This is a genomic window from Mangrovimonas yunxiaonensis (assembly GCF_000733475.1).
Lineage (GTDB): Bacteria > Bacteroidota > Bacteroidia > Flavobacteriales > Flavobacteriaceae > Mangrovimonas > Mangrovimonas yunxiaonensis.
In genome coordinates this window covers 115,343-173,013 of the sequence record NZ_JPFK01000009.1, presented here as the reverse complement: position 1 = coordinate 173,013, position 57,671 = coordinate 115,343, and the positions used below count along the sequence as shown (strand labels likewise).

50 protein-coding genes and 3 tRNA genes (2 of these 53 running past the window's edge) are annotated in these 57,671 nt (G+C 35.6%); 38 read left to right on the top strand and 15 right to left on the bottom strand.

Annotation, left to right across the window (positions count from 1 at the left end; all coding sequences use genetic code 11):
- On the top strand, positions 1-866 hold the 3' portion of the coding sequence (locus IA57_RS12045) for a T9SS type A sorting domain-containing protein (RefSeq protein ID WP_160171692.1). Its footprint begins 5,416 nt before the window's first position; the window shows 866 of its 6,282 coding nt (coding positions 5,417-6,282); the start codon falls outside the window, past its left edge; it ends in the stop codon at positions 864-866.
- A gap of 122 nt (positions 867-988) precedes the next feature.
- Here the strand turns inward: IA57_RS12045 and IA57_RS12040 are convergent, their stop codons facing one another.
- Positions 989-3,535: an ATP-dependent Clp protease ATP-binding subunit gene (locus IA57_RS12040; protein ID WP_036124060.1), complete on the bottom strand. Its 2,547-nt coding sequence runs from the start codon at positions 3,533-3,535 to the stop codon at positions 989-991.
- 261 nt (positions 3,536-3,796) lie between these two features.
- On the opposite strand from IA57_RS12040, the gene gyrA reads away from it, so the two are divergent.
- Together gyrA and IA57_RS12030 are read left to right on the top strand one after the other, a co-directional pair.
- Positions 3,797-6,358 carry a DNA gyrase subunit A gene (gyrA, locus tag IA57_RS12035; protein ID WP_036124058.1) on the top strand — a complete coding sequence of 854 codons (2,562 nt, stop codon included), beginning with the start codon at positions 3,797-3,799 and terminating at the stop codon, positions 6,356-6,358.
- Between the two features lie 10 nt (positions 6,359-6,368).
- Positions 6,369-7,616 (top strand): tetratricopeptide repeat protein, encoded by a 1,248-nt coding sequence (locus IA57_RS12030; RefSeq protein ID WP_036124054.1) that lies wholly within the window; start codon positions 6,369-6,371, stop codon positions 7,614-7,616.
- A 52-nt stretch (positions 7,617-7,668) separates the two neighbouring features.
- On the opposite strand, the gene IA57_RS12025 is transcribed toward IA57_RS12030, so the two are convergent.
- Both IA57_RS12025 and IA57_RS12020 read right to left on the bottom strand, forming a co-directional pair.
- Entirely contained in the window at positions 7,669-8,418 is a 750-nt protein-coding gene (locus IA57_RS12025; protein WP_036124053.1) for a C40 family peptidase, read from the bottom strand.
- A 29-nt stretch (positions 8,419-8,447) separates the two neighbouring features.
- Positions 8,448-9,626 (bottom strand): acetyl-CoA C-acyltransferase, encoded by a 1,179-nt coding sequence (locus IA57_RS12020; protein WP_036124196.1) that lies wholly within the window; start codon positions 9,624-9,626, stop codon positions 8,448-8,450.
- Between the two features lie 129 nt (positions 9,627-9,755).
- Between IA57_RS12020 and IA57_RS12015 the strand changes: the two genes are divergently transcribed.
- The 29 genes from IA57_RS12015 to IA57_RS11875 all read left to right on the top strand — a co-directional run bounded on the left by IA57_RS12015 (position 9,756) and on the right by IA57_RS11875 (position 37,842).
- Positions 9,756-11,804 carry an HD family phosphohydrolase gene (locus tag IA57_RS12015; RefSeq protein WP_036124049.1) on the top strand — a complete coding sequence of 683 codons (2,049 nt, stop codon included), beginning with the start codon at positions 9,756-9,758 and terminating at the stop codon, positions 11,802-11,804.
- Between the two features lie 95 nt (positions 11,805-11,899).
- A tRNA-Ser gene (locus tag IA57_RS12010) sits at positions 11,900-11,986 on the top strand.
- A gap of 63 nt (positions 11,987-12,049) precedes the next feature.
- Positions 12,050-12,124 (top strand) — tRNA-Pro (locus IA57_RS12005).
- 23 nt (positions 12,125-12,147) lie between these two features.
- Positions 12,148-12,221, top strand: a tRNA-Arg gene (locus IA57_RS12000).
- Between the two features lie 229 nt (positions 12,222-12,450).
- The gene (locus tag IA57_RS11995; protein WP_036124046.1) at positions 12,451-13,707 is read left to right on the top strand and encodes a site-specific integrase; all 1,257 of its coding nucleotides are present in this window, start codon (positions 12,451-12,453) and stop codon (positions 13,705-13,707) included.
- A 37-nt stretch (positions 13,708-13,744) separates the two neighbouring features.
- Positions 13,745-14,653 carry a helix-turn-helix domain-containing protein gene (locus tag IA57_RS11990; protein WP_036124042.1) on the top strand — a complete coding sequence of 303 codons (909 nt, stop codon included), beginning with the start codon at positions 13,745-13,747 and terminating at the stop codon, positions 14,651-14,653.
- A 155-nt stretch (positions 14,654-14,808) separates the two neighbouring features.
- The gene (locus IA57_RS11985; protein WP_051881065.1) at positions 14,809-15,822 is read left to right on the top strand and encodes an efflux RND transporter periplasmic adaptor subunit; all 1,014 of its coding nucleotides are present in this window, start codon (positions 14,809-14,811) and stop codon (positions 15,820-15,822) included.
- 14 nt (positions 15,823-15,836) lie between these two features.
- Entirely contained in the window at positions 15,837-19,037 is a 3,201-nt protein-coding gene (locus IA57_RS11980; RefSeq protein ID WP_229730286.1) for an efflux RND transporter permease subunit, read from the top strand.
- 107 nt (positions 19,038-19,144) lie between these two features.
- Positions 19,145-20,425: a TolC family protein gene (locus IA57_RS11975; RefSeq protein WP_051881064.1), complete on the top strand. Its 1,281-nt coding sequence runs from the start codon at positions 19,145-19,147 to the stop codon at positions 20,423-20,425.
- Positions 20,426-20,565: 140 nt separating this feature from the next.
- Complete coding sequence (locus tag IA57_RS11970) at positions 20,566-21,066, top strand: hypothetical protein (protein WP_036124038.1); 501 nt, start codon at positions 20,566-20,568, stop codon at positions 21,064-21,066.
- Between the two features lie 52 nt (positions 21,067-21,118).
- Positions 21,119-21,883 carry a patatin-like phospholipase family protein gene (locus IA57_RS11965; protein WP_036124035.1) on the top strand — a complete coding sequence of 255 codons (765 nt, stop codon included), beginning with the start codon at positions 21,119-21,121 and terminating at the stop codon, positions 21,881-21,883.
- 37 nt (positions 21,884-21,920) lie between these two features.
- Complete coding sequence (locus tag IA57_RS11960; protein WP_036124034.1) at positions 21,921-22,448, top strand: DUF4833 domain-containing protein; 528 nt, start codon at positions 21,921-21,923, stop codon at positions 22,446-22,448.
- Between the two features lie 45 nt (positions 22,449-22,493).
- A complete protein-coding gene (locus IA57_RS11955; protein ID WP_036124031.1) occupies positions 22,494-23,600 on the top strand; it encodes a mechanosensitive ion channel family protein in 1,107 nt (368 codons plus the stop codon).
- A 35-nt stretch (positions 23,601-23,635) separates the two neighbouring features.
- The gene (locus IA57_RS11950; RefSeq protein ID WP_036124029.1) at positions 23,636-25,294 is read left to right on the top strand and encodes an ABC1 kinase family protein; all 1,659 of its coding nucleotides are present in this window, start codon (positions 23,636-23,638) and stop codon (positions 25,292-25,294) included.
- 259 nt (positions 25,295-25,553) lie between these two features.
- Complete coding sequence (locus IA57_RS11945) at positions 25,554-26,435, top strand: lysophospholipid acyltransferase family protein (RefSeq protein ID WP_084176767.1); 882 nt, start codon at positions 25,554-25,556, stop codon at positions 26,433-26,435.
- Between the two features lie 14 nt (positions 26,436-26,449).
- A complete protein-coding gene (locus tag IA57_RS11940) occupies positions 26,450-27,064 on the top strand; it encodes a TetR/AcrR family transcriptional regulator (protein ID WP_036124025.1) in 615 nt (204 codons plus the stop codon).
- Positions 27,061-27,909 carry an RteC domain-containing protein gene (locus IA57_RS11935; RefSeq protein WP_036124023.1) on the top strand — a complete coding sequence of 283 codons (849 nt, stop codon included), beginning with the start codon at positions 27,061-27,063 and terminating at the stop codon, positions 27,907-27,909. The genes IA57_RS11940 and IA57_RS11935 overlap by 4 nt, the downstream gene beginning before the upstream one ends.
- A gap of 147 nt (positions 27,910-28,056) precedes the next feature.
- The gene (locus IA57_RS11930) at positions 28,057-28,335 is read left to right on the top strand and encodes a helix-turn-helix domain-containing protein (protein WP_036124021.1); all 279 of its coding nucleotides are present in this window, start codon (positions 28,057-28,059) and stop codon (positions 28,333-28,335) included.
- A gap of 147 nt (positions 28,336-28,482) precedes the next feature.
- Complete coding sequence (locus IA57_RS11925) at positions 28,483-29,019, top strand: hypothetical protein (RefSeq protein ID WP_036124019.1); 537 nt, start codon at positions 28,483-28,485, stop codon at positions 29,017-29,019.
- A 78-nt stretch (positions 29,020-29,097) separates the two neighbouring features.
- Entirely contained in the window at positions 29,098-29,781 is a 684-nt protein-coding gene (locus IA57_RS11920; protein ID WP_036124016.1) for an ATPase, read from the top strand.
- An 83-nt stretch (positions 29,782-29,864) separates the two neighbouring features.
- The gene (locus IA57_RS11915; RefSeq protein ID WP_036124013.1) at positions 29,865-30,770 is read left to right on the top strand and encodes a sce7726 family protein; all 906 of its coding nucleotides are present in this window, start codon (positions 29,865-29,867) and stop codon (positions 30,768-30,770) included.
- Complete coding sequence (locus IA57_RS11910) at positions 30,731-31,666, top strand: sce7725 family protein (protein WP_036124010.1); 936 nt, start codon at positions 30,731-30,733, stop codon at positions 31,664-31,666. The genes IA57_RS11915 and IA57_RS11910 overlap by 40 nt, the downstream gene beginning before the upstream one ends.
- A 2-nt stretch (positions 31,667-31,668) precedes the next feature.
- Positions 31,669-32,709 carry an RES domain-containing protein gene (locus tag IA57_RS11905; protein ID WP_051881063.1) on the top strand — a complete coding sequence of 347 codons (1,041 nt, stop codon included), beginning with the start codon at positions 31,669-31,671 and terminating at the stop codon, positions 32,707-32,709.
- Between the two features lie 31 nt (positions 32,710-32,740).
- Positions 32,741-33,775 carry a DUF4238 domain-containing protein gene (locus tag IA57_RS11900; RefSeq protein ID WP_036124007.1) on the top strand — a complete coding sequence of 345 codons (1,035 nt, stop codon included), beginning with the start codon at positions 32,741-32,743 and terminating at the stop codon, positions 33,773-33,775.
- Positions 33,776-34,556: 781 nt separating this feature from the next.
- Entirely contained in the window at positions 34,557-34,970 is a 414-nt protein-coding gene (locus tag IA57_RS11895) for an organic hydroperoxide resistance protein (RefSeq protein ID WP_036124004.1), read from the top strand.
- Positions 34,971-35,002: 32 nt separating this feature from the next.
- Complete coding sequence (locus IA57_RS11890; RefSeq protein ID WP_036124002.1) at positions 35,003-35,443, top strand: MarR family winged helix-turn-helix transcriptional regulator; 441 nt, start codon at positions 35,003-35,005, stop codon at positions 35,441-35,443.
- A 7-nt stretch (positions 35,444-35,450) separates the two neighbouring features.
- Complete coding sequence (locus IA57_RS11885; RefSeq protein ID WP_036123999.1) at positions 35,451-35,915, top strand: ferritin-like domain-containing protein; 465 nt, start codon at positions 35,451-35,453, stop codon at positions 35,913-35,915.
- Positions 35,916-35,938: 23 nt separating this feature from the next.
- Positions 35,939-36,376: a DoxX family protein gene (locus tag IA57_RS11880; RefSeq protein ID WP_084176770.1), complete on the top strand. Its 438-nt coding sequence runs from the start codon at positions 35,939-35,941 to the stop codon at positions 36,374-36,376.
- Between the two features lie 476 nt (positions 36,377-36,852).
- Positions 36,853-37,842 (top strand): hypothetical protein, encoded by a 990-nt coding sequence (locus tag IA57_RS11875; RefSeq protein ID WP_036123996.1) that lies wholly within the window; start codon positions 36,853-36,855, stop codon positions 37,840-37,842.
- A gap of 121 nt (positions 37,843-37,963) precedes the next feature.
- On the opposite strand, the gene IA57_RS11870 is transcribed toward IA57_RS11875, so the two are convergent.
- The 3 genes from IA57_RS11870 to IA57_RS11860 are packed head-to-tail and all read right to left on the bottom strand — an operon-like array spanning position 37,964 to position 39,364.
- Positions 37,964-38,206 (bottom strand): hypothetical protein, encoded by a 243-nt coding sequence (locus tag IA57_RS11870; RefSeq protein ID WP_036123994.1) that lies wholly within the window; start codon positions 38,204-38,206, stop codon positions 37,964-37,966.
- The gene (locus IA57_RS11865) at positions 38,184-38,606 is read right to left on the bottom strand and encodes a DUF5675 family protein (protein ID WP_036123991.1); all 423 of its coding nucleotides are present in this window, start codon (positions 38,604-38,606) and stop codon (positions 38,184-38,186) included. Before IA57_RS11865 ends, IA57_RS11870 begins: the two co-directional genes overlap by 23 nt.
- Before the next feature lie 2 nt (positions 38,607-38,608).
- A complete protein-coding gene (locus tag IA57_RS11860) occupies positions 38,609-39,364 on the bottom strand; it encodes a hypothetical protein (protein ID WP_036123988.1) in 756 nt (251 codons plus the stop codon).
- Between the two features lie 220 nt (positions 39,365-39,584).
- Between IA57_RS11860 and IA57_RS12575 the strand changes: the two genes are divergently transcribed.
- Positions 39,585-39,785 (top strand): hypothetical protein, encoded by a 201-nt coding sequence (locus IA57_RS12575; RefSeq protein WP_229730285.1) that lies wholly within the window; start codon positions 39,585-39,587, stop codon positions 39,783-39,785.
- Positions 39,786-40,998: 1,213 nt separating this feature from the next.
- Here IA57_RS12575 and IA57_RS12410 read toward each other — a convergent pair.
- A complete protein-coding gene (locus IA57_RS12410; RefSeq protein ID WP_051881061.1) occupies positions 40,999-42,168 on the bottom strand; it encodes a BspA family leucine-rich repeat surface protein in 1,170 nt (389 codons plus the stop codon).
- Between the two features lie 176 nt (positions 42,169-42,344).
- On the bottom strand, positions 42,345-43,196 hold the full coding sequence (locus tag IA57_RS11850; RefSeq protein WP_036123986.1) for a DUF4412 domain-containing protein: 852 nt from the start codon (positions 43,194-43,196) through the stop codon (positions 42,345-42,347).
- Positions 43,197-43,982: 786 nt separating this feature from the next.
- On the opposite strand from IA57_RS11850, the gene IA57_RS11845 reads away from it, so the two are divergent.
- The 4 genes from IA57_RS11845 to IA57_RS11830 all read left to right on the top strand — a co-directional run bounded on the left by IA57_RS11845 (position 43,983) and on the right by IA57_RS11830 (position 49,421).
- Positions 43,983-45,794, top strand: a complete 1,812-nt coding sequence (locus tag IA57_RS11845) for a helix-turn-helix domain-containing protein (protein WP_036123984.1) — start codon at positions 43,983-43,985, stop codon at positions 45,792-45,794.
- Positions 45,795-45,872: 78 nt separating this feature from the next.
- Complete coding sequence (locus tag IA57_RS11840) at positions 45,873-47,501, top strand: serine hydrolase (RefSeq protein ID WP_229730284.1); 1,629 nt, start codon at positions 45,873-45,875, stop codon at positions 47,499-47,501.
- A 73-nt stretch (positions 47,502-47,574) separates the two neighbouring features.
- Positions 47,575-48,537 (top strand): NAD(P)-dependent alcohol dehydrogenase, encoded by a 963-nt coding sequence (locus IA57_RS11835; protein ID WP_036123981.1) that lies wholly within the window; start codon positions 47,575-47,577, stop codon positions 48,535-48,537.
- A gap of 26 nt (positions 48,538-48,563) precedes the next feature.
- Positions 48,564-49,421, top strand: a complete 858-nt coding sequence (locus IA57_RS11830; RefSeq protein ID WP_036123978.1) for an alpha/beta fold hydrolase — start codon at positions 48,564-48,566, stop codon at positions 49,419-49,421.
- 372 nt (positions 49,422-49,793) lie between these two features.
- Here IA57_RS11830 and IA57_RS11825 read toward each other — a convergent pair whose 3' ends face one another.
- Genes IA57_RS11825 through tsaD form a run of 7 tightly spaced genes read right to left on the bottom strand, consistent with a single transcriptional unit; the run spans position 49,794 to position 55,722 of the window.
- Positions 49,794-50,462, bottom strand: coding sequence for an HAD family hydrolase (locus tag IA57_RS11825; protein ID WP_036123976.1), 669 nt, complete (start codon positions 50,460-50,462; stop codon positions 49,794-49,796).
- On the bottom strand, positions 50,456-51,682 hold the full coding sequence (locus IA57_RS11820; RefSeq protein WP_051881060.1) for a class I SAM-dependent methyltransferase: 1,227 nt from the start codon (positions 51,680-51,682) through the stop codon (positions 50,456-50,458). The genes IA57_RS11825 and IA57_RS11820 overlap by 7 nt, the downstream gene beginning before the upstream one ends.
- Before the next feature lie 6 nt (positions 51,683-51,688).
- Positions 51,689-52,777: an AI-2E family transporter gene (locus IA57_RS11815; protein ID WP_036123973.1), complete on the bottom strand. Its 1,089-nt coding sequence runs from the start codon at positions 52,775-52,777 to the stop codon at positions 51,689-51,691.
- Positions 52,778-52,799: 22 nt separating this feature from the next.
- The gene (locus IA57_RS11810) at positions 52,800-53,306 is read right to left on the bottom strand and encodes a TrmH family RNA methyltransferase (protein WP_036123971.1); all 507 of its coding nucleotides are present in this window, start codon (positions 53,304-53,306) and stop codon (positions 52,800-52,802) included.
- Positions 53,303-53,944 (bottom strand): DUF4159 domain-containing protein, encoded by a 642-nt coding sequence (locus IA57_RS11805; protein WP_036123968.1) that lies wholly within the window; start codon positions 53,942-53,944, stop codon positions 53,303-53,305. Before IA57_RS11805 ends, IA57_RS11810 begins: the two co-directional genes overlap by 4 nt.
- The gene (locus IA57_RS11800) at positions 53,941-54,651 is read right to left on the bottom strand and encodes a 16S rRNA (uracil(1498)-N(3))-methyltransferase (RefSeq protein WP_036123965.1); all 711 of its coding nucleotides are present in this window, start codon (positions 54,649-54,651) and stop codon (positions 53,941-53,943) included. The genes IA57_RS11805 and IA57_RS11800 overlap by 4 nt, the downstream gene beginning before the upstream one ends.
- 48 nt (positions 54,652-54,699) lie before the next feature.
- A complete protein-coding gene (tsaD, locus tag IA57_RS11795; protein ID WP_036123962.1) occupies positions 54,700-55,722 on the bottom strand; it encodes a tRNA (adenosine(37)-N6)-threonylcarbamoyltransferase complex transferase subunit TsaD in 1,023 nt (340 codons plus the stop codon).
- A 105-nt stretch (positions 55,723-55,827) separates the two neighbouring features.
- Here tsaD and IA57_RS11790 point away from each other — a divergent pair, with 105 nt between their 5' ends.
- On the top strand, positions 55,828-57,671 hold the 5' end (the start) of the coding sequence (locus tag IA57_RS11790) for a translocation/assembly module TamB domain-containing protein (RefSeq protein WP_229730283.1). 2,548 nt of this gene lie beyond the right edge of the window; only the first 1,844 of its 4,392 coding nucleotides appear in the window; its start codon is at positions 55,828-55,830; its stop codon lies off the right edge, out of view.

Below are 57,671 nucleotides of genomic sequence, written 5' to 3'. Positions count from 1 at the left end.
CCATAACCATTGAAAGATACTACGATGAGTATGACAATTGTGAAACCGCCTTTGGTATGGATCCTAATGGAAACAGCAATTGCTTTATTGAAGATGGTTTCTCTCGTTGGGGATGGTACAACCATTTTGAAACGGAAGGCATTTATACCATAGATTTATATGCTGGAGCGGCACATTGCGATGCCGATACGGGAACACATGTAGGTGTTGCTGAGATCGCATATTTGAATGGAGAGGTTACCGTAACCTACATGATGAACAGCTCTGGTGATAATTGGTACAATTATGTTATGAACGAAGCTCATGTGTACGTAGGCTGCGATCCGTATCCGGTATTGAGTAATGGTGCAGAAACTGTAGCACCTGGACAATATACTGTTGTTGCTGATGATTTAGACCATGTTACAACGTATACGGTTGGTCCTATTGCAGCTTCTGGTCCAATAAACGTTATTGTGCATGCAGTAACCTGCGAAGTAATGTGTCATTGTTCGCCATGGAATACAGGTGAGTTTATCCCTGATCCTAATAGCTACGATGCCATTGACTGTGCACCGGAAGCAGATGGAGGCGACGATTTACCTGCTGTTCGCAATACAACCTTTACAGCGTACCCTGTGCCATTTGAGCATGAGGTGAACATCGCTTATCAATTTGACTATGATACCAATGTTAGAATTGATGTATACGATGTGAAAGGAACTTTGGTTACAAGTCTTGATAACATCAAGTATGTGGCTAACAGCTTAGGAACTACTAAAATTGATCTGAGCAGAGCAAATGATCAAATGTATTTTGTAAGATTAACTACCGATAAGGGTGTTTTAACTAAGAAGATTGTTTCTTCTAGTTCAGAACAACGCTAGTTGGTAGCAGCAAATAGTTTAATTGTAAAAGGGCGGTATTAACCGCCCTTTTTTATGTTGTAAAACGCCATAAAAAAAGCCTGGATTATTCCAGGCTTTTTTGTTATCAGGGTTTTCTTATATTACGATTCTGCTTTTTCTTCGGGTTTTTCAATGGTTATAACCAGTTCTGAAGCGGCTTCATCTAAGTCCATAACAATCGTATCGCCATCTTTAATTTTAGCGTTTATAATTTCTTCGGCCAAGCGGTCTTCAATGTATTTCTGAATCGCTCTTTTAAGCGGTCTAGCACCATATTGCTTGTCAAAACCTTTGTCGGCAATATAATCTTTAGCCTTTTTGGTTAAGGTTAGGTGGTAGCCTAGGGCTTTAATTCTGATAAAGAGTTTTTCAAGCTCGATATCGATAATTTTGTGGATGTCTTCTTTTTCAAGGGCGTTAAACACCACAACATCGTCAATTCTATTTAAGAATTCGGGCGCAAAGGCCTTTTTAAGGGCGTTTTCTATCACGCTTCTAGCATTCGCATCGGCTTGTGCTTTTTGTGCTGATGTTCCAAAGCCAACGCCGGCTCCAAAATCCTTAAGTTTTCTGGCCCCAATGTTTGAGGTCATAATAATAATGGTGTTTCTAAAATCTATTTTTCTTCCTAAGCTGTCTGTTAAATACCCGTCGTCTAAAACTTGCAATAGCATGTTGAAAACATCTGGGTGGGCTTTTTCAATTTCATCTAAAAGAACAACAGCATAGGGTTTGCGTCTTACTTTTTCGGTAAGTTGTCCGCCTTCTTCATAGCCCACATAGCCTGGAGGTGCTCCAACCAATCTAGAGATTGCGAATTTTTCCATATACTCACTCATGTCTATTCTAATAAGCGAGTCTTCGCTGTCGAACAGTTGCTTAGAGAGCACTTTAGCTAATTGTGTTTTACCAACACCTGTCTGGCCTAGAAAGATAAACGATCCAATGGGTTTGTTGGGATCTTTAAGGCCGGCTCGGTTACGCTGAATGGCCTTAACAACTTTAGAGACAGCCTCGTCTTGCCCAATAACCTTGCCTTTAATTAATTCGGGTAGTTTGGCTAGTTTGTTGCTTTCTGTTTGTGCAATTCTGTTTACTGGAATTCCTGTCATCATCGACACCACATCGGCAACATTATCTTCACTTACAATCTCACGGTGCAATTTGGTCTCTGCTTCCCATTTTTCTTGAGCTACAGCCAATTCTTTTTCCAAACGCTTTTCGTCGTCGCGTAACTTGGCGGCTTCTTCATATTTTTGCTTTTTAACAACAGAGCTTTTGGTTTCCTTAACCTCTTCAAGCTGTTTTTCCAGATCGAGGATTTGCTTAGGGACATCAATGTTTTTTATGTGTACCCGCGAACCGGCTTCGTCTAGAGCATCAATAGCCTTGTCTGGTAAAAAGCGGTCTGTCATGTACCGGTTGGTTAACTTAACGCAAGCTTCGATTGCCTCTGGAGTGTAGTCTACATTGTGGTGTTCTTCATATTTTTCCTTAATGTTGTTTAGGATTTCTATGGTTTCTTCTACCGAGGTGGGCTCGACAATTACTTTTTGAAAACGGCGTTCTAAGGCGCCATCTTTTTCGATATACTGGCGGTATTCGTCTAAAGTTGTGGCACCAACACATTGTATTTCCCCTCTGGCCAATGCTGGTTTAAACATGTTGGAGGCGTCTAGACTTCCTGTAGCGCCACCGGCACCAACAATGGTATGGATTTCGTCTATAAATAGAATGATGTCGTCATTTTTTTCCAGTTCGTTCATTACGGCTTTCATGCGCTCCTCGAACTGGCCTCTGTACTTTGTGCCTGCCACCAAACTGGCTAGGTCTAGGGTTACCACGCGTTTGCCAAAAAGTATTCTAGAGACTTTTCGTTTAACAATGCGGTTGGCCAGCCCTTCGGCAATAGCACTTTTACCTACCCCGGGCTCACCAATTAATAGGGGGTTGTTCTTTTTACGTCTGCTTAAAACCTGTGAAACCCGTTCTATTTCCTTTTCGCGCCCCACAACAGGGTCGAGTTTGCCTTCTTCGGCTAAGGCCGTTAAATCCCTTCCAAAATTATCTAAAACAGGGGTTTTGGATTTTTTGGTGGACTTCGAAGACGGGGAGTTGAACAAGTTGTCTTTAGCGTCGTCCTCAGAAGTGGTATCGTCATCCCCAAAAGCTTCAGCTCTTGGTTCTATATAATCGTCATCGTTTGTTATCATAAACTTGAATTGTTCTTTAACGTTGTCGTAATCTACTTTTAATTTATTGAGCAACTTGGTAGTCGGGTCGTTTTCGTTTCTTAAAATACACAGCAGCAAATGCGCCGTATTTATGGCGTTACTCTGAAACAGTTTGGCTTCTAGGAACGTGGTTTTTAAGGCGCGTTCGGCCTGTCTTGTAAGGTGTAGGTTGCGCTTTTCGTTTGTTGCAACCGACACGTTGGGGTTGGCCGGACTTAAAATCTCGACCTTTCTTCTCAGGTGGTTTAAATCGACCTCTAGGGCGTTTAAAATATTGATGGCCTTACCGCTTCCGTCGCGTAAAAGGCCTAGCATAAGGTGTTCGGTGCCAATAAAGTCGTGGCCTAACCTTAGGGCTTCTTCTTTGCTAAAAGCAATAACATCTTTAACTCTTGGCGAAAAATTATCATCCATAAAAATCTCCTTTCAACATTAAAAAGTAATATAATTAAAGTAGCATAAACAAATATTGTACCTTAATTTAAATCAATATATGATAAAGGACAAAAAAAACCTTATGATTTCAAAATTTTTAACATCATACTTATTAAATAATAGTGGTGAATATTGTTAATAAAAAACCCTAAAAATTACTAGGGGATAACTTAGCTGTTACTACTGAAATGGTTATATTAGCACGATTTGAAAATTTGAAAAACTAATTGAAATTTATATATGGCAGAAGGAGAAAAACTGATTCCTATTAACATTGAAGATGAAATGAAGTCAGCCTACATTGATTATTCAATGTCGGTCATTGTGTCACGTGCCTTACCCGATGTGCGTGATGGTTTAAAACCCGTTCATAGGAGAGTGCTTTTTGGAATGCACGAATTAGGAGTAAGGTCTAACAGTTCTTATAAAAAGTCGGCAAGAATAGTGGGTGAGGTACTGGGTAAGTATCACCCTCATGGCGACACCTCTGTTTACGATACCATGGTGCGTATGGCCCAAGAGTGGAGCCTTAGGTACATGCTGGTTGACGGACAGGGAAACTTTGGTTCGATTGATGGCGATAGCCCCGCAGCAATGCGTTATACCGAGGCTAGAATGCGTAAAATATCGGAAGACATGCTTGCCGATATCGATAAAGAAACAGTTGACCACAGGTTAAATTTTGATGACACCCTAGAAGAGCCTACTGTTTTACCGACCCGTATTCCTGGGTTATTGGTTAACGGCGCTTCGGGTATTGCCGTAGGTATGGCTACCAACATGCCACCGCACAACATTAGCGAAGTGGTTGACGGTACCGTAGCGTATATTGAAAACCCAGACATCGAGATAGAAGCCCTTATGAGCCACGTAAAAGCGCCAGACTTTCCAACAGGTGGTACCATTTACGGGTACGATGGCGTAAAGGAAGCTTTTGAAACTGGTCGTGGTAGAATTGTTATGCGAGGCCGCGCCAATATAGAAGAAGTTAACGGAAGAGAGTGCATTATCGTTACCGAAATACCTTATCAGGTAAATAAGGCAGACATGATTAAGAAAACTGCCGATTTGGTTAACGATAAAAAGCTGGAAGGAATTTCTACCATCCGTGACGAATCTGACAGAAACGGGATGCGTATTGTTTACGTATTAAAGCGCGATGCCATACCAAACATCGTACTAAACAAACTGTTTAAGTATACTGCTTTGCAGTCTTCTTTTAGTGTTAACAACATTGCCTTGGTTAATGGAAGACCACAATTGCTTAACCTTAAAGATTTAATACACTATTTTGTAGAGCACAGGCACGAAGTTGTGGTGCGCCGTACACGATATGAATTGCGAAAAGCCGAAGAGCGCGCCCATATTTTAGAAGGATTAATTATTGCTTCGGATAATATAGATGAAGTTATAGCACTTATACGTGCCTCATCAAACGCCGAGGAAGCCCGCGAGAAGTTAATAGAACGCTTTAAGCTAACCGAAATCCAAGCCAGAGCCATTGTAGAAATGCGTTTACGCCAGTTAACAGGACTGGAGCAGGATAAGTTGCGTTCGGAATACGACGAGCTTTTAAAAACCATTGAAGACCTTAAAGACATCCTTGATAAAAAGGATAGACGAATGGAAATCATTAAAAATGAGCTTTTAGAAGTAAAAGAAAAGTATGGCGATGAGCGTCGCTCGACCATAGAATATGCCGGTGGCGATTTAAGTATAGAAGATATGATTCCAGACGAGAAAGTGGTTATTACCATTTCTCATGCCGGGTATATTAAAAGAACCCCGCTATCGGAATACAAAACCCAAAATAGAGGAGGTGTAGGCCAGAAAGCCTCTACAACCAGAAATGAGGATTTCCTTGAAGATCTTTTTGTGGGAACCAACCACCAATACATGATTTTCTTTACCCAAAAAGGAAAATGCTTCTGGATGCGTGTGTACGAAATTCCAGAAGGCACAAAAACTTCTAAAGGTCGCGCGGTTCAAAACCTAATTAATATTGAACAAGACGATAAGGTAAAAGCCTTTATTTGTACACAAGACCTTAAGGACGAGGATTACATTAATAGCCATTATGTTATTATGGCCACCAAAAAGGGGCAAGTTAAAAAAACATCTTTAGAGCAGTATTCTCGCCCAAGAACCAATGGTATTAATGCCATTACCATAAAAGACGGCGACGAGCTATTAGAAGCCAAACTAACAACAGGCGACAGCCAAGTTATGTTGGCGGTTAAGTCTGGTAAAGCCATTCGTTTTGAAGAAAGTAAAACACGACCTATGGGCAGGAGTGCCTCTGGGGTACGCGGTATTACCTTGGCCAGCGATAAAGATGAAGTTGTAGGCATGATTACCATTAACGACCCACAAGAAGAGACCGTTTTAGTGGTTTCTGAAAATGGCTATGGGAAGCGTACCTTTATTGACGATCCAGAAACAGGTGAAGAAATTTACCGCATTACCAACCGTGGCGGAAAAGGTGTAAAAACCATTTCGGTAACAGAAAAAACAGGTAATTTGGTAGCTATTAAGAGTGTGTCTGATAAAGACGGTCTAATGATTATTAATAAATCGGGCATTGCTATAAGAATGGATGTTGCAGATTTACGTACTATGGGGCGTGCCACTCAAGGGGTTAGACTTATTAACCTAAAGAACAGCGACTCTATTGCTGCGGTGGCCAAAGTAGTTTACGATGAAGACTCTATAGAGCATGACGATTTAAACGAAAATGGCGTGAATTTAGAAGATGGCACAGCTATTGATAATAACCACGAAGAAAACAATAACGATAACTAAAATTTAAAAAATGAAAAAACAAGTTGTAGTTGCTTTAGCACTTGCAATAACAAGTTTTTCTTTTTCTCAGAAAAAAGAATTAAAAACAGCTGAGAAGGCTATAAAGAATAACAATTATGCAGAAGCAAAAGCATTATTAGGTCAAGTAAGCGGCATGTTGCCTAGCATGGACCAAGATCTTAAGGCAAAGTACCATTACTTAATGGCCGCAGCTTTATATGCCAATGGCGCTGCAAAAGATGCCGATATTAAATCAGCTTTCGAAAGCTTAACAAAAGTAGAAGGCGATTACCAATCGGAGTCTGCCGAGTTAAAGAACACCATGCTACAAACGTTTTTAACAAAAGGAAACGATGCCTATGAGAGCAAGGATTTCTCTGCCGCGTCTAAACTTTTTGAAAATGCTTACCGTGTTTCTCCCAGCGATACCCTTTACCTATACAACTCAGCAATTATGGCTGTTTCGGTAAAAGAGTACGATCGCGCTTTGGATATTTACAACGAGCTAAAGGACTTAGGATATACCGGAGAGCAAATGCAATATTTTGCCACAAATAAAGAAACCGGAGAAGAGGAGGCTTTTGGAGACAAAAGCATGAGAGATGTATCGGTTAAGAGCGGGCAATACATTAAGCCTATCGACAAAAAATCAGAATCGAATTATGCCGAGATCGTTAAGAACATTGCTTTAATCTACATTCAAAAAGGCGATAAAGAGCAAGCTTTAGTATCAATGGCCGAAGCCAGAGCCTCTAATCCAGACGATTTAAATTTATTAATTTCCGAAGCAAACCTACACCTGCAGTTAGGAAATAAGGAAGAATTTAAAACGCTACTGCAAGAAGCGACACAAAGAGATCCTAAAAATGCCGAGTTACAATTCAATTTAGGGGTTATTTCGCAAGAGTCTGGCGATGTAGAGTCTGCAAAAAAGTACTATAACAAAGCCATAGAGTTAGATCCAAACTTTAACAATGCGTATATTAATATGGCTGTTTTACTTTTAGAAAGAGAACAGAGCATTATTGAGGAAATGAATAGCCTAGGAAGCTCGGCTGCAGATAACAGACGTTATGATGCATTAAAAGATGAGCGTACCGCTTTATTTAATAGTGCCATACCTTACTTAGAAAGAGCGTTAAAAAATGATCCAGATAACTTTGATGCTGCTAAAACACTAATGAACATTTACAGTGCTATTGGCGAAACTGCTAAGTACAAAGAAATGAAAGCTAAAGTAGAAGCTATGGGCAACTAAGCCTTTAAAGCTTAAACTAATAAATAAAAAAGCCGCTTAAAAGCGGCTTTTTTTATACGATCTTTTTTATAACACGCAGTTTATGGGTGTGCCTACGTTGCTCATGATTGTAAATGCCAGAATGGTCCAAGCGGTCTATTCTTACTTTGCCATGGGCATGAATAATGTAGTTGTCTTCCATAATAATTCCTACATGAACAATATGGCCTTCACTATTGTCGAAAAAAGCCAAATCACCGGCTTCACTTTCCTCAATAAAACTTAAAGACTCTCCTTGTGTAGCTTGTTGCGAGGCGTCCCTTAACAGCTTGTGGCCATTAAGTTTGTAAACCATTTGGGTAAAGCCAGAACAATCTATTCCAAAAGGGGTTTTCCCACCCCAAAGGTAGGGGGCGTTTAAGTAAAGAAAAGCGGTTTTAATTAAATTGCTTTTTACAAACGTTTCGCTATGCGTATTGCCATCATGTTTATGGTTAAGTAAATGTAAGCCGTTAACACAAGCCCCTATTGGAATGGGGAAAAGCTGCTTGTGCTCGTCTTCAATAAACTCGACCAAATCGGTAGCAACAATGGGTTGCTCTTTATGTAGGGCTTCGTATTGTTCTTTAGATATTTCTACAAGTTGCTTGTTGTCTATCCAGCCTTCGTAATTGTCGAAACCAAGCCTTATTTTGCTCCAGGCTTTTCTTTTTTCAATTATTTTAAAATAATCGCCATATAAGACCTGTGAAACCAGTTCGCTTTTATCTGATGGTTCAAGCCTTAGGGGAACAATACTTAAATGGCAAATTCCGTATAGCATTAAAAAGGGATCAAGTAGGTTATTAAGCGTTATGTTCTTTCAATAACCATAGCAGAGGCACCGCCGCCGCCGTTGCAAATTGCTGCAGCTCCTATTTTTGCATTGTTTTGCTCCAGTACATTTAGTAGTGTAATAAGAATTCTAACACCAGAACACCCTAGTGGATGGCCTAAAGATACGGCGCCACCATTTACATTAACGTTATTAGCGCTTAAGCCCAAAATTTTCATGTTAGCCAAGCCAACCACGGAGAAGGCTTCGTTAAACTCGAAATAATCAACCGCGTCAATGCCAATACCAGCTTTGTCTAAGGCTTTAGGTAAGGCTTTGGCAGGAGCGGTAGTAAACCATTTTGGATCTTGGGCAGCATCGGCATAGCTTTTAATTGTAGCTAAAGGTTTAAGGCCCAATTCATCGGCTTTTTCCTTGCTCATTAATACCATGGCTCCAGCGCCGTCGTTTATGGTTGAGGCGTTGGCTGCAGTAACGGTTCCTTCTTTTGTGAAAGCAGGGCGTAATGCAGGGATTTTTTCAAGTTTTACATTGGTGAATTCTTCGTCTTTTGAAACAACTATAGGTTCGCCACGACGCTGAGGCACTTCAACAGGCACTACTTCGTTGTTAAACTTTCCAGCTTCCCAAGCAGCGGCACTACGCTCGTACGATTGGATGGCAAAGGCATCTTGGTCTTCTCTAGAAAAGTTGTATTCTACGGCACAGGCATCGGCGCAAACGCCCATGGCATTGTTATCGTAGGCATCGACAAGGCCATCTTTTTGCATGCCGTCTTCCATAGTCGCTGGGCCAAATTTCTTGCCATTTCTAGCGTGGAAGTAATGTGGAATTAAACTCATGTTTTCCATACCGCCAGCAACAACAATATCGGCATCGCCTAAAGCAATGGTTTGTGCCGCTTGCATCACGCTTTTCATACCAGAAGAGCACACTTTGTTAATGGTTGTGCAAGGTACCGTGTCTGGAATTCCAGCATAAATAGCCGCTTGTCTTGCCGGAGCTTGACCAGCACCTGCCTGTACCACCTGGCCCATAAGGACTTCTTGAACGTGTTTGGGGTCTAGGTTAATTTTGTTTAAAGCGCCTTTTATGGCTATGGCCCCTAATTTTGGCGCAGGTATTGTAGATAATGACCCTAAAAAACTTCCTATGGGAGTTCTTGCAGCAGATACTATAACGACTTCTTTATTCATAAATTCTAAGGTTTTTTTAATGTTGCCCAAAATTAATCATTTTTTAGTAAAATTGATAATGTATGCGGTATTAAACGGTTTATATTTTCGTTGATATTTTTACTACATTTGGAGTATTGAACCGTTTAGATGAAAGATTTTATTAACGCCCTTTACAGGAACCATTCGCTTATATACAAGATATTACTTTTTATAAGCACAACGTTTTTAATTGTTTATTTGTTTCCTAAGAGTGGCAAGTTTAAATATAATTTCGAGCGTGGCAAACCCTGGCAGTCCGAAAACCTTTATGCACCTTTTGGTTTTGCCATAAAAAAATCGGCCGATGAAATTAATGCCGAAAAAACCGAAATTACCCAGCAATCGGTGTTGTACTTTAATTTAAGTTCAGGAGTTAAACAGCAAGTTGTTAGGGCTTACAGTCAGGGGTTTACGAATACTATTCCAGATTCGGTTTCTAGAACAGAAAGAAACGAACTGTTTAAAATAGGGCAGGAGCTTATTGAACGTTTGTACCGAAATGGCCTTTTAGATCAGGATTACGATTTTTTACCAGACAGGCACGTTGCAGTACTAGAGGATCGGAATGAAAAGCATGCTGTAACCTACCGCGAATTAACAAAGCAAAGCGATTTGCGCCCAATAATACAAGCTAAGTTGGAAAACGAGGGCTACGACAGGTATTTTAATTTGTTTGTCTCGCTGTTTTTCGACATTGTAGAACCCAACATAACCTATGACAAATCGTTTACCGAAAAAGTGTTGGAAAACGAGTTGAGCAAAGTGTCGTATACTAGGGGCAGTGTAGAAAAAGAAACCTTAATTATTTCTAAGGGTGAAGTTGTTGAAGGGGATAAATACCAAAAGCTAAAATCTCTCGAGGCAGAATACGAATCGCAGGTTTGGAGCGCCTCGAACTACAATTGGATTGTGTTTGCCTATACCTTATTGGTGGCTTTGGCGTTATTAATGCTGTTGTTGTTTTTACAAAAGTACCGAAGAGCTGTTTTTAATAACAACACTAAGGTAACCTTTATTTTCTTCAACATTTTATTAATGGTTTTGGTTACCACTTTGGTTGTTAATTTTAACGCCAAGTACATTTATGTGGTACCTATTTGTATTTTGCCTTTGGTGCTTAAGGCTTTTTTCGATGCTAGGCTGGGGCTTTTCACCCATGTTATTACAGTGTTGCTGTTGGGATCTATTGTCTCAAACAGTTACGAGTATATGTTTTTACAGATTATTGCGGGTATTGTAACCATTTTAACGGTGTCTGAGCTTTATAAAAGGGCCAACCTCTTTATTTCGGTAGGACAAATTACCCTAATTTATATAGTGGCGTATTTTGCGTTTTTTGTTATTCATGAGGGGAGCATTGAAAACTTAAAATGGGAAACTTTTGGGCTGTTTGTGCTTTGTGGTTTGGCCACGTTATTTGTTCAGCCTTTAATATATGCCTACGAAAAATTATTTGGTTTGGTGTCTGATGTGTCCTTGTTGGAATTGTCAGATACCAATTCAAAGCTTTTAAAAGAGCTTTCAAACAAAGCTCCTGGCACCTTTCACCATTCGTTAAATGTGGCTAATTTAGCCGAAGCTGCCGCTAACGAGATTGGTGCCAATGCCATGTTGGTAAGGGTAGGCGCGCTTTATCACGATATTGGTAAAATGAAGAACCCCACCTATTTTACCGAAAACCAAGCGACAGGCCTTAATCCGCACGACGAGCTATCGCCAAAAGAAAGTGCCGAAATAATTATTGCCCACGTTATTAATGGGATTGAAATTGCCAAGAAGTACAATTTACCAGACCGGGTAATCGATTTTATAAGAACCCATCACGGTACGAGCATGGTGTATTATTTTTATGCCAAAGAAAAGGAATTAAACGAAGCAGTAAATCCTGCCGATTTTTCTTATCCAGGCCCCAAGCCTTTTAGCAAGGAGACCGCAATTTTAATGATGTGTGATAGTGTAGAGGCGGCCTCGAAAAGCTTGAAAGAGCCAACATCGACAAAGATTGATGGTTTTGTTGAAAACATTATTAGCAAGCAACTGGCTGAAGAGCAGTTTTTAAACGCTAACATTACATTTAAGGAAATACAATCGATTAAAAAAGTCTTAAAACGCAAATTAGCAAACATTTATCATTTAAGAATTGAATATCCCGAATAAATTAGGGAAAAAAACGATTGAAATAGTTGCGTTCTTAAAGATGATACGTTACATTTGCATCCGCATTTGAGAAATGTTCTTTTATATAATGCATTGGAGAGGTGCCAGAGTGGTAATGGAGCAGATTGCTAATCTGTCAACGCGTAAGTGTTGCCGGGGTTCGAATCCCCGTCTCTCCGCCATTTTTCGGGGTGTAGCCTCTCGATTTTACTCGAGATAAACTACACTACGAGTTTTACACTTTTCGGGGTGTAGCGTAGCCCGGTCATCGCGCCTGCTTTGGGAGCAGGAGGTCGCAGGTTCGAATCCTGCCACCCCGACTTCAGAATTATAATTCTTGAAGGGTCGCGTAGCTCAGCTGGATAGAGCATCTGCCTTCTAAGCAGACGGTCACAGGTTCGAATCCTGTCGCGATCACTAGAAACACATTCAATGTGTGTCAAAACCTTGCAAACTATATGATTTGCAAGGTTTTCTAGTTTTTAGGGCATCATAAAATTTGATAAAATTTAATATCTTATGGACGCTAATCGGTCAACAAATAAATGTTCAAAAAGTGTTGACCGAATAAGATATAAAAAACTGTAATTCAAGTAGTTGATTTGACTTTCGTCTTTGAGTAATGTTTAACTAAAAGACGACAATTATGAGAACTCGGTCAACATTTTCCCTTCTATTTTGGGTTAACACTTCACGATTAAATAACAACCAGGTACCGGTTTATGCTAGAGTAACTGTAAACGGTAAAAGAGTTAACATCAGTTTAAAGCGAAAAGTCATTTTATCCGAATGGGATTCTGCAAAGAGCAAACTAAAAGGCAGCAACCAAGAAGCCAAATTATTTAATAGATTTTTAGAACAAGTTCGTAGCCAAATTTACTTGGCTTACGAACAACTATTGAGCGAAAACAAGCTTATAACTGCTCAAGCTATTAAAGCTCGATATTTAGGGGAAGACGAACAACACAGAAGTTTACTAGAGCTTTTCGAATACCACAATACCACTATGAGCAAAAATCTTCACAAAGACACAATGAGGCACTACAAGACAACTCAAAATTACTTGAAATCCTTTTTGTCTAAAAAAATCAAAACAGACAATATCTACTTATCAAATTTAGACTATTCTTTTATTGTAGATTTTGAATACTATTTAAAAGCACACGAACCCACAGACCACCAACGAAAAATCAGTAATAATACTGCAATGAAACATTTACAGAGGTTGCGTAAAATGGTTACTATGGCATACCATTTAGAATGGATAGACAGAGATCCTTTTGTAAGGTTTAAGAGTTCTTTTGAAAAGAGAGAAAGAGAGTTCCTTTCTGAAAGTGAATTATTGAAATTAGAAAACTTTCACAGTCCTGTTAATAGGCTAAACATAGTTAAAGATTTATTTGTATTTAGTTGCTATACTGGTATTTCTTATATAGATCTAAATAATCTTACCAGAGATAATATTGTTAAAGGTATTGATGGTAACGACTGGTTAATTACTAAAAGGCAGAAAACAAAGACTAATGTAAAAATCCCACTTCTAGATAAGGCATTAGAGCTAGTTTTTAAATATGAAAACCATCCAAGAGTTGTTGCGAATAATGGAATACTTCCTAGATTATCTAATCAAAGGATAAACGCTTATTTAAAAGAAATAGCAGACTTATGCAAAATCAAAAAGAACTTGACCTTTCACATGGCTAGACATACATTCGCTACCACTATAACTTTAAGTAATGGTGTACCAATAGAAACTGTTTCTAAGCTACTCGGTCATACCAAGATTGCTACTACTCAAATTTATGCCAGAGTGATTGAAAGAAAAGTAAGTGAAGATATTAATACTTTAAAGATTAAGATGATTAATAAAAACAATCAAAAGATTCATTCTAAATCAAAATAAAATAATACAGTATATTTGAGTACAAAATCTACTCAAAATGTATCCACAATCTTCAATAAAAAGTCTTACAATAGATGATTTGGTGGAAATTATTGGAGATATACCACAAGAAGAAAATGGATTACATGTTCATTTATCAAAAAATAAGTTTAAAGAAATTCCTATAGGTTATCCTTTTAGAGGTAATTCCTATGCTTTTTTACTAGTAGTTAAGGGAAGTTTAAAAATCCAATTAAATCTACTGAGATATACTATAAAAAACTCAGAGATAATAGTTATAAATCCACAAACGGTTACTCATATTCAAGAAATGAGCAAAAATCTTGAAATAGCAACTATTAGCTTTAATGTTGATTTTATATTGAGAAACTCAATTAACAAAAATGATATTGATACTTTAGACTTTTTTACGGCAAATAGTATCCCCAAGTTAAAATTATCTAAGGAGGATTTAAAAACGTTTATTTCTGTTTCAAAAATTTTAGAAAAAAATAATCGACTTGGAAAAAATAACCCATATAATAATGAGATAATAACTCATAGTTTTAACTTATTAATGTATCATTACGCTTCATTATTAAAGATACAGTTTCCTAATCTAGAAGCAAATTTAACAAGACAGGAAAAATTAGCACTTCGTTTTTTGAAATTGTTAAATGAAAATTTTAAGCAAGAACGAACAGTTCAATTTTATGCAGATATTTTATGTTTAACACCTGGTTATTTGTCTAAGGTTTTAAAAATTATTTCAAAAAAAACAGCAAGTCAATTAATTGATGAAGCGGTAATAATGGAGGCAAAACTACTGTTAAAAAATCAAACCTTATCAATCTCGGAAGTTGCAAACGAGCTTCAATTTAGTGACCAATCTTTCTTTGGTAAATATTTCAAAAAACACACGGGTTACTCACCTTCTAAGTTCAGAGAGATTAAGTTTAAAAGTTAAGTTTTGACCAACAAACTTCCTTAATAGTGCATTTTTTTTATTTTTTTTAATAAAAATAACTGATTTTGACCAATTTTTCCTTTTTGTAGACCTGTTGTAATTATATCAATAATAGGACTTTTGTAACCTATTATTATAAAATTATAGCAATAAATATGAAGCAAATTATCACCTTTACAACTTTGGCTTTATTATTAGTAGGTTGTTCAGAAAAAAAGGAAACTGTAAAAGAAGTTGTGATTCCCAAGGTCACTGTTAAAAAAATTAATTCAACAGTAGAAAAGGAATCCCTAACATATAGTGGAACCATTGAAGCAGATAACACAGTATCTTTAGGTTTCTCAGTTCCCGGTAGAATTTCAAAAGTTTATGTTCAAGAAGGTCAAAAAGTAAACAAAGGGCAGTTACTAGCAACAATAGACCAAACCACCTATAAAAATGCATTTGATATAGCAAATGCAGGCTTAGAACAAGCAAATGATAACTTCAAAAGATTAAATAGTTTATATCAAAAAGGTAGTTTGCCAGAACGCGATTTTATTGCAGTTAAAGTGGCTGTAGCCCAAGCAAACGCAAACAAAAATTTAGCAGCAAAAAATTTAGCAGACACTAAACTTTATGCCCCTTTTTCTGGAATGATTACAGCTAAAATGACAGAAATAGGTGCTACAGCAGCACCTGGTGTTCCTGCTTTTACTGTAATGAAAACAGATAAAGTATATGCTAAGGCTTCTATTACTGAATCTGAAATATCTAAACTCAAAATAGGTACAGACGCTAAAGTTGAAATCTCTTCATTAAATGAAACTTTTAATGGTAAAGTAGCTATTGTAAATCCAAGTGCAGATGCTGTAACCAGAACTTTTAATGTAAAAGTTCGCCTTGACAATAAGGAAGATAAACTATTACCAGGAATGATTAGTAATATAAAAATCAATACAGGTAATACTGTAGATGTTATTACAGTTCCTTCAGAAAGTATTATAAGAGATGCTAACAATATACTATATGTATTTGTCGTAAAGGAAAATAAAGCCATTAAAAAAAGGGTGTCTCTTGGTAGTTTTAAAGGAAATGAAGTAATAGTTACCAAGGGCTTGTCAATAGGTGATTCGGTTGTAATCGCAGGAAACAAAAATTTAAAAGACGGGCAAACAGTGTCTCTATAAAAGAACTGAATAAGATGATGAAAAAAGTAAAAATAAACTTTATAGAGGCTGCAATGAAATACCGTCAGGTAACCATTGTACTTACGATATTGTTAATGATTTTGGGAATATATGCTTTAGCGACTATGGCTCGAAGTGAAGATCCACAAATTACGGTTCGTAAAGGTTTGGTAATAGCAGCTTTTCCTGGCGCAGACGAGTTGCAGGTAGAACAACAATTAACCAATCAGATTGAACAGTTTTTATTTGGTTTTGAGGAGGTTAGAAAGGAAAAAACAATATCAGAAACCAAAGAAGGCCAAGTTGTTATCACTGTAGAATTGAATGAAAATGTCATAGATACTGATGGGTTTTGGGCGACTTTACAACATGGTTTAAATACCACATTTAGGCAAAATTACACACTTCCTCAAGGAATGATTGGCCCAATAGTAAATAGTGACTTTGGAGATGTTGTAGCTCAAATGATAACAGTTTCCGCACCAGGACGTAGTTATGCGGAAATTGAAACATATTTAGATGAGTTAGAAGATGGTTTAAAAACCATTAACGAAACATCAAAAATAAAACGTTATGGAGGACAAAAACAGCAGATTTACGTAACGGTACAAGACGAAAAAATGAAACAATATGGTTTCGATTTTTCAACTATTGCTCAAGTTATTCAAATGCAAAATAATACTGGATATTCTGGTGGTATTACTTTAGAAGATTCTGAGGTCTCTGTTTTTGCCAAAAATCAATATAAAAATGAAGCTGATTTAGGTAATCAAATTGTGTATAGTAGTCCAGATGGTAAAGTGGTTCGCTTAAAAGATGTGGCATCTATTGAACGTCGTTACGAAGAAGTGTCAAGCTTTATTAAAGTTGATGATCAAAAAGTAATGATGTTAACTGTAGAGATGCAACCAGGTAATAACATCGTCCAATTTGGAGAGAAAATAACAGAAAAAATCAATGAAGTAAAAAAACAATTACCTCAAGATGTTCAAGTTACTACTATTGTAGATCAGCCTTCAGTTGTAAAAGGAAGTATTAGCCACTTTATGCTAGAATTTGTTATTGCAATTGTAGCAGTAATTATTGTGGTAATTCTGTTATTACCATTCAGGGTGGCAATAGTTTCGGCAGTGGCATGTCCTATAGCTATTGTTATAACATTTGGAGTTTTAAATGTTATTGGTATAGAAATTCATCAGGTAACATTAGCAGCCTTAATTATAGTATTGGGTATGGTAGTGGATAATGCCATTGTAGTTGTAGATAATTACATTGAAAAATTAGATGAAGGAGAAGATAGATGGACAGCTGCTTGGCAAAGTGCTACTCAATTAATGGTGCCAATTTTTACAGCAACCATGGCAATTATTTTTGCTTTCTTACCATTAGCTTTTTTCTTAAATGGCTTAGCTAAGGAATTTATACAAGCTTTACCTATTGCTGTTGCTGTTGCACTATTTGCTTCGTTGTTAGTAGCATTATTGTTAACACCATATATGTGCTATGTCTTTATAAAAAAAGGATTAAAACACAAGGTAAGTGATGGAGATAAAAAAAGTATGTTAGATAGGTTGCAGCATGTATTTAACAATGCACTAGATTATAGCTTTAGATGGCCAAAAGCAACATTATTTATTGGTTTTTTATCTGTTGTATTAGCAGTTTTAGTAGCAATGGGATTAGAGCAGGAATTGTTTCCAACTGCAGAAAGAAATCAGTTTAACATAGAAGTTTGGTTACCTAATGGAGGAAATTTAAAACAAACGGAAGATGTAGTAACACGTGTTGAGAATGAAATAAAACAAGATGAAAGAGTTTTGGGTGTAGCTAGTTTTGTTGGTACTAGTTCCCCAAGATTTCATTCTACGTATGCACCAGAATTTCCTCGTAAAAACTTTGCCCAAATATTTATAACTACAACAGGTAAAGAAGCCACACAAGAATTGGCAGATGAGTACATTAAAAAATTCGAAGGTTTTGTTCCAGATGGTTATATACGTATAAGACAACTTTCAATGAAAGAAACACCGGCACCTGTTGAAGTAAGAATTGTAGGTGAGGATTTAATTAAACAAAAACAAGTAGCTGAGCAAGTAAAAACAATTTTAGAAGAAGCAAAAGGTACAAACTGGGTAAGAACATCGTATCAAGATGATTATTATGGAGTAAAAGTAAATTTAAATGACGATAAGGCAAATCGTTTAGGAGTAACAAATGCAATGGTTTCGCAAACTTTGGGAGCAGGCTTAAAAGGGTATCCAGTTTCTACGCTATATGAAGGAGATAAAGCTATTGATATTCTTTTGCGTTTTGATGCTGAAAACCGTGAAAACTTTAACGATTTAGGAGCTTTAAACATACCTACAGTATTTGGTACAAAAGTGCCTTTAAGAGAAGTGGCAGACATTACACCTGAATGGCATACAGGAGCTATTACACATAGAAATGGTTTAAGAACATTAACGGTTAGAGCTGAAGCGCAATTGGGCATAAAAGCAGCCACAATACAGAATGGCATTATGCCTAAAATTAATGCATTACAATTACCAGAAGGTATATCAATCAACTATGGAGGTGAGTACGAAAGCACTAATGAAACTGCACCACACATGATGGCTTCTTTAGGTATAAGTTTAATTCTCATCTTTTTAGTGCTTTTATTTCAATTTAAGGATTTTACAAAAGTATTAATTGTTTTAGCAACATTTCCGTTGAGTTTATTAGGAGCATTCTTGGGGCTGTTACTTACAGGGAATCCAATTGGTTTTACGGCCTTTATGGGAATTATTAGTCTAATTGGTATCGTAGTAAGAAACGGAATTATTTTGGTGGATTATGCAGATGAATTGGTATTAGAACACGGTTATACCGTAAAAGCAGCAGCTAAAGCTTCAGGTAAAAGACGAATGCGTCCAATCTTTTTAACATCTGCAGCAGCAGCTATTGGTGTGGTTCCAATGATAGTGGGTAAATCACCGCTATGGGCACCTTTAGGAAGTGTATTAGCAGTTGGTTTAATAGTTTCTATGGTATTAACCTTATTTATAGTACCTATACTCTATTACAAATTTGTTAATCCTCAACCAGATGAAGTACATCCTCATCCTAATGCAGAAGTATTTGAAACCATCTTGTATAAACCTAAAAAGAAGAGTAGAACACTTCGCAAATTAGAAGTGATGAAGCATAAATTAAAAAAACGAATCAAGAAATAAATAAGAATACTATAGGACTACTGTTTTAAAAGATTAATAGCAATAATCCCTCTTTTTATATAAAGCAGTAGTTTCTATAGTTCTTTTAGAAAAACTTAAAACAAATTATGAGTACATATAAATATACGCTATCAATAGTTTTTTTGCTGGTTTTTACCATTTTTCACCAGGCTATAGCCCAAGATAGGTTGTTGAGTTTAGAAGAAGCAAAATCAATGGCCTTATCTAATAATAAAAAAATTAAAAAAGCAGATAAGACCATTGAAGCAGCCAAAGCTGCGAAGGCATCGGTTTATGCATCAGACAAACCCTTCGTAGAAGCAAGTGGTATGGGAGTTCATGTTGGAGACCCATTAAATACATTACTGCCAGAGTTTTTCGCAAACGCCTCTTTAGGAGTTACTCAAGTAATTTATGCGGGTGGTAAAATAAACACGGCTAAACAAATGAGTTCTACAGCAGTGGATTTGTATACTTCACAAAAAGAACTAACAGATAGCGAAGTGCTTTTAAATGTTGAAACAACGTATTGGCAAATAATAAATGTAAAAAGCAAAGTAGAGTTAGCTAATAAATATAAAGCGTTATTAACAGAATTATTAAAGGATTTAACTAACTCATACAATGCCGGTATTATATATAAAAACGATGTTTTACGTGTACAAGTACAGTTAAACCAGGCAGAACTAGATTTAACAAAAGCAAAAGATGGGCTTAAACTGCTAAAACTGAAGATGTCACAATTAACAGGTATGTCTAACATAGATTTTTCAGTAAAGGATACAATTAGTAATGATGTTATTTTATTAGATGAAGTTTCACAATCAACAGCAATTGATAATAGACCAGAAATAAAAATGCTTAAAAAAGCTGTTGAAATTGAAGAGTTACAATCTAAAATTTTAGAAGCTGACAGAAAGCCAACAATTGGACTTAATGTAAGCGGAATCTATGCTAATGGCAAACAAATTAATTTCACAGATGGAAGTAATGATTTAACCTCTTACTACGGTTTGTTAAATGTCAATATACCCATATTTGATTGGGGAAGCAGAAAGAAAAAAGTGAAGGAACAAGAATTCAAAGTCGAAGCACAAAAATTAGAATTGGAAGAAACCGAAGAATTATTGTCACTTCAAATTCAAAATGCCTATTTAGAGCTTCAACAGGCAATACAAAAAGTTGAAATTACAGAAAAATCGTTACAACAAGCTGATGAAAATTTAAGATTAAATCAAGATCGCTTTGATGTTGGAACCGTAACGGGAAAAGATGTTTTGGAAGCGCAAGTGCTTTGGCAGCAAGCATATTCAGACGTTATTGATGCTAAAGCAAATTATCGAATAAGTGAAGCCAATTATAAAAAAGCAATTGGAGATTTTAAATAAAAAAAGATTAACCTTAAAAAATAAACAAAATGGAAAAAAAATCACAAAAACCAATTAGAGTAAGAATAGCTGAAAAGCTAATAAAAGATCAACAAGAATTAGACCGTTAAGCGGTTCAAGTTTCTCTTGGTAAAGCAGAAATGAATGATGAATTTAAAAAGGCAAAAGCAGATTTAAAGAAAAATATTCATGAAGTTAAAATTGAACTAGCTCACGAACTTAAAGAAACAGAGGTGTTTATAAAAAACAATTTAGAAAAAATTGAAGAACACTTAGATGAAGATGTTACTTATTCAAAAGAAGCTTTTGAAACGCAAAAGAAAAATATTGTTAATGCTATTAATGATGCGAAGAAAAGTATTAAAAATAGCCCTCAAACTAAAAGAACAAATCAATTATTTAATGCTATTTCTCAAAAATCCAAGTTACAACTAGAACTTTTGGAAAAAAACATATCAGGAAAAAAAGTTGAACTAACACAAGAATATAAGAATAGTATGGAAGCAGCTACCGAAAAATTCAAAGAATTTGCTTCAAAACTTGATGAGGAAAAAGAACAGGCTACAGAAAAGTTGGACAACTTTAAAAAAGAAGTATCACAATCTTACAAACATTTAAAAAAAGCGTTTAAGTCTCTATAATAAAAAACAATCCTTGTCATTAAAACGTCAAGGGTTGTTTTAAAATAATAAAATGAGTAAACTAGGTTTAGCACTTTCTGGAGGCGGTATTCGTGGTATGGCACATCTTGGCGTGTTACAGTATTTAACAGAGTTAGGCATAAAACCTTCTGTTATTTCTGGTACAAGCGCAGGTGCTTTAGTTGGAGCATTTTATGCAGCAGGCTTTGAGCCTAAACAAATTTTTAAAATAGGAAAATCTGAAAAATTCTTTAATTATTCAAGCCTATTTAAACGACAAGGTGTAGGATTATTTTCAACAGATATATTCGAGAATATAATTAAAAAACATATTGCTCAGGAAACGTTGGAGTCATTAGAAATTCCATTATTTATCACAGCAACAGATTTGAATAACGGAAAATTAAAAATTTTTAATGAAGGTTCATTAGCCACAGCTGTAAAAGCTTCTTGTTGTGTACCATTGGTTTTTCAACCTGTTTTATTTGAAGGAATCTACCTTAGTGATGGTGGTATTTTAAATAATTTTCCTGTAAATATTTTAGAAGGTAAAGTCGATAAAATTATTGGCGTCAATGTAAATCGCATAAACACCATAGAAGGTAAAATAGGTTATAAACAAATTATTGAAAGAACAGTTCAAATAGCAATTGGCAACTCTGTAGAAACTCAAAAATATAAATGCGATGTATATATAGAACCACCAAGTATTAGAGACTATGGAATTTTCGATTTCAAAAAAGCAGATGAAATATACCAGACTGGGTATGTTTATGCTAAAGAAAAAAAGAATGAATTGTTACGTTTCCTTGATTAATTTATTTTCTATTGAAAACAAACAAATAGAATTTTGTATGAAAACTTTTTTTTCTTTTTTCTTTTGCTTTTTTATTAATTCCATCCTCTTTTCACAGGAAAATTACCCGGTACCTGAAAAAACAGCATCAAGACTTTTTTATATACAACATAGTAATAACTATAATACTTATGTATATGATGCAAATATGGAAGGAGATTTTATTAGCACTGAGAATCCAATTAATGAGTATAGAATAGTCTATACAGAAGACGGTGCTAAAAAACCATTGAATAAAATTCAAAAGCAATTTGCTTACGGAATGATTACGAAATTAATTGCGCCAAATCTTATAGAAATGCATTTGGCAGCATCATCAAAGTTAAAATTCTATCTCACTTTTAGTGATAAAGAAAAACCTAGAGTTTATGTAACTATAAACAAGTGTAAACTATACTTAGATAGCATGTTTGTTCAACTTAAAGAAGGTTCAACTTCCCTAAAAACAAAAGCTAAATATGTTTTGTTCTCAGGAAAAGATTTTATTACCGGCGAAAATGTAGTAGAAAAATTAATAGTAAAATAACTTCAAAATTCTATGAAGTTATCTAAGACATAATAACAAAACCATATGATAGAATTTTACAACAACTATAAGCAGTCCATTTTTTATATGTTTATCGTAATTGCTGTGGTGGTGTTTTTACGTTTTTTAACAAAATTATTGCACAATAAACTTGAAAAGCTAGCGCTTAAAAAATACCCTAATGAAGACCCAAAAACAATCCATTTAACCAAACGTATTTTAAATGCACTTTGGATCGTCTTAGGGATTATGGCTCTTGCTTTTATTTTTATCGATGAAGAACATTATAAGACGGCCACAACCAATTTTTTCCTTGTCTTGTATTTGGGTGTTATTGCAGTGCTAACCCTAGTAATAGCCTCTTTTGTGCAATTATGGTTTTCTAAAAAAATAAAAGAAAAGACAGCACAACAACAAGATGCTACAAGTTATAAGTTTTTAAGGTATGTAGCAATTGTTTGTGTTTACTTTCTTGGAACATTATTAGCAATACTAGCTTTTCCATCATTAAGAGATATAGCTCAAACCGTTTTAAGTGGAGCAGGTATTATTGCTATTATAGCTGGAGTTGCTTCTCAAGAAGCACTAGCAAACCTTATAGGCGGTTTTTTTATTGTTTCGTTTAAGCCTTTTAAGATAGGAGATATTATTAAGGTAGATCAAACCATGATAGGTACCGTTACTGACATTACATTGCGCCATACTGTAATTAGAGATTATGAAAATAAGATGATAGTAATTCCTAATGCCATTATAAACAAAGAAAAATTAGTCAATTATGATTTAGGGGAACGCAAGTGTTGTCAATGGATTGAAATAGGTATTTCTTATGACAGCGACATCGATTTGGCAAAACATATCATAAGAGAAGAATGTGAAAGCCATCCATATTTGATAGACAATAGAAGTGAATTAGATAAATATAATAATGAAAAAAAAGTAAAGGTACGTGTTATTGGTTTAAATGATTCTGAGGTTACTTTAAGAGCTTGGGCTTGGGCAAACAATTTTGAAGAAGCATTTGCAATGAAATGTGATCTCTACGAAAGTGTTAAAAAACGTTTTGATAAAGAAGGTATAGAAATACCGTTTCCACATCGCACTTTGGTTTTTAAAGATAAGGTCTCACAAACAACACAAAGCTCAAGTTAAATCTATAATAGGCAAAACAAAACATATAAATCATAATGGGAAATAATACTAATAAAATAACTAGAACTATTAAAATAGCTTCGGTACTCTCAAAATATGGATTCGAAGATATTATTTCACATAGTAGTATCGACAAGATAATACCTAAGAAATTTATTCATGCAAATGAAAAAATAGATAGAATAAAATCACTTTCTGTTTATGCACGTATTAGAATGGCTATTTCAGATTTGGGACCAACTTATATAAAATTAGGGCAATTATTTAGTGATAGAGATGATTTATTACCCTCTGAACTTACCGCAGAATTAAAAAAACTTCAAAATAATGCTGGCGAAGATTTTATAAATGTAAGAGAAAAAATAGGTAAAGAATTACAAATTAACCCAGATGATTTTTTTGAATCTATAGATGAAAAACCTTTTGCAACAGCTTCAATATCCCAAGTTTTTAAAGCGCAATTAAAAACAGGAGAAAAAGTAGTCTTAAAAATAAAAAGAGAAAAAATTCAAGAAACAATAGAAGCAGATCTTTTAATAATGAAAGACCTTGCCAAAATACTCGAAAACTATAATGCAGAAAGTAAGAAGATAAATTTATATAAAATTGTTCATACGTTTGAAAAATCAATCCATACAGAACTTTCATTCTTGCAAGAATTCGATAATATTGAACGCTTCAGAAAAGATTTTCAAGAAGATGAAAACTTGTATGTGCATAAAACATTTAAGCATTTGTCTAATAATAATATTCTGTGTTTAGAATTTATAGAAGGCATTAAGATTACGGACATATCTTCACTAGAAAATCAAGGGTTTGATACTAATCAAGTAGCTATGGTAGGCTTTGATATGTATATGCAACAAGTATTAAAGAATGGTTATTTTCATGCAGACCCACATCCAGGAAACATTTTTGTAACATACAAAGGAGAGATTTCTTTTATAGATTTTGGTATTATGGGAAGGTTAATGCCTTCAGATATCGAGCATATCGAAGATTTCTTACAATATCTTATAAATAAGGATGCTAAAAAATTAATATCTACACTAAAAAAAATAGCAATAACATACTCTGTAAAAAATCAAAAACAATTAGAACGAGATGTTTATCAAATTTTTGAAATTGTGGATGAGTCTTCATTAAATAATATTGACTTAACCTTAATTACAAAAAAATTAAAAGAAATATTTAAACAAAATGAAGTAGAATTTCCTGATTACGTTTATCTCTTAATGAAAGGGATTGCATTAATTGAAGGTATAGGTAGAAAATTAAACCCAAATATTAATGTTTATCAAATAATAGAACCCTATGCTATTGAGATTATTCAAAAAAAACTTTCCCCAAAATATACCTTTGTCAAAGGTATAAAAAGACTACAAAATATTTCAGAACTTCTAGGGGATTTACCTAATGAAATACAATCTCTAGTTCACAAAATTAAAGAGAACGATATAGAAGTATCGCACAAGATAAAAGGTATTGAGTTAGTTGCAAGTACAGTAGATCGTCTAGTAATAGCAATAATTTTAGCAGCACTTTCAATTGGTTCTGCAATACTAGTATTAGCAGACATGCCCCCTAAAATTTATAACATACCTGTTCTTGGTTTTTTAGGTTTTACAATTTCATTATTTCTAGGGATATATATAGTTGTTTCAATGTTGAAAAAGGATAAATCATCAGTATAATACTGAATATAATTTATGAAAGATAATACCAAAATAACTAAAATAGTAAATAACATTAGGGATTATACTTTTGAAATTATAGATAAAAAATCTAACAAAAATTTGTACACCACAATTAGTAGAATATATAGAATTGAAAAAATATCAATACAACAATTAAGGAGGATAAAATTGAGAATATTGATATAGATTATTTATACCTGGCTAGTTAGGTGTTAAACATAGAACAAGCCATTACAAATATATTAAACTCTGACTTATGCTTTACAAAATATCATATGTGTTTTCACTTCTTCCGTTAAGACTATTGTATCTGATATCAGATGTCTGTTATTATTTGTTGTATTATGTTGTAAAATATCGTAGAAAAACGGTATCAGAAAACATTAAGAATTCATTTACCAGTCTAAACAAAAAAGAAAGGCTAATTATTGAGAAAAAATTTTACAGAAATTTCTGCGATAATTTTATTGAGACATTAAAACTTTTGTCGATATCAAAAGAAGAATTGCATAGCAGGATCTCTGTAGATTATTCTGAATTAATAAACATAATATCTCAAAAGAAAAATTGTCATGTTTATTTGGGGCATCAGTTTAATTGGGAATGGGCGAATTTACATATTTCAAGTGTATTAGAAGATAATGTTATAGTTGCTTACAAACCCATAAAAAATAAAAAGTTTAATAGCTTAATGAAGCAAATGAGGAGTCGATTTGGTTCAAAATTGGTTTCATCAAAAAAATTAAAACGAGAGATTGAAAAATTCAAGGACAATCCACATGTATTAGTTTTAGTTGCAGACCAAACCCCAAAAATTTCAATAAAAAGTTTTTGGACAAATTTTTTAAACCAAAAAACAGCCTTTTTAAGTGGAGCCGAACTTTATACGGCATCAAATAAAACCACTTCCTTTTTTGCAAACATTATTCGTTTAGATAGAGGTTATTACAAATTTGTTATAACACCTCTTTTTGATTTTTCAGAACAATATCAAGTTGGATTAATCACACAATTTTATGCCAAAAAATTAGAAGAGTCAATATATAAAAACCCTGAAAACTACCTCTGGAGTCATAGACGTTGGAAACGAAAATATAAAGATGAATATAAAAGGAGATGGATTGGAAATTTATCATAACAAAAAAATAGAGTATGGCTTTTAATAGAAAAAAAATGATTTTAGAACAAGCAGTCAATATGTTTTTTAATTATGGGATCCAGCATATCACAATGGATGATATTGCAAAAAAATGCGGTGTGTCTAAAAAAACAATTTATAAATATTTTGAAAATAAAGACGATTTATTACATCAAGTTATAGAATTACAAATAAAAGAGCTGAAAAAAGAAATTTTTGAAAACAAACAAATAAGCAAAAATGCATTACAAGAATTAATACTTTTTTTTGATTATATAAATGAGCTTTCTTTTAACATATCTGCTTCATTTGGCAAAGAATTAAAAAAATACTATCCAACAATTTTCTTAGAAGTTGTTAAACACAAAAATATTATAGTAATACCTTTTCTTAGAGAAAATATCATTAAGGGTAAACAAGAAGGGTATTATAAAATGGATATAAACACAGAAGAAATTTGTGAATCTTTTAATGATATTTCTAAAATCATTTTTTTGGATGGTTTTTTCTACAATCCAGGAACAAACCAAAATACGCTTAAGTTTTTAAACTCATTGTTTTTACATAGGTTGGTGTCGGTAAAAGGATTAGAAATGTTAAATGAGTTTAATAAAAATAAAACTATTTGAGTTCAAAAATAAATAACCTACTAACTAATCTTAATGATCAATTAAACTTCATAGATTTAGAAATCGATAATCAATCTACTCGATGTGAAAAAGCAATAGAAATCATTCTAAAAACTATAGACTCATTAAGAGGCGTTTTGTTAAAAACAAAGTTTAAAACAGATGCAGAAGAGATAAAATTCTTTAAAGAAATTAAACCCCAGTTTACATCCAAGTTAATTTATTACAATACAATTTTTAAAATTGAAATGAAAAGACCAAACGGAGGTAGCCGAATTGTAAAAAAATATTATAACAATGAATTGGTTAAACTGAAAGCATTTTTTGACAATGAATTAGAGTTTTATAAATACTACCGTTCAGGTAGTACATACCTAGATCATAAATACTTTTTACGTAGTAAGTTCGACATTAAAATGTCGTTATCTAGCTACTACTTTGAAGCAGATACAAACTTTTCAACCTCACATGATTATAAAGTAGCTAAGATACTAGCCAACGATTTAATTCAATTGTATTTAGAAAATAATTTAGTATTAATTGGTAGTAAAGACAATGGCGAAAAATCACAACGCAAACCGAACTTGAAAATGATTTGGACAAGCCCAAAAGTAGCCTTAATTGAGCTGGTTTATGCATTACACACAGAAGGTGTCTTTAATAATGGTGCTGCTGATTTAAAAGATATTGCAGAATATTTTGAACATATTTTTGAAATAGATTTAGGGCAATACCGTCGTACATTCCTTGAAATTAGGACTCGGAAAGCCGATAGAGCAAAATTTCTTACCACATTAAATAAAGGATTGCTAAAACGAATGGAAGATACCGATGAAGGGATTTAGGTAAAATCGTTCACAACACAATCCCCGTTGTGAATAAACAAAATCAATTCCCTTCATATTTGCCAAACGAAAGTCAAATCACATTAATAGCTACTGCTGCGAATGTTATGTTCAAAGCGGTAGCTATTTTAAACTAAAAACTTTACTATGGCAGCAACAATTATCACTACCGAAGATCTTCGAGAGTTTAAAGAAGAATTACTGGAAGATATTAAAGCAATCATTAACCACCAATCAGGTTTTGCACCTAAAAAATGGCTCAAATCACCAGAAGTAAGAGACCTTTTAAGTATCTCACCAGGAACATTACAAAATCTTCGCATAAATGGTACATTACCATACACAAAAGTCGGTGGAGTCATCTATTACGACTACGAAGAAATCCTTAAAGTAATGGAAGAAAACCGCATTCATAATAAGTTTTAATTCCCGCAAAGGCGGGAATCTCATTAATGCTAACTTAAACTGTCACCTTGAGCGCAGTCGAAAGGTTGTTTCAGTATCTCATAAAAATGAAAGGTAACGTCACTTCGAGTGATTTTGTTTCACAAAATTGTATCGAGAAGTCAACTTATGCAAGAAATAAATTACATCAAACATCTCAACGCAGTTTTCAGTCAATTTTCTAAAGACAGTCGCTTAAATCCAACCCACATAAGCTTATATATAGCCTTATTCCAGTTATGGAATTTAAACCGATTTTTAGAAGAGTTCTTTATAAACCGTGATGAGGTTATGCAATTATCTAAAATAGGTTCAAAATCTACCTATCACAGATGCATCAAGGAATTAAACCATTGGAAATATATCGTGTATTTCCCATCTCACAATCCGTATAGAGGGAGCAAAATTAAGATGCTCAAATTTGGGACAAGTACTGGACAAGTAGTGGGACACAACTCTACTCAAATCGAGACAAGTACTGGACAAGCACTGGTACCTATATATAAACATATACAAACTATAGAAAACATAAACAGTAATAAACAGAAAAATTTAAAAAAATTAGATTTTAACGATTCTGAAAATGATTTAAAACAAAATAGTAGTGTCCCAAATATGGACAACCTTAAGACAACTAAAAATAAAAACTACAACGAACCTCTTTGACACATTGTGTCATCCTGAACTTGTTTCAGGATCTCATCGTCATTACGAACAAAGTGAAGCAATCTCATAAATACAAGTATGAACACAAATCAACCTCACATAATCATCGAAAAAGGAGTCCAATACAAACTTGGCGAGTTAAAAGACAATTGTATTCAGTATGATTTCAAAAGCATACTCATTTACCTCGATGCAAAAGGAAAGTTGTTATTTGGCAAAAACTTCAAGATTTATGAAGAAGATGAAGTTGTGCTTTATAAACTATGCATTTATTTCATTCGTGATTTTGAAGCCTGTGCAAAATTAAATATAGACCCCAACAAAGGGATTTTATTATCGGGTCCTGTTGGTTGTGGTAAAACCAGTTTAATGAAACTTTTGAGGCACATTGTACCGCACCAAAAATCCTACGAACTAATTCCAGCAAGAAACATCACGTTTGCTTTCAACAATATTGGCTACAAAACCATTCAAGAATATGGAAGTAGTAATTTCTATTGCTTTGATGATTTAGGAGTAGAAACAACTGGAAGACATTTTGGTAAAGATTGCAATGTTATGGGCGAAATCCTCTTATCTCGTTACGATTTGTTTGTAAGAACCTGTCACCCCGAGCGCAGTCGAGGGGTCAAAACCCACGCAACTACAAACTTAAACGCCCAAGAATTAGAAGAAAGATACGGCAATAGAGTACGTTCCAGAATGCGACAACTATTCAATTTGATTGCTTTTGATAAGGAAAGTAAAGACAAAAGAACCTGATACAAAGTCGCATACCCAATAAAAAAACCTAAAAGTCGTTAGAATTACGACTTCTATATGAATTTTGTAGATTTGTAAAATATATGGAGATAACAAAAGATTTAAATCAAATTAGGAGTTTAGCTCAAATTTTTTCTACCGCTAATTTTAAAAAAATAGTGAGAGACGAAGATTATTTTGATACATTTTATCGTGTCGATAGATATACAAAAGTCAAAGAGAGTACTACTAATCTTCAGGTTTTAAATCAAATTTACAAATCCTTACTTCGCAATTATAAAAATGAGTATGTTTATAAGAACATTCTTATCAATAAGCTTTTATTGAGAAAATATAGTTTGAAAAGCACTATAGCATTAAATGAATTTAAAATAGGTAATTCAATTGCTGACTTTGTTCTTTTAAACGGTGAAGCTCGTATATATGAAATCAAAACTGAACTTGATGGTCTGGAAAAGTTAGATAAACAGTTATCTGATTACGAAAAATTTGCAGATAAAATCTATATAGTTACAAGCTCAAAGCATATACCAAACCTATTAATGAAATATTATAATTCTAATATTGGTATAATTGAGTTAACTCAACGAAATGCACTAAAAACAGTAAAAGAAGCTGAAAAAAATACATTTACTTTTAAGCACGATACTCTTTTCAAGACATTGAGAAAAGATGAATACATTAGCTTGATAAGAACTTATTTTAAATTTGTGCCTGATGTTCCTAATACTCAAATTTTTAGAGAATGTCTTAAGATGTCAAAAAAAATAGATATTTTAGAATTTCAAAAATTAGTTGTACAAAAATTAAAATATAGGAACATTTCTAATCCGGAAGTTTTTAAAGAAAGACAAATCCCAGAATCGCTTAAGCATATTTGTTATTCTTTGGATTTTTCAGATATTGAATACCAACAATTAGAATATTTCTTATCACAAAAAAGCAAAGTATGTATTTCCCATATGTCAGAGGTAAACAATTTGAGTTAATCGCATTAAGAGATTTATGTGGCTTATTTCCAAACGATATTTTAAAGACTTCACCAGTAATAGAACCTGTGAAGAGTTCTTCCACATTAAAATCTTCTTTAAAGGAACTGGCTTCTAAAAATGTCAACTTTAATGTTGTTATTAACCCTAGAGTTGGAGATTTAAAAAACAACCGTCAAGTAATAATTGATGTTCTTACTGAAAATCTAAATCATTACAAAAATTATCAATTAGCTGTAATTATCGATGCTTTTTCATCAAGACAATTAGATACTTTAATTCCATTTATTGAGGGTTTAAACCTAGATTATAATGGCGTAACTCTGATTCATAATGCTGAAACAACAACAGAAAACATTGAGTTGTTAAGTTCAAGCCTAAATGTTGTTTATAATTTAATTTACTTCTCTAAAACAAGTAGAAGATATTACCGAGAATTTGAACAAAATACAAGGGTGTCTCTTGATGATTATTTTAAGGAGTTATCTAAAAATGCTGATTATTTAGACCAAGAAAGTAGTTTTTCTGAAGAATACAGATACTATCAAGAAGACGGTTTCGTTGGATTTGGTGACTTTATCACAATAGGTGACAATTATTCTGATTCTGGATTTTTACCAAGAGCTGTAGCAATTCATTTATCCTATATTGATGGCACAGGTAAAATTAAGGTAAAACATTTTGTTTCAGATTCAAATGGTGACACTTCAGATATCGGAGGTAAGTTCGCTGAAGCTTTAGATAAATTAGTGGCTTGGTGTAATCAACAAAACATTCATACCCGAGCGGTAGAAATTTTTAGGGACTTGAAACAGAGAGGTCATTTTCCTGGTCTTGGAACTCTTAAAAAACTATCCATTATGAACCACATCGAACTGGTAATTACTAATATATAGTTATGAATTGTTGCATTAACTGTTTTACCAGTGGCTATCTCATTAATATAATAAATGCAGATGACAGAGTAGGTGATTGCAATTTCTGTAGATCGACTAACGTATCCATATATGCAGCTAGGGAGCTTTCGCCATTTTTTAGAAATATCATATCGCTTTATGCAGTTGACAAAGCTTCGGAACTTGATCTGCCACAATCCTTAAAAAAAGACTTTAATCTTACGACAGACAAGGTTGTAAACTCTAGAGAGCTTTTCCAAGCAATTTTTGCAGATGAAATTGAAGATATTGAAGATTTGTTTAATAATAATGTGTCTTCTGAAATTAAGATTGATTTACTTACCGAAACAAACCAAATTCACGGTATTTGGGAAGACTTTAAAGAGGAAATAAAATATACAAACCGGTATCACATTCAAAACACAATTGACTTAAATAAGCTTACTAGCTTTTTTATGCACGAAAGCTTCTATAAGGAAATTAAAAAAGGGAGAATATTTTATAGATGTCGTATTTCTGATAAAAATGGTTTTCCACCTGATAAAATGGGAAATCCCCCTAAAGAATTAACAACTGGTGGCAGAGCAAATCCTAAAGGTATATCATATTTATATGTGGCAGATTCGTTAAAAACATCATTATACGAAACGCGAGCTTCACTATTTGATTACGTTACTGTAGGAGAATTTCAATTAGAAGAAGATTTGAAAATTTTAAATTTAAGAAACCCTAAAGATGATCCTATTCCCTGGTCAGAAAATGAAGCAATAGAAGACTTCTTAATTTATGTGCCTTTCATTCAAACACTGCAAAAAGAAATTTCGTTACCAATCAGAAAATTAGATAAGCAGTTAGATTACATTCCAACACAATATATTTCAGAATTTATAAAATCGTTGGGATTTGATGGAGTTGAGTACCAAAGTTCATTATATTCTGATGGTTATAATTTGGCCATTTTCAATCCAGATAAACTAGATTGTCGCACTACTCAAGTCTATGAAATTGAAAATATTGAATTTTATCATAAGGAAATAAATTAACTAGCACATTCTTTTTCCTGTAAATTCAAATATGTCTAAAAAGAAGAAGCATCACTTTATCCCAAGATTTTACTTAAAAAGATTTTCCATTGGCGAAACAGGTAAAAACATAGGCTTATACAATCATAAGAATAAAATTTTTATCAAAGTAGCACCAATAAAACACCAAGGTTGTGAAAACTATCTATACGGAGAAGATGAGGTAATCGAAAATGCTTTGGCCAAAATGGAAAGCGAAGTTGCTAAAATGTTTTATTATTGGACTGAAGAAAAGTTACTATACCCACCACCAAAAGGTACAAATGGCTATATATTATTAAAGAGGTTTGTAATTTATCAAGCTTATAGAACCCCTAGTTCCGGAAAACAAATAGAAGATAGTGTCAATGAAAGTATGAAAGCTATATTAAAAGCATACCAACCAAGTATGTGGCAAAAATTAAAAGATAATACTATTGGTTTTAATAATCCGGTTCTGAAGGCATTAATAGGTGCAATCGAAAATGAAAAACTATTAGATTTTCTCGATTTTGGTTTTGTTGTAAATCTTTCTCTTTTACCATTTGTTACGTCAGATTCGCCAGTTGTTTTATATAACCAGTTAATGGAAAAAGCTGGTAATTATATTGGTGCAACTGGATTGGTTGCAAAAGGGTTGCAAGTGTTTTATCCAATTCACCCTAGATTAATGATATGTTTGTACGATTCCAATGTATATGAGTTTAATAATGGGGAAAATGATTGCGGTTCAACAGAATCTATCGACGAAGTTCATCAGTTAAATTCTTTACAAATAATCAATAGTGATACTCAAATTTTCTTTAATGATTTTGTCAATAAAGAATATGCTGAATTACTTTTTGAAGGAAATGAAAGCTACAGAAATGATTTTAAGAATATTAATACGGCTTTTACAAGAGAAGGGAGAAATTTTTTCTTTATGAGTTCAAAAGACCCACATATAAATTTAAGTTTAGATTTTTTCAAATTGAAAGTAAACCCAAAGGATTTTAATGGAGAAATAGCACCATTGAGACACCCATCATTAGATACGAGAAGTGATTAACTTATAGTTTATTAATTCCCCACAAACCAAAACCCAGTTTGTTGCAAAAGCAAAAACCCTCTGTCTTTTGGTTTGTTCCGCTCGCCAACGCTATTGTAGTTTTTGGCTGCCAACACGCACACAGCACATTGCTTATTTTGCTTATAGGAATTATTTTCAAAATTGGTACAGCAAAAAAGCAAAGAGCTGTTTCCAACCCTCTCACCAAAAACTACCCAAAGCTATGTTTACATAACGGGTAGTTATAGTAGCATTCATTTAGTTTCTGTACTATAACGCCATTATGTAAAATAGCCCCTTATCCACAGCTCAAATACGTTCTCAAATTAAAATGAGGGTTATTCACGAGCACCATAAAAAACAATAGAAATGAAGCGAGTAAATATCCGACATTCCCCACGCTCAATTCAGAACTGACATTGAAATTTAGAACACACAATTTTTCCATCTTTTCCCCACCACCCATTTCAACGGTGTAGGTTACAGCAATTATTAATGTTTTGCCTTGTGTCTGCGGTAGGATGCATTACATTCGCTCAATCCCTTATCAGGGTATCGCTCTTTTCATTTACCCACCTCAACACCGCGCATAAAAAAAGAGCATTTTTTAGAAAATGCCCTTTATTTATCTTTCCAACCGCCTAACATCAATAATCACTTCCACCTACGACACTTTGCCCCAGTTTCCCGATATTATTTTTTTATATCGCTTGTGATATAAAATTAAACTTATATATTTGTATCGCGAACGATATTATCTAACAAGATTAATTAAATTATTATGACGAAAACAATTTATCAAACATCATCAACTGCAGTTGGTGGACGTGATGGTCATGTTAAAAGTGACGATGGAATTCTAGATTTAGAAGTTAAACTTCCAAAAGAACTTGGAGGCGAAGGAGGAAAATATACAAACCCTGAACAACTTTTTTCAGCAGGTTATGCGGCTTGCTTTGACAATGCCATTATTCATATTGCTAAAGCAATGAAACAAGAAGTTTCTTCGCAAACTACCGTAACGGTAAGCGTAGTGAAAGCAGCCAAAGGCATTAACTTTGCAGTTAAAATTGAAGCAAAGATTGATGGTGTTGAAAGCGAAATGGCACAAACCATTATCAATAAAGCCCACGAGATTTGTCCGTATTCACAAGCTACTAAAGGTAATATTCAACAAGAAATCTGTTTGGTCTAATTATTTACTCATTTTTTAAAACTTATAACTCAATGACCTGTGATTATTTAAAACTGGAAAATCAGCTTTGCTTTCCTGTTTATGCAGCATCTCGATTGATAACAAGGGAATACCAACCCTTTCTTAAAGAATTGGGCATTACCTATCCTCAATATTTAGTGTTGCTGGTATTGTGGGAGGAGGATGGTATGTTGGTTAATACCATTGCTCAGAAACTTATCTTAAATACGAACACCATTACACCATTGCTTAAACGATTGGAGCAACAGGGTTTTGTAAAAAGGGAAAGGTCTATGACAGACGAAAGGAAGGTCATCGTAAACCTAACTACTAACGGCAAGCAGTTAAAAGAAAAGGCTCATGTCATTCCAGAGGGTATTGCTGAACGCATTCTTGGAACGGGCATAGGGCTTGAACGATTAATGATTCTGAAAGATAATTTGCATTCGATTATTTCTCATTTGTCAAAATAAAAATTCTATGGCTACTACATTAATAAACGATAAAAGCATTAAAATTTTACAAGACATAGTTTCTGGTCTAATCTGTAGTTCCAAACAGCATTTCTTACACTCTATTATCAATAGAAAAAAGGGATTTGTCAAACTTGCTGACAGAATGTTAGAAGAGTATAACGAGGAAACCACTACAATAGCAAAATTTACTGCCAGACTATTGGAACTTGGCAATGTGCCAAAAGTGGAATCTCTCAATATAGAAGTGCTTTATGAAGTGCAAGAACAATTTAAAATGGAATTGGAAGAACAAATAAAAGGAATGGATTGGCTAAATAAAGTTCTTCCACAAATTAAAGGTGATAAGGTTACTGAACAGCTTTTGACAAGTTATTTGCAAGATGAAAACAAGCATCTATCATGGCTTAAACAGCAGGTTTCCTTAATCGAAACAATTGGGCTTCAAAATTATTTGAGCCGCCAACTCTAAGTAAATATTAAACAATGAAAAGCATGTACTCACCAACAACAAAAGTTCAAGACATATTTAGAATTATACTTGGAGCAGCTATGGTCTTCGCCGCAATAGGACATTTTACCTTTTTGCGAGTGGAGTGGCAAGCCCAAGTTCCCAATTGGGTACCTATGGACAAGAATTTAGTTGTGATTCTATCAGGCATTGTTGAACTCACCTTGGGGCTATCTATGATTTTTTTAACAAAATATAAAGTTCATGTTGGTTGGGCTTTGGCAATTTTTTATGTTTTGATATTTCCAGGAAACATTGCTCAATATGTAAATAAAACAGACTTTATCATCACTTCAGATACCGCAAGATTTGTCCGCCTTTTATTCCAACCCGTCTTAGTTGTTTGGGCGTTATGGAGTACAGGTGCTTGGAAGAATAGAAAAACAATTGGATTGAGGAATACTAACCTCTATAAAAAATAATTAGTTAAAACAACAGTATATATTTGAGAGCAACACAGCCGCTAACAACGTGTAAGCGCAATAACGGCTGAATTTCCTCATCGGTAATTCACTCGTTTTGCTATCTTTAGTGCGTCAGCGGAATCCCGAGGTTTAGGGACGCGCATTTTCCCGTTACTGACGCTTACACAAAACCGCTCAATTCCGTACTTGCATTGAAATTTAGAGCATACAATTTTTTCCATCTTTTCCCCACCACCCATTTCAACGGTGTAGGTTACAGCAATTATTAATGTTTCCCTTGTGTCTGCGGTAGGGGGCATTACATTCGCTCAATCCCTTATCAGGGTATCACTCTTTTCATTTACCCACCTCAACACCGCGCATAAAAAAAGAGCATTTTTTAGAAAATGCCCTTTATTTATCTTTCCAACCGCTCAACATCAATAATCACTTCCACCTACAACACTTTGCCCCAAAAGAATTAGTTTTGTCTAATGGATGATTATTTAGCTAAATACAGATATGTTAGTCAAGTACTCTCAAAATATGGGTGGTTTATCAATGGTGAAATAATCGGCGGAGATTTCGAAAGGATAAAATTACTTTGTGAAGAAATAGAGTCTAAAAATTATGATAAAGATACTTGTAATGAAAAAATCAATTATTTATTAAGTCCTATAATATTTAATCCTTATTCAAGAGCATTTGTTAATTATAGGTTTCTAATTTTACCTCATTTGAATAAGTTTTCTCATTTGGTCGATAAAGCAACTTTTCATTATTTTAAAAAGGATTTACTGTCTTCAATTAATTGCTTAACACCCGTAATTGAGGGCGTATTGTTATCATACTACAATTGGTCAATAGATGAAGGCAAAAGAAAACCTTCATTAAAGGAATTAGTTGAAAATATATGCGCAAAAGAAGGCGAATTTAGACCTCATTTGAGAAAACTTTATAACGATTCTTTAAAAAACTGCCTTCATAATTGGTTTTATGCAAATACAAATAGTTTTGATTTTGAATCTTCAAATTTAAATAGACACTATATCAGCCATAGTCTAGGCAATGATAATTATTATTCCATTTCCGAATGTAACAGAATGTTTTCAATCATAAATATTCTTTGTGAAATTATAGCAATTGAAAGTAGGTATTTCCCTGCTTTTATTCCAGAGAATATTCCTGAAATTGATGACAGGGTTAATTTGTATTATGAACTAATGTGGAAAAGAATATCATTAAAAAAAGCGCTAATCGAAGAAGAAAGATTATTGAATCAGAATAAGTATTATGTTAGTCAAGAATCATTATTGAATTTTAGGGAAATTGTTGAAGCTGAAAATAAGAAGCATAATGATTTTTCAAATTCATTTAACAAAGAAAAAAAGGAAAAAGCATCTAAAATCAATAGACCTTTTTCCTTTATCGTTCAATTAAAAAATTTAAGATTTAGGTTTTTTAGTCAAAAACCGAAGCAATAATGACACTATAAAACTCACAGTAGCACCCACAACAGCCAAAATAATGGTAGTAATCAAATCCTCAACACCAATATTAACGATTGATGAAAAGAAAGTACCGCCGATAATGGCAGATTTGGTGTTATAATCCATCGTCATTCTCATCAATTTCAGTGTTTTCATCATTAGTAACAACTGCTTGACTTACTGTGGTTGCCACAGTTCCAGCAACGGTCATATAAGTAGCAATAGTTACCACAATGGCAGGCATCGAAATTGGTGCAGCTATGATGGCACCACCTGCAGTAGCCAATGCAATACCAATATTGCGTAAAGTCTTGAAAAATTTGGGGGTTGGTTTTTTATAACGTTCTAAGATGTTCATGATTTTGTGATTTAATAGTTAATAAGATTTGTTCTTTTCTGTCTTTAGCTTGATATACCAAAGACAACAGTTTTTGCATAGCATTTTTAGAGTAAATCCCTTTTCCAACACCACTCAAATAAGTTACTGGAGCAATACAACCTTGAAGCTCTTTTAAGGCATCATTCGCAGGATGAAAGAGAATAAAACTTCTACCTTTTACAGCCTTCAAAATCAAATGATGCTTAAACCGTTTTGAAAAACGTGGTTCAACTTCATAAGTACCTTCAGGAATGCAGGAAATGTTTCGCTTGTTATTGTTCCAGGGCAGTTCAATGGTATGACAAAGAAACTTGCCAGAATTAAAGAGAGCACCATTGGTGCCCTCTTTAAAATAGGCTCTATGCAGCACTAATTCCATACTTACGGCGTATCTACAATAACAACTGCCAAAGCGTTGTAAGCACCATTCTTAAGCTCGTACATCTGTCCGTTTACCTCTTGGTAAAACTCAATTCCCAACACCTGAACAACAGGTAAAGTTGAGTTAGCGGTCAAAGAAGCTGTTAAGGCAATAACAGCAGTATCATCAGCTGTATATGGAAGAATAGTAGTCTCATCATTTTCAAAAGTTGAGGTTTCATTCTCAAAATCCAATTCAGAAGCACCCATTACCACCTTAAAATGGGTTGTTCCAGTTGGAGCTGCAATTCTTACCGTTGGAGAAAACGCATCAAGGTTCACAATTGCATCCCCAGAAACACGGTCAAAAGCATTCGTAAACGGGGTGAAAAGTGTTGTGCCTAACTTTCCATTCAGATTAAATTCAAAGTTTTCTAACAAGCTTAAATTCCCATCTTGAAGTGTTCTAGATCCTCTCTCATTAGTGGTGTCAGTTTTGGTAATCGCTACAAGTGTTTTAGTTAAACGTGAAACCACACGTTTGTCCTTTGCATTTTGTAAAAGAATACGAATAGCATTTCGTAATACTTTACCACCCTTACCGGCACGGCCAAATTCAGACCCATTTTCACGTGTTCTCTGAAACGCAGGATCATTTGCAATACGATTGCCATCAACACCACCTTTTTCACGTGCAAGATGTCCGTCAGTCGTTTTGTAAAAGGAAATACCACCGATAGTTCCTTTTAGTTTAATAATTCCAGTTTGTTTTGCCATAATAATTCGTTTTTTGATTAATGAAACCAAATCACGTAATTTTATGGCACGTTGTTAAAAAAGCAATTCCGTTTTCGGTCATCCATTCCGATACAACCAAAAACGTCATTAAAATATTGAAAACCCTATCGGGATTTCCAACATTTTAACAACGCATCACCATCACCATCATCATAAAAAATAAAGTATGGATGATGTATGGATAAAGTATAGATAAAGTATGATGACCCCAAAAAGAGCTTGCATATACCCAAAGGATATTCAGCGTATCACAGGACGCAGTGAACGTTATGGGCGTAAGCTTTTAAATGATATTAGAAACTACTTTGGAAAGGAATCTTACCAATTTGTCACAATCAAAGAGTTTGTTGAATACAGCGGAATAGAAGAAGAAATTGTCAACAAATACTTAATAGATTAATCATAAGTTTTAGTAGTATTTGGTTAGTTTTACTCTTTTGAAATGCTTATCTTTACAATAAGATTGAAAGTCAAATTGTAAATACACAATTCGGTCAACATAGTTTGAAAGGATTAGTGAAAGCCTATAAATAAAGGGGATTTTAAATTTAGTTCGAATCCTGTCGCGATCACATTAATCCTCACTATTTTAGTGGGGATTTTTTGTTTTTATACGTCTCGTAACTCTTTGTTAGGTTCTCTTTTTTGTTGTGTATTAACAACACCTAATCGTATTTCGATTACCTTAACACCGCCTGAAAGCGTCTTGCTATAGTGGATTACTGGTTAAGTGATTATTTCGCTACGCTCGCCATGATGATTAGTGTCATTAGGAGGGAGGCACGACCGAAGTAATCTTTTTAGTGTGGCTTATCAGTTTAGAGATTGCTTCCCACTTCCTGCCTCGTGGTCGCAATGACATTGGCCTTGTGATGTATCTATCAGAAAAGAGATGACTTCTTTACGCTCGCCATGATGATTAACGTCATTAGGAAGGAGGCACGACCGAAGTAATCTTTTAGTGTGGCCTATCAGTTTAGAGATTGCTTCCCACTTCCTGTCTCGTGGTCGCAATGACGTTGGTCTTGTGATGTATCTGCCAGAAAAGAGATGGCTTCGTTACGCTCATCATGACGATTAACGTCATTAGGAGGGAGGCCTCATGAGATTCCTCGTCGCTTTGCTCTGTCGGAATGACATGGTGCTTGTAAAAAAAAGTGGGGGACTTACTAGTAATGAGATTGCTTCGTTGTACTCGCAATGACGTTAGCCTTGTGATGTATCTATCAGAAAAGAGATGACTTCTTTACGCTCGTCATGACGATTAACGTCATTAGGAGGGAGGCACGACCGAAGTAATCTTTTAGTACGAACGATCCAATTGTGTTTGTCATCCTGGACGGGCGTTGAGGTTTTCGAAGGGTGATTCAGGGGCTAGATATACAGCTCTTTATAGATTCCGTGTCAAGCACGGAATGAATGCGGTATCAAAGCATGAAAAGCATGCCTTTCTGAATTTATTTTTTAATGAATAGAGGCTGTCTGAAAAGTTGTCATTTCGAGTAAAGTGAAGGGATTTTTAAATTTAAAATATTGATTAAAAGATTGTTTCAAAATTAAAATTTCTCGCCATGACATTTAGTGATTGCTTTTTAGACAGCCTCGTTATTGGTTTATGGGCAGGTGCCCCAAATAGGTTTGTTGTTATTAGTTAAGGCGCTCATAGAGGCAAAGTTATTGGGTTCGGAAGGAATATTTGAAACACACCAACCCGTAAGGTCTTGGTTAAAGACACTGGTATTGTTAAACATCCCCCCCATATCCGTTACACTGCTTACGTCCCAGTTGCTAAGGTTTGCGTTAAAGGCATAGGTACTAGTAAACATACCATACATGTTTGTTACGCTGTTCACGTTCCAGGTGCTAATATCCCCGTTAAATTCTTTGGCAAACCAAAACATATAGCTCATATCTGTTACATTGCTTACATCCCAATTACTAAGGTTTTGATTAAATACGCTATTACCGCCAATATAAGAAGTATAAAACATTTGTGCCATGTTTGTGACACTGCTCACATTCCAGTTGTTTATATTTTGATTAAAGTGCCAAGCATCTTTAAACATGCCTTCCATATTAGTTACGTTGGCCACGTTCCAGTTGCTTAGGCTTTGGTTAAAGTTTTCGGCCTTGAGAAATAGGTAGGACATATTTGTTACATGGCTCACATCCCAACTGTTGATGTCTCTGTTAAAGTTTGTCGCTCCACGAAACATAGAACTCATGTTAGTAACATTGCTGACATCCCAATGGCTGATATCTCCGTTAAAGCTACTTTCAGCTAAGAAGAGGTTACTCATATCTGTTATCCCACTGGTGCAGGTGGTTTCGGCATTGTTTATCGTAATTTGGTCTGCCGTACGTTTGGTGTATGTAATACCATTTACAACTCCTGTATCTCCCACTTCAGCTAAAGGGGCCATTACGGTAACACCGTTATCGGCCAGATAAAACAGCGGAAGACTTTCAAAGATTGCTGTTACTGTTTTAGCGGCATCTACGGTAAGTTGTACAGGGTTGTCTGTACTGTTGATGTCGCCTTGCCATGCTACAAACTCCCAGCCAGCAGCTGGCGTGGCCGTTAGTTCTATTAGTTGATTTTTATCAAATTCACCACTTTGTGGGGAGATGGTTCCTCCTTCATTTGGCGAAGCATTTATGGTTACTTGGTAGGTGATAGCTTCAGGTGTTGGGGTATCATCATCGCTACTGCAACTGCTGTAGGTGGTAATCGCTACTAATGCGAGTACTAAAACGTTAAGTTTGTTTTTAAGTGTTGTCATTTTTTGTGATTAAATTTTTAAAATATTTTCAGGGTTGCCCCTAGGGTTCATTTTCTTTATGGTTTTTAATACCTAAAGGTTAACATTTATTATAATGTGTTAGATTTTGTGGAATTGCCCTTTGTTGTTTGCTGGGATTGTTGGGGGGCATACAACGCAACGAGATGGTTGTTTTGTTACAGTTTGTCTAGGATATCATTGACCATGTAGTTTTCTAAATTGAAGTATGCCGGATTCGATTTCTTTTCAAATAAAACGATATCCATTTGCGTATTTGGGGTCTCTTTATTGTTTTCGAAGAACACACTTCTCACCATCATGCCTTGCGGATAATTGTTGTCTATTTTTGAAGATTTGGTGCGCCAAGCGCTATTGGTGAAATTTTTAATCTGTCCGCCAAACACATGGTTGCCACTTAGGTCGATATTAATATCTTTGGTGACCCAAACGTGCATGGTGGTTTTTTCTTTGCTATTGGTGTATATGTACTTTTGGCATTTAAACCCATGAATGGTTTGCGTTTGGTTGGTTTGTTGCCAAACCCCGTTTTCATCTTCAAAATCTATATGCTCTGCAACTAATTTTTCTGCCATTTTTTGAAAGTTAATTATGGGCATTTTTGTTGCTATTTTTTCTTGCTGATTGATCATATACATGGCGGCGCCTTTGTAATCGAACAGCATACGGTTTTCGTCTTTGGTTCCTTCATTTACAATCATACATTCGCCTGTTTTACCAAAGACCCATTTAGTTGTTGTGTTATCTTTTACTTTTCCATTTTTTTTAAAAGACATAAGCTCCATGGCTATGGTAGCTTGAACCGGATTTTCTGGTACGGGATAGCGGCTGTCATTTTCATAGGATACACCTCTAATAGCTTCACGGCCTTTTTCTTTTTCGGGCTCGGCGTACTTTTCTTTCATGTCCTGTTTAACCTTGCTTTTTACCCAAGCGCGTTGGGCATTGGCGGGAGCCATAAAAGTGACTAAAAGAAGTATTGTAGAAAATACTATGTAAGTGTTTTTCATAATATGGGTTTTTGTTTCAATATTTAATGGTAAAAAGTTTAAAAGGTTAACACAATACACATGAAAGTGGTGTGTAGTGGCAAGTAAACCAGTGAGCAAGTTGTATGAGATTCCTTGTCGCTTTGCTCTGTCGGAATGACATGGTGCTTGTAAAAAAAGTGGAGGACTTACTAGTCATGAGATTGCTTCGTTGTACTCGCAATGACGTTAGCCTTGTGATGTGTCTATCAGAAAAGAGATGGCTTCTTTACGCTCGTCATGATAATTAGCGTTATTAGGAGGGAGGCACGACCGAAGTAATCTTTTAGTACAAACGATCCAATTGTGTTTGTCTTCCTGAATGGACGTTGAGGTTTTGAAAGGTGATTTAGGGTTTAGGTTTATAACGAATTATGGATGCCGCATCGCGTGCGGCATGACAAAAGCTCAATTGGTTGATCTGTTGCTTTACTATGCTCGCCATGACGATTAACGTCATTACGAGGGAGGTACGACCGAAGTAATCTTTTAGTACAAACAATCCAATTGTTATAACATAATAACAAGGCTTGCCCGCCAGTTTGCTGGGAGGGAGGCCGCATGAGATTCCTCGTCGCTTTGCTCTGTCGGAATGACAAAGTGCTTTGCTCCTTCGGAATGACAGAGGGTTCTTAATACTTTGTGAGCTTGTGTTGGGGTCGTGTTATGTGGTTATAAATGATGCACAAAAACCAGGGGAGTACTTTGTTGTTCCTCATCTTTTTCTATCTTTAAACCTTACTTGCAACCAATCAATAACACTTTTTAATGTCTTCTAATAAACCCACAAACAAAACTACCGTAGCCGTTTTGCCTTTCGTGAATATGAGTAAAAGTCAAAACAACGCATATTTTTGTGACGGTTTAACGGAAGAGGTCATTAACGCCTTGGCAAAAATTAAAGACCTGGCCGTTACCTCAAGAACATCGTCTTTTTATTTTAAAAATAAACCGGTAACCACTAAAGAGGTTAAAGAAAAACTGGGTGTGGCAACCTTTATAGAAGGCAGTGTAAGACTGTCAGGGTCTACAATGCGGATTACGGTACAGCTGATAGATACAGCAGAAGACTTCCATTTTTGGTCGGAAACCTTTGATAGAAACCTCGATGATATTTTTGCCGTTCAGGATGAAATTAGCCTGTTTATTGCGGAGCGCTTACGGGAGCATATTGGGCATATTGAGATTCAGGATAAACTAGTAGAACCTATTGATGTTCCTGTAGCTATTTATAGAGAATACCTGAAAGGGCGGTATTATATCATGAAGTTGGATTATAAAAACTCAATAAAAGGTATCAATATCTTAAAAGATGTCATCCATAAAGCTCCCCATTTTTCAAGTCCCTATCTGGATATTAATCTAGCCTATTTTAATATGGGAACCATGGGGCTTTTACCTGCATACGAAGCCTACGAAAAAGCCCAGCCTTATTTGTTAAAGGCATTGGAGCTAGACCCAAACTCATCGAGGTCACAATTGAATTTGGCTTGGATAGAATGCTGGCAAAACTGGAATCTTAAGAAAGCTTACGAACATGCCAATAAGGCTTTGGAGATACAACAAGCAGACGATATTTACTTAACTATTTCTAATTTTTTGACGGTGGAAGGAAAATTAGATGCAGCGCGTAATTATCTTGACAAAGCGTTACAGTTAGATCCTTATGCCGCTATCAACCATCATTATAAAGGATTTTTATATTACTTACAAGAAGAATATACCACTGCCATACCTTTCTTAAACAAGGCATTGGAGCTGGACCCCATGTTACCCTTTCCACCAATTTATATAGGGCTTTGTTTATTACTATCGGGCAAACCAGATGAAGCTTTGATATATTTCGGTTCGCTTAAAGGCGTTTCTGTAAAAGACCTCACCAAATTGGGAGGTGAAACCATGTGCTATGCCAAGCTCAATGAAACGGATAAGTGTCATGATGGATTAAAAGAATTAGAAACCTATTTAGCAACAGCACTAGCAGATAAGGCATTTACCTTTTTGATATTAGTTAATGCCTTATTAGGAAATAATGAAAAGGTGGTTGATTTATTAACTGAAGCATACCATAAACGGTTGCCGTTAATTTTATTATTAAACCCGTCACCAATTCTTAAGTCTGTAAAAAATCATAAAAGGTTTAAAGACATCATGCTTAAAGCCATTCCAGATAATGTCAACTACAAACGGGAGAAAAAGTACAAACAAGCCTTACTGGATGCTAACGAAATTGAAAAGTACAGCAAAGAACTGGAACAAATTATGGTAGATTACAAGCTGTACCTAAACCCAGATCTGGCATTAAAGGATTTGGCGTCTTATTTAGAGCTTCCAGCAAATTATGTGTCGCAATTGTTAAACATGGGCTTCCAGAAAAACTTTTCAGAATATGTGAATTCTTACCGAGTAAACGAGTTTAAAGCGCGTATTCTTTTAGAAGAAAACAAAAGCTTGACCATTATGGCCGTGGCATACGATAGTGGTTTTAATTCTAAAACAGTCTTTAATACGTTTTTCAAAAAAATAGAAGGGATAACACCCAATGCATATCTAAAAAGTACCCAAAAAGATTCGTTCTGATTTTTAAAGTAGAACCTTTCCTATTTGAAGCTGTTGTAATTTTACATAATTCAATTAAGAACACCAATAATGGAAAAAATGAAAACTAAAAAAAGCAGAAAAGGCGTTAAATTAGGCATAGGAATCATACTAGGCACTATAATAGGCTATGCAACCTCAAATATGCAATTATGGTTTGTATTAGGTATTGCCATAGGTGCTGCGTTAGAATATGGCACCAAAAAAAATAACAAAATGAAATCACCTATTAAAATAGTATTTGTTGCATTTATCGTGCTTTCAACGTTAAGTGCCTATTCTCAAAACAGCAATAAAGAGCTCTTAAACAAAATTGACTCGTATTTGGAGTCGAGCGTAACCAACGGCTTTTCGGGAGTTGTCTTGGTTGCTAAAAAGGGAGACATTATTTTATCTAAAGGCTATGGATGGGCAGACAGGGACAATAAAATACCCAACACACCAGCAACTGTTTTTAATATTGGTTCGGTAACCAAACAATTTACGGCATCCGCTATTTTAAAATTGGTAGAGCAAGGAAAAATAAAAACATCCGATAAAATCAGTTCCTATTTTATTCAGACACCCAGTGATAAAAAGGATATAACGATTCATCAATTATTAACACATACCTCTGGAATATCCAATAGAACAGGAGGGTTCAGATATCATGAAGCAAGCAAGGAACAGTTTTTGAAAGCGTTTTTTGAGTCAGAATTACAATCTAAACCTGGCACAGCGTATCAATATGCAAATGCCAACTATATTATGCTCACGGCTATATTGGAGTTGGTTTCAGGCCAGACCTATAATGTTTTTTTACAGGAAAACCTATTTGGACCTGCTCAATTGACAAGTACAGGATATAAACGTATCCATTTTAGTACAGAGCGACTGGCGCATGGCTATTACTATAATAGAGATGATGAAAAATGGACAGATTGGGGAACTACCCAGCAACACCTGCCTTACAATAGTAATCATTGGTATAGTATCGGTAAGGGCGACATGCATTCTACCGTAGAAGATTTATACAAATGGCATGTGGCCTTAAAAAACAATGCCATATTAACGTCCAAAACTAGAGCGGTACAAGAAACGGCACACGTAGCCGAAAATGATAACATGACATCGTATTATGGCTATGGTTGGGCCATATCTAAAAGTGATAGAGATACAAAAATCGTCGCCCATAATGGTAGTAATGGCTTGTACTTTGCAGACTTCGTTCGATTTATAGACGACGATGTTGTGGTCATATACATCACAAATGCATTTTTAGGGCGTGAATCGGAAAACGTGGCGAGAGAAATTGGTAAGATGATTTTCGACACCAATTATAATGCGACACCCATTCCCAGAAATATATATGAATTGATTCATGAATTTATGAGAACCAATCCATCATCCGATGCCGAAAAATTACCTGATTTTTTAAATAGAGAACTTACATATGAATTTAACGACCATAAGGTTTTAAATAGGTTAGGATACAGCAGGCTGAAAAAAGAAGACCAACCTGATTGGGCATTGGCATTGTTTAAACTCAATGTGAAATTATTTCCTGAAGATGGTAATTTATGGGATTCATTGGGTGAAGCTTACTTAAAATACAACCAAAAAGAAGCTGCCATAAAAAGCTATACAAAAGCCGTTGAATTGGGTAGTGAAGGATCACAAAGTGCATTGAACAAATTGATGAAAGGCTAAATAAGTTCCAATTTCCAAACACGAACCTTCACAACACAAACAAGTTGCAACTTTGTTGTAAATAATTACAAGTATGAAAGCAGCAGTATATACTGTTTATGGTTCGCCAAAAGTCATTCAAATACAAGAAGTGGACAAGCCCACACCACAACCCCATGAAGTTTTAATAAACATTAGGGCATCATCCATAACACGGGCCGATACCATGATGCGCCAAGGCACGCCAAAGTTTGGGCGATTTTTTGTCGGGCTTTTTAAACCCAAAAATCCAGCCTTGGGAACTGGGTTTTCAGGCATTGTGGAAGCTGTGGGCAATCAGGTTACTAAATTTAAAATAGGCGATGCCGTATTTGGGGAAAAGCTATTCAGCAATGGTACCAACGCGCAATATATCTGTGTGAACCAAGAAGGCATCATAGTTTCAAAGCCAGACCACCTCTCCCATGAACAAGCGGCACCCATCTGTGATGGATTTTTAACATCCTACAGTTTTTTAAAGGATATAGCCAAACTCCAGTCAGGACAGCATATTTTAGTGAATGGAGCTTCTGGAAGTTTGGGTACGGCTGCCGTACAATTGGCAAAATATATGGGAGCCAGAGTAACGGGTGTATGTAGTGCCAAAAATGGGACATTGGTAAAATCACTGGGAGCGGATAAGGTTATCGACTACAAGGAAACCGATTTTACAACTGGAGGCACACGCTATGATGTTGTTTATGATACGGTTGGGAAGTCATCCTATAAAGCTTGTAAAAATATAATCAGTGATAACGGAGTATTTGTAACACCGGTATTAAGTTTTGAAACCTTACGATATAGCCTTTTTAAGCCTAAACAAGTAAAGTTTTCAGCAACGGGTATTCGTAAACAACACGTTCTAAAAGCCCTATTGACTGAATTGGTGCCTCTTTTTAAGCAGGAGAAACTTCAAACCGTTATCGATAGAACGTACAGGTTAGAACAGCTTGTAGAAGCGCATCACTATCTTGAAACGGGCCGTAAAGTAGGTAACATCGTCATCAGTCAATCCTAAATAATCAGCAATCAAAAAACGAACCGATGTTTTTTAAATCACAAGAAGGAAAAGAAACCATTTTAAAGCTGTATAAGCAAAAATTAGAACAACTAGAGCTAGCCTATTCCGAGCAACAGTTGGAAACGCGCTTTGGTAGTACCAACATCATCGTGTCCGGCGATAAACAGAATCCGCCTTTACTGCTCATTCATGGTACAGGCGGTTGTGCGCCACTCATATTGGAATCGTTTTCCAGGCTCACTACCAAATACTGCGTGTATGCGGTAGATGTTTTGGCGCAGCCCAATAAAAGTGCCGAAAACCGATTAGATATGAAGTCATTGGATTATGGCAAATGGCTCACCGAAATCATCATTAAGTTACGACTTAAAGCGGTCACTTTGGTTGGCTTTTCATTTGGTGGTTTGATTAGCTTAAAAACATTGGAGTTTAATGAAACTCCCATCAAACATGTGTTTTTAATAGCGCCTGTTTACATCGTTAACGGAAATCCCTTGCTGGGTTTGATTAAAATGTTCATCCCTTTAAAAAAGTTTATAAAAACCAATAAGCCAAAGTATATCAAGCGGGTTATGGATGCCCTGTTTTCGGAGTACGATGCTTTTGCGCTTCAGTTTATGTCAGCTACTTTTCAGCATTGTCATATGGACTTTTCACCCTTGCCAATAATTCCTAAACAGACAGCAAAAAATATAAAAACACCCATCACTATTATTGCAGCCGAAAAGGACTTGATGTTTCCCGGTAGAAAGATGATGAAACGCACTAAAGAAATTTTTCCTTCTTTAGAAAAAGTTATTTTATTGGAAGGATCTAAACATGTTCCCAGTAATGCCGATTTTGAAGGGATAGCACAGACTATTTTGAAAAATAAAGCATAATCAATCAAGCTCATTACGTGGTTTGTTTCCCTAATACTGCATGAAAGTGCCTTGCTATGGTGGTTTACTGGTAAGCGATTGCTTCGTTGTGTTCACCAAAACGATTAGCGTTATTACGAGGGAGGCACGACCGAAGTAATCTTTTAGTGTGGCCTATTAGTTTAAAGATTGCTTCCCACTTCGTGCCTCGTGATCGCAATGACGTTAGCCTTGTGATGTGTCTATCCGGAAAGCGATGGCTTCGCTACGTTCGCCATGACGTTATTACGACAAGCTTGCGGTGACGTCATTTTTATTTTATTCTGTACTTCGGGCTCCAAATAAACAAAATGCAAAAGCAACCCTATAGGCTGCTTTTTTTAATGCTTTAGCTTAAAAACCTTGTTTGTGAAGGGTAACAATTTTATGGTAGTGAATGCTGGAAAAATCATCGATAACCTTATCGGCTAGCGAATAGTCTTGCGCTTTGGAGTTTTTACTGTCGTAACCCACACAAAAAATCCCGGCAGATTTAGCGGCTTTAATGCCGTTTGTCGAGTCCTCGATAACCATGCAGTTTTGTTTGTTAAATCCTGTTGAGGCTGCTGCCTTTATAAAAATCTCAGGATGTGGCTTGGAGGCTTTTAAATCGGCGCCACTAAATTTGGCATCAAAATAAGGAGCCAATTCAAACCTGTCGAAAACACTATTAATGGTGTTCATGTGTGCAGAAGATGCTAAGACTAATTTTAAGCCGTTGTGGTAATAGTCCTTAATTAAATCCAGTACGCCTTCAATAAGCTGTAAACTGGGGTCGTTTTTAAAGAGTTCCTTAAAGCTGTCCCGTTTTAGTTGTACCAAGGTTTCTGGCGTGTGCGGCAAATTAAAATCTTGCTTTATCTGCCGGCAGATGTTTATGGTAGAGCTGCCTGTATGCGCACGGTAATAAGCATCAGGAACATGAATGTTTACTTGGTTAAACATTTGGTAATAAGCTTTGTGGTGCAAAGGCTCGGTGTTTACAATAACCCCGTCCATATCAAATAAAACAGCTTTTAACATGGTAGTTTTTTTTGCGAAGATAAGGGCTTGCGCTGTAACTCGCCCAATTTTTCACAAATTAGTACCATTCTTTCATTGTTTAGGTTGGTTGTGAAAAACAAATACAGTTCGCCACCATCTTTTATGTTGAATTTCTTTCGGATGTGTTGCACGCTTTCAGGAAAATGCCTTGTTGTAATATTTGCTTTTACAAGCCCGGCTTTTTTTAAGGCTTTTTTGTTGTAGGGGAGCACCGCAGTTATTTTAAAAGCCCTTCCCGGAAAATCTATTACAGTGTTCGCACTGTATAAATGCGCATGTTGGTGAAGTTTAAAAACGTTGAAGGCCTCAGAGATTAATTTAAACGCTCCAGATTTTAAAATGGCAGCGTTGGGCTCGTATAAATAGGTTAGAGGCAATCTTAGGTTGGGTTTAGCACTGACTTCGTCATCTAACTTAAAGCTGAATTCCTGTTGTTTTGTTTTGGTTAAATTAACAGTTTTTATTGACGGTGCCTTAGTGTAGGCTTTTTCTAAAACCCATAAAAGCTCTTTAACCTCATTATTAACTGCTATAATATGAATGTCTTTTACGTGGTTTAGCTCTTCCAATCCTATCGAAATATCCAAAAGAGGCGAGGTTTTAACCATAACGCTATTGGTGTGGTTAAACAGGGTGTTTAAATGTTGTGGGATGTTGGGCAAACAATCTTTTAAAAAAAAGACCTTCCCTTTTGTATCGTGCCTTCTGGAGGGGTCTACATAAATCCAATCGAAGGTTTGTTGGGCTGTTTTTAGATAGTTTAATCCGTCCCCTAAAACGGTGTCAATATTGGTGGTTTTAAGGGCTTTAAAATTGTGTGAAACTATCTGAGACAACTCGCTGTTAATCTCGCAATGCGTTACGGTTTTAAACTGTTTTGAAAAGTAATACGCATCAACCCCAAAACCGCCGGTTAGATCGATTAAGGTGTTTCCAGTCATTAATTTCGATTTGTATTTAGCGGTAATTTCAGACGAGGTCTGTTCAATATTAAGCTTGTTGGGGTAGTAAATGTTTGTTGTGTTAAACCATGTGGGGAGTTTGCTTTCACATCGTTTTTTGGCTTCAATTTGTTCGATAAGGGCCTTAATGTCAATGGCGCTAAAGGGCGAGCCTTTTAAGGCTAAATCGGTAATTTGGGTATTTAAATGGGTTTGTATAAACGCCTGAAAACTAGTATTTAAAATGGCTTTGTTCAAAAGAAATTACAGGTCTTTAGTAAGTTTTTTTACCAATTTGTTTTCTGCCAAAAACTCCTTCAAAATCACTTTTATGGCTGTATAGGCGGGTATGGCAACAATAAGGCCCACCACACCAAACAGGATTCCGGCAATTAAAATAATTAAGAAAATCTCTAAAGGATGTGATTTTACACTTTTGGAAAAAATAAATGGCTGACTAAAAAAATTGTCTACCAACTGGCCAATAACAATAACAATTAAAACATAAAGCGCATCGGGAAGGATAACTTCGCTAAAGCTATTTTCTAGGTTACTGGTCATGGTTAGGGTAATCATTAAAGCCCCACCAATTAAAGGGCCCACATAAGGGATAAGGTTTAAAAGGGCACATAAAAAAGCAATTACTATGGCATTTTCTACCCCAACAATTAGCAGCCCGATGGTATAGATTAAAAACAAAATGGAAATCTGAAAAATCAATCCCACAAAATAGCGCGAAAGGAGGCTTTTAATTTTTTCTGAAGATTTTTCCCAACGGCTTTCCTTACCTTCTGGAATTAAGGCCATAAGGCTGTTTTCGAACAGCCGGCTATCCTTTAAAAAGAAAAACGAAATAAATAGGATTGAAAAAAGCCCAATACCAAAAGACCCAAAACCGCTTAGCAAAGCATTTAAAAAATTGGGGATTAAGGCATAATCTATTCGGTTAAGCAAGTTCGATTCCTGAAGGGATTTTTCAATGTTTATTTGGTTGATGTCAAAATAACTTACAATTTGGATGTACACATGTTGAATGTTGTGCTTTAACTGCTCAATATCCAAAAGCGATAAATTGTGTCCTTGCTTAATGAGTAAGGGGATAAAGAGCCCTATTAGCCCGGCCAACAAACCCAGGAAAATAAACATGGTCGTTACAACGGCAAGGGTATTTTTAAATTTTAACTTCTGCCTTAAAAACAAGACTATAGGCCTGCCTATAAGGGAGATAACCGATGCAACAGCAATGTAAACAATAACCGATTGAATTTTATAAAGTAACACACACAATAGGGTTATGCCAAATAAAATGGCTATCGCACGTAAAATACCTTTCGAGATAACTTTTGAGTCCATAGGATAAATATACATTAAAAAATTACTTACCAAGTAGCTTTTGGGTTATGACATAGCAAGCAATGCCTGTTGCCTGAACCACATTCATGCTGCTGTTTTGCCCAAACATATCGATATGGTATACGGCATGACATAAATTTAAAGCTGCCTTAGATACCCCAAAATTTTCATCGCCAATAACCAAGGCTATAGGTTGGTTGTGTATGGCCAAATTAGATAAAGGGCTACTGGTGCTGGTTATTTCTAGGGCGGCAATGGTATAATTTTCTTGTTCTAATTCTTTTAGGGTGTGTTCGATGTTTTCTGAAACTTCAAACGGGACAACTTTTTCGGTAGCTCGTGCTGTTTTGGTCATTTTTCGTCCCATGGGAATGGGGCTGCCACAAAAAATAATGCGCTCTACCCCAAAGGCATCGGCTGTTCTAAAAAGGCTGCCCACATTTGGGGCATTGGTAATGTTATCGCAAACCAAGGTTATGGGGAAGGTCTGTTTTTTAAAAGGGATGTTATAATGGGTAAGCTGTTTCAATGTTCGAAAGCATATTTTATAATGTTAGCGCCCATTTTTAGTGCTTTTTCCCTTACATGTGGTGGGTCGTTATGTACCACCTCGTCTTCCCAGCCGTCGCCTAGATCGCTTTCAAAGGTAAAGAGCAGCACCAACCGATTTTCGTAAAATATACCAAAGGCCTGCGGGCGTTTGCCATCGTGTTCATGGATTTTGGGGAGGCCTTCAGGAAATTTAAAAGCCACATTAAAAATAGGGTGGTTTTTAGGGAGCTCGATAAGGGCGTCGTTTGGAAACACTTTTTTTAGCTCTTCTGTAAGGTAGGGCTTCATGCCATAGTTATCATCAATATGTAAAAAGCCGCCAGAACGTAAATAGTTTCTCAGGTTTTCGGCATCGGTATCACTAAAAAAAACGTTGCCGTGCCCTGTCATATGCAGAAAGGGGTACTGAAAAATGTCAACACTACCAACCTCTACGGTTTCGGGGTTTGGCGATAGGGCAGTACCTATATTGTTGTTGCAAAAAGCAATTAGGTTGGGCAGGGCCGTAGGGTTGCTATACCAATCGCCGCCGCCTTGATATTTTAGGACGGCCAATTCTTGTGCCGTGAGTACACTACTAACAAAAAATAAAAAAAAGGCTAAAACCTTGCTCATAGACTGTCGTTTATAAAGGCTACGGAATGACAGGCGACAATGGCTGCCGTTTCTGTGCGTAACCTAGTGTTTCCCAAAGTTACAGGAATAAAGTTGTTTTTTAGGGCGGTTTCAATTTCTTTAACACTAAAATCGCCTTCTGGACCAATAAGGATGGTTATGTGCTGTGCCGGTTTTAAGCGCTGTTTTAGGGCCTGCTTTTCGGTGGGCTCGCAATGGGCGATAAACAACTCGCCGGTAGGAGGGCGATGCATAAATTCTGAAAAAGTTTGGGCCGGATTAAGTTTGGGCAGGTAATGCTGCAATGCCTGTTTCATGGCCGATTGCAAAATACGTTCAAAACGTTCTGGTTTTATGGTCTTACGTTCGCTGTGGTCGCAAATAATGGGGGTAATCTCATCAATGCCGATTTCTGTTGCCTTTTCAAGAAACCACTCGTAACGATCGTTCATTTTGGTGGGGGCTACAGCAAGATGCAGGTAATACTTGTGTCGCTCCTGAAACGATTTTTCTGTAATGGTCGCCAAGCAATTTTTAAAATCGGCCACACTTAGTTGGGCCTGAAATAACCAGCCTTTTCCGTTGGTAATATAAAGGGTATCGCCAGTGGTTTTTCTAAGCACCTTAACAATATGTCGGCTTTCGTCTTTTGGGAAAGTAACTTGGTTGTCGTGCTGAGTAAGGGTGGGGTTATAAAATAATTGCATGGCTTTTAAAAGGAATAAAGTTAATGTTTTAAAACAATGAAACAGGGCTTAAATTTTTAGCCTAGCAGTAGCCGTTACATCAAAAGGCGCATATTCCCCCTTTAAATACTTTAAATATCCCACAATGGCTATCATGGCAGCATTGTCTGTAGTAAACTCGAATTTGGGTACATAAGTTGTCCAGCCAAATTTTTGTTCGCCGTTTTTTAGAGCTTCCCGAATGCCGGAATTCGCCGAAACCCCGCCACCAATGGCTATATGTTTAATGCCTGTTTGCTTGCTGGCAAGTTTTAGCTTATCCATTAAAATGCCAATAATGGTGTATTGTATAGAGGCGCAAATGTCGTTAAGGTTTTCGGTAATGAAATTGGGATTTGCTTTTGTTTCACGTTGAATAAAGTACAGAATGGCAGTTTTTAGTCCGGAAAAACTAAAGTTTAAATCCGCTACTTTAGGTTTGGTAAACTTAAAGGCTTTGGGATTGCCTAGTCTTGCCCTTTTATCTATTTCTGGCCCGGCAGGATAACCAAGGCCTAAAATTTTTCCGCTTTTGTCGTAAGCTTCACCAACGGCATCATCAATAGTTTCGCCAATAACCGTCATGTTAAAGTAATCGTTTACCTTAACAATTTGTGTATGCCCGCCCGAAATGGTCATGGCTAAAAAAGGAAATGGCGGTTTGTTATAGCCGTCTTCCTCTATAAAATGGGCTAGGATGTGTGCCTGCATGTGGTTAACATCAATAAGGGGGAGGTCCAGCCCATAGGCAAGGGACTTGGCAAAAGAGGTGCCTACCAATAACGAGCCCATTAGTCCAGGGCCTCTGGTAAAGGCCACCGCATGAAGCTGCGACTTGGTAATCCCGGCTTTTTTTAGGGCCTGGTCCACAACAGGAACAATGTTTTGCTGGTGGGCTCGCGAAGCAAGCTCGGGTACAACCCCACCATAGTCTTCATGTATTTTTTGGCTAGCAATAACATTGCTTAATATTTTACCGTTGTGTATCACGGCAGCCGCAGTATCATCGCAAGACGATTCAATTCCTAGGATGTAAATATTTTGTGAAGCCATTATGAATATTTAGGCACAATAATTGTTAATTTTGAAGTCAAAGTTATAACTTTAAAACGTATCAAAAAATTTTTAAAAATAGCATCTAAGTTAGCAGCCATTATTTTGCTGCTTTTCATCATTTTGGTGCTCTTGCTTTCTATACCTTCCGTACAAACCTATTTGGGTAAATATGCTACAAATAAGCTTAACGAAACCTATAACACCAACATTAATATTGGTAGGGTAGGGCTTCAATTTAATGGCGATGTCGAGATAAAGGACATTCTTGTTAAAGACTATAAAAAAGACACTTTAATAAGTATTTTGGAGCTTAACACCTCTATTTTAAATTTTAAAAACCTGTATAATAGTAAATTGGCCTTTGGAGATATTGATATTGAAGGGCTTATTTTTAATATAAAAACCTACCAAGGGGAAACCAACACCAATTTAGATGTGTTTGTTGCTAGGTTTGATGAAGACCCGCCAAGTGAGGAAAAAAGCGATTTTCTATTGTCTTCGAGCGATGTAACTATAGTGGATGGGATATTTAGGCTGATAGATGAAAATAAAGAAACGCCAAAAATTCTTGAGTTCACAAAAATTAATACCAATACAACCAACCTGCTTATTAAAGGCAGCGATGTAAGCACCCGCATTAATGCGTTGGCATTTTTGGACAGTAGAGGGTTAAAGATGAAAAATCTCGTGGCTAATTTTTCTTATACCCCTAACGACATTATTCTGGAAGATTTAGACATTAAAACTGCAAAATCGACCCTAACAGGTGCTGTGAAGTTTTTGTACAATAGGGAGGACTTGCAATATTTTACCGATAAGGTAAACATAGAAGCCACCTTTAAACATGCCGATGTTGCCTTAAATGAGCTGAACACGTTTTACGATGAATTTGGCGTAAACCAACGCGCTAGTTTAAGTGCTAATTTATCGGGCACCCTAAACAATTTACAGGTAAACAACTTAAAGCTTAACACCAGCACCCGAAGTAAAATATACGGTAACATTACTTTTGAGAACTTGTTTAATGCTGCTGCCAATAACTTCTCAATGTATGGCGATTTTACCAACCTGTCTTCCAACTACAGGGATTTAAAAGCCCTACTGCCAAATGTTTTGGGCGAGTCTATTCCGTCGGCTTTCGATAAGTTGGGCGATTTTACCATAATAGGAACGTCGCACGTTACGCCGTCTACCATTGTGGCCGATATAGAAATAGACACCGAGCTGGGGTTTATTGATTCTGATTTGCAAATGACTCATATTGATGATATTGATAATGCCTCGTATAAAGGAAATATTATTTTAGATGAGTTTGATATCGGGCAGTTTTTAAACGATCCCACGGTAAAAACAACGTCGCTTAACTTGGATGTTGATGGTTCTGGGTTTACAAAAATGAACATCAAAACGAAAATGATTGGCGATATTTTTGAGTTTACCTACAACAACTATACCTATCAAAATATTGAGGTCTCCGGGGTTTTAAAAGATCGGGTGTTTAACGGTAAAATCCGCTCTAACGATAAAAATCTCAAACTGAAATTTGATGGTTTGGCCGATTTATCTAAAGACATTAATACTTTCGATTTTGTGGCCGATGTAACCCATGCCAACTTAAAGGCCATGAACTTTGTAACCAACGACAGCCTGTCGGTGTTTCGCGGTAAGATAGACATGAAAATGGAAGGCACATCGGTAAACAACGCCACAGGAAACATACAGTTTACAAATACCCATTACACCAACGAGCACGACGATTATCATTTTGTCGATTTTCAAGTAACCTCTAAGTACACCAACAGCACCCGACACATTACCGTAAACTCACCAGATATTGTTGAAGGCGAGTTAAAAGGCGAATTTTTGTTCGAGGACATTGGGAAGCTGTTTCAAAATGCCTTGGGGAGTATTTATACCAATTATGCGCACTACAAGGTTAAAAACGA

Excerpts from the sequence above, each read along its gene's own strand:
- IA57_RS12020 (WP_036124196.1), bottom strand. The coding sequence starts at position 9,626 with ATGAATAAAGAAGTCGTTATAGTATCTGCTGCAAGAACTCCCATAGGA.
- tsaD (WP_036123962.1), bottom strand. The coding sequence starts at position 55,722 with ATGGCTTCACAAAATATTTACATCCTAGGAATTGAATCGTCTTGCGAT.
- IA57_RS11835 (WP_036123981.1), top strand. The coding sequence starts at position 47,575 with ATGAAAGCAGCAGTATATACTGTTTATGGTTCGCCAAAAGTCATTCAA.
- IA57_RS11980 (WP_229730286.1), top strand. The coding sequence starts at position 15,837 with ATGATGAAAAAAGTAAAAATAAACTTTATAGAGGCTGCAATGAAATAC.
- IA57_RS11945 (WP_084176767.1), top strand. The coding sequence starts at position 25,554 with ATGCTTTACAAAATATCATATGTGTTTTCACTTCTTCCGTTAAGACTA.
- IA57_RS11845 (WP_036123984.1), top strand. The coding sequence starts at position 43,983 with ATGTCTTCTAATAAACCCACAAACAAAACTACCGTAGCCGTTTTGCCT.
- IA57_RS11880 (WP_084176770.1), top strand. The coding sequence starts at position 35,939 with ATGTACTCACCAACAACAAAAGTTCAAGACATATTTAGAATTATACTT.
- IA57_RS11800 (WP_036123965.1), bottom strand. The coding sequence starts at position 54,651 with ATGCAATTATTTTATAACCCCACCCTTACTCAGCACGACAACCAAGTT.
- IA57_RS11865 (WP_036123991.1), bottom strand. The coding sequence starts at position 38,606 with ATGGAATTAGTGCTGCATAGAGCCTATTTTAAAGAGGGCACCAATGGT.
- IA57_RS11940 (WP_036124025.1), top strand. The coding sequence starts at position 26,450 with ATGGCTTTTAATAGAAAAAAAATGATTTTAGAACAAGCAGTCAATATG.
- IA57_RS11905 (WP_051881063.1), top strand. The coding sequence starts at position 31,669 with ATGAATTGTTGCATTAACTGTTTTACCAGTGGCTATCTCATTAATATA.
- IA57_RS11915 (WP_036124013.1), top strand. The coding sequence starts at position 29,865 with ATGGAGATAACAAAAGATTTAAATCAAATTAGGAGTTTAGCTCAAATT.
- IA57_RS12015 (WP_036124049.1), top strand. The coding sequence starts at position 9,756 with ATGAAAGATTTTATTAACGCCCTTTACAGGAACCATTCGCTTATATAC.
- IA57_RS11840 (WP_229730284.1), top strand. The coding sequence starts at position 45,873 with ATGAAAACTAAAAAAAGCAGAAAAGGCGTTAAATTAGGCATAGGAATC.
- IA57_RS11995 (WP_036124046.1), top strand. The coding sequence starts at position 12,451 with ATGAGAACTCGGTCAACATTTTCCCTTCTATTTTGGGTTAACACTTCA.
- IA57_RS11910 (WP_036124010.1), top strand. The coding sequence starts at position 30,731 with ATGTATTTCCCATATGTCAGAGGTAAACAATTTGAGTTAATCGCATTA.
- IA57_RS11870 (WP_036123994.1), bottom strand. The coding sequence starts at position 38,206 with ATGAACATCTTAGAACGTTATAAAAAACCAACCCCCAAATTTTTCAAG.
- IA57_RS11955 (WP_036124031.1), top strand. The coding sequence starts at position 22,494 with ATGATAGAATTTTACAACAACTATAAGCAGTCCATTTTTTATATGTTT.
- IA57_RS11890 (WP_036124002.1), top strand. The coding sequence starts at position 35,003 with ATGACCTGTGATTATTTAAAACTGGAAAATCAGCTTTGCTTTCCTGTT.
- IA57_RS11920 (WP_036124016.1), top strand. The coding sequence starts at position 29,098 with ATGAACACAAATCAACCTCACATAATCATCGAAAAAGGAGTCCAATAC.
- IA57_RS12410 (WP_051881061.1), bottom strand. The coding sequence starts at position 42,168 with ATGACAACACTTAAAAACAAACTTAACGTTTTAGTACTCGCATTAGTA.
- IA57_RS11850 (WP_036123986.1), bottom strand. The coding sequence starts at position 43,196 with ATGAAAAACACTTACATAGTATTTTCTACAATACTTCTTTTAGTCACT.
- IA57_RS11860 (WP_036123988.1), bottom strand. The coding sequence starts at position 39,364 with ATGGCAAAACAAACTGGAATTATTAAACTAAAAGGAACTATCGGTGGT.
- IA57_RS11950 (WP_036124029.1), top strand. The coding sequence starts at position 23,636 with ATGGGAAATAATACTAATAAAATAACTAGAACTATTAAAATAGCTTCG.
- IA57_RS11965 (WP_036124035.1), top strand. The coding sequence starts at position 21,119 with ATGAGTAAACTAGGTTTAGCACTTTCTGGAGGCGGTATTCGTGGTATG.
- IA57_RS12575 (WP_229730285.1), top strand. The coding sequence starts at position 39,585 with ATGATGACCCCAAAAAGAGCTTGCATATACCCAAAGGATATTCAGCGT.
- IA57_RS11815 (WP_036123973.1), bottom strand. The coding sequence starts at position 52,777 with ATGGACTCAAAAGTTATCTCGAAAGGTATTTTACGTGCGATAGCCATT.
- IA57_RS12025 (WP_036124053.1), bottom strand. The coding sequence starts at position 8,418 with ATGCTATACGGAATTTGCCATTTAAGTATTGTTCCCCTAAGGCTTGAA.
- IA57_RS11900 (WP_036124007.1), top strand. The coding sequence starts at position 32,741 with ATGTCTAAAAAGAAGAAGCATCACTTTATCCCAAGATTTTACTTAAAA.
- IA57_RS11875 (WP_036123996.1), top strand. The coding sequence starts at position 36,853 with ATGGATGATTATTTAGCTAAATACAGATATGTTAGTCAAGTACTCTCA.
- IA57_RS12040 (WP_036124060.1), bottom strand. The coding sequence starts at position 3,535 with ATGGATGATAATTTTTCGCCAAGAGTTAAAGATGTTATTGCTTTTAGC.
- IA57_RS11825 (WP_036123976.1), bottom strand. The coding sequence starts at position 50,462 with ATGTTAAAAGCTGTTTTATTTGATATGGACGGGGTTATTGTAAACACC.
- IA57_RS11990 (WP_036124042.1), top strand. The coding sequence starts at position 13,745 with ATGTATCCACAATCTTCAATAAAAAGTCTTACAATAGATGATTTGGTG.
- IA57_RS11960 (WP_036124034.1), top strand. The coding sequence starts at position 21,921 with ATGAAAACTTTTTTTTCTTTTTTCTTTTGCTTTTTTATTAATTCCATC.
- gyrA (WP_036124058.1), top strand. The coding sequence starts at position 3,797 with ATGGCAGAAGGAGAAAAACTGATTCCTATTAACATTGAAGATGAAATG.
- IA57_RS11885 (WP_036123999.1), top strand. The coding sequence starts at position 35,451 with ATGGCTACTACATTAATAAACGATAAAAGCATTAAAATTTTACAAGAC.
- IA57_RS11985 (WP_051881065.1), top strand. The coding sequence starts at position 14,809 with ATGAAGCAAATTATCACCTTTACAACTTTGGCTTTATTATTAGTAGGT.
- IA57_RS11975 (WP_051881064.1), top strand. The coding sequence starts at position 19,145 with ATGAGTACATATAAATATACGCTATCAATAGTTTTTTTGCTGGTTTTT.
- IA57_RS11805 (WP_036123968.1), bottom strand. The coding sequence starts at position 53,944 with ATGAGCAAGGTTTTAGCCTTTTTTTTATTTTTTGTTAGTAGTGTACTC.
- IA57_RS11925 (WP_036124019.1), top strand. The coding sequence starts at position 28,483 with ATGCAAGAAATAAATTACATCAAACATCTCAACGCAGTTTTCAGTCAA.
- IA57_RS11830 (WP_036123978.1), top strand. The coding sequence starts at position 48,564 with ATGTTTTTTAAATCACAAGAAGGAAAAGAAACCATTTTAAAGCTGTAT.
- IA57_RS11930 (WP_036124021.1), top strand. The coding sequence starts at position 28,057 with ATGGCAGCAACAATTATCACTACCGAAGATCTTCGAGAGTTTAAAGAA.
- IA57_RS11895 (WP_036124004.1), top strand. The coding sequence starts at position 34,557 with ATGACGAAAACAATTTATCAAACATCATCAACTGCAGTTGGTGGACGT.
- IA57_RS11970 (WP_036124038.1), top strand. The coding sequence starts at position 20,566 with ATGAATGATGAATTTAAAAAGGCAAAAGCAGATTTAAAGAAAAATATT.
- IA57_RS12030 (WP_036124054.1), top strand. The coding sequence starts at position 6,369 with ATGAAAAAACAAGTTGTAGTTGCTTTAGCACTTGCAATAACAAGTTTT.